Here is a 57,671-nt window from a genome sequence, read left to right on the forward strand (position 1 = left end):
CGAGCCGCTCGACATGGTCGTGGACGGCCGCAAACGGCGGGTGTGGATGGCGTTCGTCGGCAACGGGATGTACGGGTCACGCGGCGCGGCGCCCACCTGGCGGGAGCATCTGGACGACGGGCGGCTGGACATCCGCATGATCACGACCGGCGGCCGGGTGCCGCGGATCAGGGCCCTCGCGGCCGTGCTGGTCGGGCACCTGCACATCACTCCCGGTTACCGGTCGTGGGACTCCGGCGAGATGGACCTGATCCCGTTGAACGGGCGGCTTCAGGTGGCCCGCGACGGCGAGCTGTCGAAGGTGGCCGGCGCGGTCCGGTTCACCAAACGGGCCGGCGCGCTGGCGGTCTTCTGCCCGCGGCCGGCCCGCTGAGAATTCCCCTCCTATTCATCTCCCCGGCCGAAGGCGAGCTCGCACCGGCGCAGCCCGGCGACGACGGAGGATCCGTTGTACGCGGGCTCGCCGGCGACCTCGATCCGCCCGTACCGGGCGCGCAGGGCCTCCAGCGCCAGCCTGATCTCCATCCGGGCCAGTGCGGCGCCCAGGCAGAAGTGCGGTCCGAAGCCGAAGGCGAGATTGACGGCGCCGTGCCCGCGCCCCGCGTCGAAGCGCCCCGCGTCCGGCCCGAACGCGGCCGGGTCGCGGTTGGCCGCCCCGTAGAGCAGCATCACCTTCTCGCCCGCGGCGATCCCGGCGCCGCCCAGCGTGACGTCCCGGGTGGCCGTCCGGAGGAAGTAGACGACGGGGGAGGTCCAGCGGAGGATCTCCTCGACCGCGGCGGGAAGGTCCGCCGGTTCCGCCCACTGCCCGGGGTCGCGGGCGAACGCCAGCAGCCCGCCCGACAGCGAGTGCCGGGTCGTCTCGTTCCCGGCGACCAGCAGCTGGATCAGGAACATGACCAGTTCCATGTCGGTGAGCTTGTCGCCGTCCAGCTCCAGGGTGGCCAGTTGCGAGATGACGTCGCCGCGCGGGTCGGCCCGCCGGGCGTGCGCCTCCTGGATCAGGTACGTACCGCACTCGATCCGCAGGGTGTCGCGCTCGGCGTCGGTCAGATCCGGGTCGGCGCCCGGCACGATCGCCTCGGACCAGGCGTGGAAACGTTCCCAGTCCGCCTCGGGGATGCCGAGCAGCAGGCAGATGACCTGCAGCGGCAGCGGCACGGCGAACCGCGAGACCACGTCGAACGGCTCGCCGTCCGGCACCGTCGCCAGGAGCGCGTCGATCCGCTCCCGCACCGCGCCCTCCAGCCCGCGCAGCACCGAGGGCCGGAACGCCGGGGCGACCAGGCCGCGGTAGCGCGTGTGGTCCGGCGGATCGGTGTGCATGATCGTCGGCGGCGCGTCGTACGAGTGGCCCATCTCGGGGATGAGGATGCCGTCGCGCGACCGGTAGGTCGCGGGGTCGCTGACGGCCGCCTGCACCTCGGCGTGCGTGCCCACCACCCACAGCGGCAGCTCCGGATGCCGCACCGGCGTCCGCTCCGCGTGCAGGAGCGCGTACAGCTCCGCCGGGTGACCGTCCCCGAACGAGCCGTCCGGGAAGTCCTTGGGGATCACGGCAGGATGCCGTCGGGGCGCGGGATGCCGGCGGCGTCGCACAGGGCGTGGTAGGCGTTGAGCGTCGACTCGCCGTCCACGATCCCGCTGATGCCGCCCTCGTCGTCGTACTCGATGAACGCGCCCTCGATGATGAAGAGGATGTCGGCGTCCTCCTCGATCGTCAGCGTGTGGATCGAGCCCGGCGGCTCGTGGATGAACGTGCCCGCCACGTAGTCGATGCCGTACTCGGCGTACTTCCAGCGCCCCGAGAACGTGTAGGCGTGCACGCTCCCGGTGTGCTTGTGCGTGGGCAGCCGGAAGGGCGCCTTGAAACGGTTGCGGACCACCCAGGTGTCCGGCGACACCCGGAGCACCTGCAGGCCCACCGGCCCGGCGTTCACCCACGGAAGGTCATCGGCGTGCACGAACCCGACCAGCGGGCCGATCGTCTCAGTCATGACCAAACGCTAGGTAGGTGGACCGGGCGGGCGCAAGACTTGTGCATGTTCGCCCAGGTTCGCCGGACTGTGGACCGGGTAGAGAGGTGAGCGGCACTACGGGGGGCAGTCTCATGGAGAGGGCGACAATGTCCACGGGAGTCGATCCGAACGCGCTCAGCGACGAGGATCTGCTGCGGGAGCTGGGGCACCTGTACGACACCAGGCTCGATGCCCTCAGGCACGCGGCCCTCCAGGCGTTCGGCGAGCACACCAAGCGCATGAACCTGCTGGAGGCGGAGTACGTGCGCCGCCGCCCCGCCCGGGAGATCGACCCCGGCCGGCTGCGCGCCGGCGCCCGCGCGCGCTAGGACGCGCTAGGACGCGCTAGGACGCGCCCAGCAGACCGTCGACCAGAGCACGCAGGGACAGCTCGAACAGCCGGTCCTCGTCGACCGGCCGGGCGAGCTCGTGGGCGAGGCCGGGCTCGATCCCGGTCTCGTCCGCGTCCTTCCACAACTCGCTCGTGGTGGGGTGCTGCTCGGGACCGCGGCGCACCGCGCGTTCCAGCAGCACGTACCCGACCACGTGATGCAGCACGGCGCGCACGACCAGCGCGCCGTTGCGGCCGCCCAGGCCCGCCGCGCCGACCTCGCGCGCCAGCGCACGCTCGGCGGGCAGCATCATCAGCGCCGCGCGCCCGTGCTCGTGGACGAGGGCGATCACGTGCGGATGGTCGTGGATCGTCCGCCGGAGCGCCTTGCCCACCGCGATGATCCGCTGCCGCGGGCTGTGCCCGGCCGGCGCCACGTCGCCGAGTTCGGCCAGCACCCGGTCCACGAGCTGGGCGATCAGCGCCTCGCGGTTGCCCACGTGCCAGTAGATGGCGGTGACCGCCACCCCCAGCTCGGCGGCGAGCCGCCGCATCGACAGCGCCTCGAGACCGTGCTCCTCGACGAGCCCCATGGCCGCGTCGAGCACCGTCTCCCTCGTCACCCGTGGCCCGTTCATCAGGGGCAACATTCTCGCCGAGCGATCGCGGGCCGGGACGGGTGGCCGGATGCGGCCGGAGGGGGTCGACGCGGGATCACGCCTCTGTAACGGTGTTACAGAGACCTCATCGAGGGGGTGCCACCCCAATGCCCCGTGTTCGTTACGGTCCACGTACCGCCGAGGAGCTCGAGGCCGCGCGCGCCGCGCGGGCCCGGATCCCCGACATCTGGTCGACCGGCGTCATCGCCGTCTGGGAGACCGACCCCGACGCCCTGGCGCAGGTGCTGCCGCCGCCGCTCCGGCCGGCCGGACGGCCGCTGGTCCGCGCCACGATCAGCCGGGTCGACCTGCCCGGCGGGCACGAGCTGGGCGCCGGATCGGTCGCCGTGCGCGCCGTGCACGGCTCGGTCGAGGGCGACTATCCGCTGGTCATGCCGATGACGACCGAACGGGCGCTCGTCGGCGGCCGGGAGGTGTTCGGCGAGCCCAAGAAGCTCGGCGACGTCGTCGTGCGGCGGGACGGCGACCACGTGAGCGCGGGCCTGAGCCGGCACGGCGTCTCGTTCGTGCTGGCGGGCGGCGTCGTCGCCGGCGAGCTGCCGCCGCCGGGACCGCACGAGAACGTCGACTTCTACTTCAAGTTCCTGCCCGCGCCGGACGGCGACGGCCTGGACGGCGACGCGGCCCTCGTGCACTGCACGCGCCGCGGGCGCACCCGGGCGTCGTGGCGGGTCGACGGCGAGGTCGTCCTCAACGAGTCGCCGTGGGACCCGGTGGCCGACCTGCCGGTCCGGCGGCTGGTCGAGATCACGCTGGGGGAGCGCACCTCCGTCCAGGAGGGCCGGATCGTGGAGCGGGTCCCCGCCGGCGCCGTCATGCCGTACGTCCACCAGCGCTACGACGACCCCATGCAGGTGCTCGACTCATGAGGCCGGCGGGGACGCCGCGCGAGCTGCGCGGGAAGGTCGCGGTCGTCACCGGCGGCGCCGGCGGCATCGGGCTGGCGATGGGGCGGGCGTTCGCCGCCGAGGGCATGCGGGTGGTGCTCGCCGACGTGGAGGAGACCGCGCTGGCCAAGGCGGCCGCAGAGCTCGGCGCTCTCGGCGTGCCGGCCGACGTCACGTCCGCGGAGTCGATGGAGGCGCTGGCCGCGCGGGTGTACGAGGCGTACGGCGCGGTGCACCTGCTCTGCAACAACGCCGGGGTGGGGCCCGCCGCGGCGCCGCCCCTCTGGGAGCAGGAGATCGGCGACTGGAGCTGGGGGCTCGACGTCAACGTGGTCGGCGTCCTGCACGGGCTGCGGGCGTTCGTGCCGCGGATGCTCGCCGGGGGCGAGGACGGCCACATCGTCAACACCGCCTCGGGCAACGGAGGCGTCGCGCCGATCCCGTCGGCCGCCGTCTACGCGGTGACCAAGGCGGCCGTCGTCACGTTGTCCGAATGCCTCTACGGCCAGCTGGACGGGACCCCGCTGGACGTCTCCGTGCTCTTCCCCGGCCCGCACATGGTGCGGACCGGGATCTTCACCGCCGAGCGCAACCGGCCGGAGCGGTTCGCGCGGACCGTGCCGGGCCCGCCGGCGCGGACGGCCGACGAGGTCGCCGAGGCGATGCGGGCGCACGGGCTGGAGCCCGCGTTCACGCCCGCCGAGGAGGTCGCCGCGCAGGTGGTCGCCGGGGTGCGCGAGGGGCGGTTCTGGATCCTGCCGCCCAGCGAGCGCACCGACTCGATGATCGACGCTCGTGCCGCGTCCATGCGCGGCCGATCCGCTCCCGGCTATCTCCGCCGATAGGGGAGACGCCGAGGGGACACCGAGGAGACACGCATGACCGAGCCCTATCTGATCATTTCGGCGGACACCCACGCCGGCCTGCCGACCGAGCTCTACCGCGACTACCTGGATCCCGAACGGCACGAGGCGTTCGACGGGTTCCTCGCCCAGCAGTCCGCGATCGCCGACGCGCGCAGGCGGCTGGGCCTGCAGAACGAGGAGTTCGCCGGCGCCTGGTTCGAGGAGCACGAGGAGGAGCTGCGGGCGGGCTGGGACGCGGCGCGGCGGGACCTGGAGCTGGACAAGGACGGCGTGGCCGGGGAGGTCGTCTTCCCGGACGCCGACGCGGTGGCGGGCGGCACCGCGGCGCCGTTCGGGGCCGGGCTCGGGATGGTCGGCGCCGACTACGAGCCCGCGCTGGCCCTGGCGGGCGCGCGGGCGCACAACCGCTGGCTGGCGGGCCTGTGCCAGGACTCTCCCGACCGGCGGCGCGGCGTCATCGTCGCGCCGGTCGTGGGCGACGTGGACGGCGCCGTGGCGGAGATCCGGCGGGCCCACGCGGACGGCCTGCGCGGCGGCATCATGATCCCGTCGATGTGGGGCGAGGGCGAGAAGCCGTACCACGACCAGGCGTACGACCCGGTGTGGGCGGTCTGCGAGGAACTCGGCCTGCCCGTCCACACGCACTCGGGCGCGGCGCCGCGGCACGAGCTGGGCACCCACCTGGGCCTGTACGTCACCGAGGTCGTGTGGTGGTCGGCGCGGCCGATGTGGTTCCTCATCTGGACGGGCGTGTTCGAACGCTTCCCCGGGCTGCGGTTCGGGGTGACGGAGTCGGGCGCCTGGTGGACGGGCACGCTGCTGTGGCAGATGGACGTGGCCTACGAACGCGAGCACGGCACGCGGAAGCTGGCCTCGTTCGGCGAGCACATGAAGCGTCGCCCGTCGGAGTACTTCGACGCGCACTGTTTCATCGGCATGTCGACACCGAAGCGCCGGGAGTTGTCGTCGCGGTACGAGATCGGCGTCGGCAACCTGCTGTGGGGCAACGACTTCCCGCACCCCGAGGGCACCTGGCCGCACACCCGGGACTGGCTGGCGCACGCGTTCGGCGACATCCCGGTGGACGAGACGCGCGCGATGCTCGGCGGGACGGCGGCGGAGACGTACGGCTTCGACGTGGACGCGCTGCGCCCGCTCGCCGACCGCATCGGCCCGACCCCGGCCGACCTCGGCCAGGACCAGGCCGACGGCTCCATCTGGGACCAGGCCAGGGAGACGGGCCGCCACTGGTTGACGGGGCCGGACATCCCGGCTGTCGTGGGTGCTCAACGGCGAAGCCGCCCAGCGCCTCCGGGGGGTGTGGGGGGCCGTCCCCCCACGGACGGCGGGGTGGGTGCGGCAAGGAGGACACGATGAGCAACCAGATCGTCATTTCGGCCGACTCGCACGCGGGTGCCGACCTGCTCGACTACCGGCCCCATCTGGAGTCACGGCTCCACGACGAGTTCGACGCGTGGGCGAAGGCCTACGTGAACCCGTTCGCCGACCTCCAGGCGCCGGAGGCCTCCCGCAACTGGGACTCCGGCCGGCGGCTGCGGGAGCTCGAGGAGGACGGCATCGTCGCCGAGGTGCTCTTCCCCAACACGGTCCCGCCGTTCTTCCCGTCGGCGAACCTCACCGCGCCGCATCCGACCGCCGAGGAGTACACGCTGCGCGCGGCCGGCCTGCGGGCGCACAACCGGTGGATGGCCGACTTCTGCGCGCAGGCGCCCGGCCGCCGGGCCGGCGTCGCGCAGATCATGCTGAACGACGTGGACGACGCGGTCGAGGAGATCCGCTGGGCGCACGCGGCCGGGCTGACCGGCGGCGTGCTCGTCCCCGGAGTGGCGCCCGGCGCGTCGGTGCCGCCGCTGCACTCCGAGGTGTACGACCCGATCTGGCGGACGTGCGCCGAGCTGGGCATGCCCGTCAACCACCACGGCGGCACCGGGGCGCCCGGCCTGGAGCCCAACCCGGTGTCGCTGGCCGTCTTCATCGTCGAGGTGAGCTGGTACGCGCACCGCGCGCTCTGGCACCTCATCTTCGGCGGCGTCTTCGAACGCCATCCGGACCTGCGGTTCGTGCTGACCGAGCAGGGGTCCGACTGGATCCCCGGCGTGCTGAAGACGCTCGACTACTACCACTCGCGGTTCCGTTCGGGCGACGCGACGGCGGAGGCGAAGTTCGGCGGCCCCGCGGCCTCCAAGCTCTCCCTCAGGCCGAGCGAGTACTTCGCGCGCAACTGCCACGTGGGCGCCACGTTCATGAAGCCGTCGGAGATCCCGCTGCGGCACGACATCGGCGTCGAACGGATCATGTGGGGCAGCGACTTCCCGCACGACGAGGGCACCTATCCCTACAGCCGGGAGGCGCTGCGCCGCACGTTCCACGACGTCCCGGCCGACGAGAGGCTCGCCATCCTCGCCGGGAACGCGGCCCGGGTGTACGGCTTCGACCTCGCCGCGCTGCGCCCGCACGCCGACCGGGCCGGACCGTCCGAACGCGAGCTCGCCGAGCCGCTCACCGAACTGCCCGCGGGCGCCACCAGCCCGGTCTTCAACCCGGAAACGATCATCAGGGCCTGGTGAGGCGAACCTCCCCGGAACGGCAAAGCTTCGCAAGATAGCTCGCCTGGTGGTGCCGCCGGTCCGGGGCACCGTGCCACGCTGTGTCCTCCCCCCGGCCGACAGGTCAAGTGACGACTCGGGTGCGTCATCGGGGGAGGTGTGGCCGCGCCGTGAGCGGTGCGAGACGAGCCAAGCCCGCCGTACGGGGAAGACACGGCAGGCATCGGGGCAACGAGGAGACCGCGCGGATCCATCGAGGCCAGCCGGGTCTCGGCGAGTGCGCGCTGCGCTGGTGGCCGTACGTCGCGGGCATGCTCGCGGCGACGATGCTCCTGCTCGGCGCCTATCTGGTGGCGGGCACCGGGCCGGACTCCCGGGGGGCGGCGGCGGCCGAACGCGCGGTCGTGCCCGGCGGGGCGGCGCCCGTGGCCGACCCGGCCGGGCAGTCCGGCCGGCGGACGGCCCGGCAGCCGGTCCCGGCGCCGGACGGGCCGACGCCGCAGATGCGGGCGCTCGGCATCCATCAGCGGATCAGCTCGTACACCACGAGCTTCCGGGCGGGCGAACCGCGCGTCCGCAACATCCAGGTCGGCGCCGCCAGGCTGGACGGCACGGTGGTGCGGCCCGGCGCGACGTTCTCGTTCAACCGCGTCGTCGGCCCGCGCACCCGGGGCCGCGGCTACGTCCCGGCGCCGGCGATCCTCGGCGAGCGGATGGTGGACGACGTCGGCGGCGGCATCTGCCAGGTCTCGGCGACCCTGTTCAACGCGGTCTTCGACGGCGGCATGAAGATCCGCGAGTCGAGGGCGCACTCGATGTGGCTGCCCGAGTACCCGAAGGGCAGGGAGGCGGCCGTCGCCTACCCGCAGCTCGACTTCACCTGGCACAACGACTCCGGGCACCCGGTGATGGTCCGCGCCACCCACACGCGGACGACGCTGACGGTCAGCCTGTGGGGCACCCGCCGGTTCGACGTGCGCGCCGAACGTTCCAAGCCCTACAGGTTCGTCCCGTTCAGCAGGTCGGTCGACCGCGGCAGGCGATGCGTCGCCATGCCGGGCGGGCGCGGGTTCCAGGTCGACGTGTGGCGCGTCCTGTCGGACGGGGGCCGCCACCTGCGCCGCGAGCGCTTCCACACCGCCTACCGCCCCCAGCCCCAGGTCCGCTGCACCTAGGGCTCCTGTGCCTAGGGTGGGCGCATGACGCTGAACGAGGGCACGCACGAGCTGGGGCCGGGCGACGGGCGGCTGCTGCTCACGACCAGTCGCAGCGGGCTGGGCCGCCGTGCCGGCCACGACCTCACCATCGAGGCGACCCGCTGGTCGGCGACCGCCGTCGTCGGCGCCGAGCCCGGCTCCTCCTCGGTCGAGGTCGAGGTGGAGGTCGACGGCCTGGAGGTGCGGGAGGGCACGGGCGGCGTGCTGCCGCTCTCGGACGGCGACCGCGAGGAGATCGGGAAGAACCTGCGGAAGGTGCTCCAGTCCGGCCGGCATCCGACGATCGTCTTCCGGTCGACCGCCGTCGAGGGGACGGCCGCGGCGTTCACGGTCACCGGCGAGCTGACCGTCGCGGGCCGGTCCGGGCCGCTGACCGTCGAGGCGGCGGAGTCGGACGGGAGGCTGCGCGGCGGCGCGACGGTCCGGCAGTCGCGCTGGGGCGTCAAGCCCTACTCGGCGTTCTTCGGCGCCCTCAAGCTGGCCGACGACGTCGGCGTCACCTTCGACCTGCCGGCCTGACCGGCCGCATCGGCTCCGGCGTCGTGCCGGTACGCGGCGGCGCGGGCGTACTGGTCGTCCAGCGACCGCGGGAACGGCACCACGCGGTGCTTGGCCCGCCACGGGGCGAACTGCCGGACGGTGTTGAACCCCGCCGCCGTGATGATCCGTTCGGCGCGGGACGCCAGCGGCCAGACCGGGTAGACGTCGAGGTGGGCGACGCCGTCGGGCAGGGCGGACGGCCGGTGCGGCGCGGCCAGGGTGAGGCGCGGGAGCAGTCCCTCCATCGCGGCCGTCTCCCGCGCGTACGCGAGGAGTTCGAGGATCTCGGCGTCCGGGCCGGAGTGCACGATGAGCCAGCCGTCCAGATCCGCGCCCGGTTCCGCGCCGGCGGCGGGCTCGGGCGGCTCGGGGTCGGTGAGCCGGAGCGGCGTGGTCTCGGCCGACACCGCCTCCAGATGGGCGAGGTGGCGCGGGTGCAGCGGCTCCAGGACGAACGTGCGGTCGAACCGCGGCGGGGCGTCGGGGAGCAGCGGGCGGTAGGCGTCCCAGCGCAGCAGCCGGGCGAGGTGGGTGACCCGTGTCCCGTCCGGGACGGCGTCCGCGGTGAGCTCACCGCGCAGGCCCGCCGGGAACGCGTCGATGATCACCTCGGCGGGCGCCAGCCCGGCGAGCGTCGCCGCCGTCCAGCCGTTCAGCCCGGCCCGGTCGAGGCCGGGCGGCGGACGGCGGACCGGCACGTCGCCGACCACCCGCGGGTCGGCGGCGAACGGCGAGCCGGACAGGATCGTCACCGGCCGCCCGCCGTACCCCAGGGTGTGCAGCGCGGCCCGCACCCGGGTCAGGTGCCCGAGCCCGTCGCCCTCCGCACAACACACGATCAAGGGCCGGACACCTCGGCGAGGACGGCCCGGTAACCCGCGGTCTCCGCCTCCGGGGTGAAGTCGCGGCGGACCCGCTGCTCACCGGCGGCGCCGAGCCCGGCCAGCTCCGCTTCGCTCGCGCGGGCCGCCCGGTCGATCGCGGCCCGGCAGGCGTGCGCGTCGCCCGCCGGGAAGGTGAAGCCGATCTCGTCGTCGGCCACGTCGGCCAGGCCGCCCGCGTCGGAGGCCAGCAGCGGCACGGCGAGCGCCGCCGCCTCCAGCGCCACGTTCGGCATGCCGTCATAGAACGACGGCAGCGCCGCCAGGTCGCAGGAGGCGTAGACGGACGGCAGCTCGTAGCGGTCCATGAACGGGAGCACCGAGTGGGGTACCGCGTCGCCGCGCGCGGCCAGCCAGGCGGCGACGCTCTCCTCCACCTCGCCGACCAGCAGCAGGTGGAACGCCTCCGCGTGGCCGGAGGCCCACAGCGCGTCGAGCAGGAAGCCCACGCCCTTCTTGGTCTTGAGCTGCCCGATGAGCCCGATCGTGCGGCGTCCGGGGACGACGTGCGCGGCGCGCCAGGCGGCGGCGCGCTCGCGTTCGGACGGCAGGACGCCCCAGTCGGTGGTGTCGACGCTGTTGGGCACGAAGGTGACCGCCGCGCCCGGCGCGAGCGCCGCCACGAGCGGCCGGTGCGAGCGGGCGACGACGCAGACCCGCGCGGAGGCGGCGAGGGCGTCGCGCAGCACGTCCCGTCGGCGCGCCGAGAACGCGCCGATGTCGATGTCGTTGCCGCGCAGCAGCGTGACCAGCGGCGCCCCGAGCAGCGCCGCGTACATCGGCGCGCCCAGCATCGCGTAGGCGCCGCCGAACGCAACGACGTGGCCGTACGGGGTGCCGTCGGCGGCGAGCACCGTCCACAACCGCCGCAGCGCGTGCTCGGGATCGTTGTCCAGCGGGGCGGTCAGCAGCCGCCCGCCGTGCTCGCGCTCGATCCGCCAGGGACGGTCGCGCCGGGTCAGATGGGCGACGTCGATCTCCAGCCCGGCGCCGCGCAGGCCGCGCACGATGCGGTCGCACGACTGCGCCATGCCGCCCTGGCTGGGCGGGTAGTGCTCGGTGACCCAGAGGACGCGCGGCATCAGCTGTCCACGAAGCCGGTGTCGTCGTCCGAGCCGAAGTCGCCCGAGCCCGACGACCAGTCGTCGCCGGGGTTGAACGTGCCGCGGTCGTAGGAGTCCATGCCGGCGTACCAGGCCGTGTCGCTGTAGGTCTGCGAGGTGCGGTGGTAGTGGTACCGCCGGTACGTGCCGACCCAGCGCGGATCGTGCGGGTCGTTGGCGCCGTATCCGGCCGCGGCGGCGCACGACGGGCAGAGCCCGTTCACGTCCACGTGCCGGCCGCAGATCGGCTGGTGACACTGCGGGCACGACGCGACGGCGGCCTGGCCGCAGCGGCCCAGCACGAAGAAGCCCGTGGTCACGGAGCAGGGAGTCACCGGGTCCTCCTCGTGGCGCCCGGCGGCGTCCACCGGAACAGCTCGGTCATCACGTGCAGGATCTGGTCGGGCAGCGCCCGCTCGTCCCCGGTCGCGACGATCTTGGCGCTCGTCCGGATCAGCGTCCTGGGCCCGCCGCGCACCTTGACCGCGATCCAGCCCGGCGGCCGGGTCGGCGGCCGCCGGGGGACGGCGTCCTTGGGCAGCTTCCGCGAGACCGTGACCCGGTGGACCGTCTTGGTCTTGGTCTTCCACTTGTGCTTGCCCCGGGGGTTCACCTTGTGGATCTTCCGGTAGCGCACCCGGTCGGTCACGGACAGCTCGACGACGCCGCCGTCGCGGAGCTCGGCCCGCATCCGCAACCAGGGGTCGTGCGACCACCACTCGGTGACGCTGCGGACCCGCCGGTCCCGGCCGGGGTACTTCTGCTGCTGCGACAGCTTGCCCTGGACGTCCGGCCCGCGCAGGTCGGCGGTGACGCCGAGCATGCCGTCGGGGCTCATGTCGGCGCCGAACACGCGCAGCAGCGGCACCAGCACGCCCTTGGCGCGGGCGGGCGGAGCCCACCTGCGCCGCCGGACCTGCGCGTCATGCCCGGCCAGGCTCTGGATGAGCTGCTCCCAGTCGGCCGGGCGCATCGTGACCGACAGGCCCTTGTGCCAGATCAGCTGCTGGTGCAGGGGGTGGAACGTCTCGATCGCTGCCTTCTGCTTCCGCCAGAACACCGGAACCTCCACCCTGATTCGGGGCGATCGTACGGTAGACACCGGCGAGGCGCCCGCGAGAATGCGGCCAGGTCAGGCCGTCCTCGATCCGTTTCCGGGCACGGTCGCCCATCGCCCGGGCCTCGTCCGGATACTCCAGCAGGACCCGCACGGCGCGGGCGAGCGCCGCCGGCCGGTCGGCCGGCACCAGCCGGCCGTGCTCGCCGTCGGTCATCAGCTCGCGCACCGCGGGCAGGTCGGAGGCGACCACGGGGGTCGCCGCGGCCATCGACTCCAGCACCTTCAGCGGCGCGCAGCCCTGGTCGAGGTTGCGGGCGCAGCCGGTCAGCGGCGCGACCGACACCTCCGCGTTCGCCAGCCAGGCGGCCACCTCGTGGTGCGGCAGCGTGAACAACCAGTCGATCCGCCCGTCCACGCCGAGCCGTTCGGCCAGGCGCCGCAGCGGCCTGGCGCGCCGTTCCGGCACCGAGGAGCAGATCACCAGCCGCAGGTCCGGCAGGTCGGCGAGCCGGGCGAACGCCCGCAGCAGCACGTCGAGCCCCTGCCACGGCTGGAGGGCGCCGACGTAGATCAGGTAGCGGCCGGGGGCGCCGCCGGGACGCGGCGGGCGCGGCGCCGGGGCGGCGCCGTTCGGGAACGGGGCCGGGGCGGCGCCGTTCGGGACGAGGGTGATCTTGCGGTCCGGCACCCCGAGCCCGGCCACCGCCGCGGCGATCACGTTCGACGGCACGATCACGGCGTCGCTGCGGTCCAGGCAGAACCGTTCCAGCTCGCGGATCTTGGCCAGCGTGCTCGGCGCGGTGTGCGGCCAGGTGTGCCGCATCTCGATCGACGGCAGCCCGTTCACCTCGAACACCACCCGGTGCCGCCGGCCCGGCGCGGTCACCGCGGGCAGCGCGCCCCAGGGGTCGCGGACATGGCAGATCTCCAGCGTCGCCAGATGCGGCGCGAGGTGGCCGGCGACCCAGGCGGAGAACGCCTCGGCGCGGTCGATCAGGTTGGGGATCGCGGCCTCGAACCGGGCGATCTCACGGTCGCCCTCCCGCTGGTAGCGAGGCAGGCCACCGCCGCCGATCACGGCCAGCAGGCCGCCGCCGAAACGGGTGAACAGCTCGTCCGCCATCTGCGCGATGTGGACTCCGGACCCCTTGCTGGAGGGGAACCGGTCGAAGGCGATGTAGGCCGCGCGGTGCCGGATCACCGGGCGCCCTCCGCCCGCAGCGACCGGTGCCAGGCGATCTGGTCGCGCAGGCCGTCGGCCAGGCCGATCTCGGCCCGCCATCCCAGCAGCCGCGCCGCCCGGCCGGTGTCGGCCCAGGTACGTTCGGCGTCCCCGGCCACCGGATCCTCGCTGTGCGTCCGGGCCTCGACGCCCAGCGCGCCGGTGATCAGGCCGATCGCCGCGCGGACGGGCACCGGGTCGGTGCCGCCGATGTTGATCGCGACGCCCGGCGGCAGGTCGGTCTCGGCCGCCGCGACCGTCGCCCGCACCACGTCCCGGACGTGGGTGAACGAGCGGGACCCGCGGCCGTCGCCGAAGACCGGCAGCGGGCGCCCGTCCAGCGCCGCCTCGACGAACCGGTGGAACGCCATGTCGGGACGCTGCCGCGGCCCGTAGACCGAGAAGTAGCGCAGCACGACCGCGGGGAGGCCGTCGCGGACGGCGCATCGGGTGAGCCGCTCGACCTCGGCCTTGCTCTCGGCGTACGGGCTGGCCGGAGCGAGCGGGTCGTCCTCGCGGTGGGGCCGGTGCCCGGCCGACCCGTACACCGACGAGCTGGACGCCACCACCACGCGTGGCCGGCGTTCGGCGCAGGCCGCCAGCAGCCGCCGGGTCGCGAGGACGTTGTCGCGCCGGACGACCGCCCGGCCCGCGCCCCACGAACTGCGGATGCCGGGCCGTCCGGCCAGGTGCACGACGGTGTCGGCCTCGCCGAGCTTGGCGAGGTCGTCCTCGGCCAGGTCGGTCTCGATCGGCGTCACGCCGGGGACCTCGGCGAGCCCGGCCCAGCGGCGCCGTGCCGCCTCGGGCGCGAGCGAACGGGCGGGCGCGTCGACGGCCAGCACCTCATGCCCGGCCCCCGCCAGCGCCTCGGCCACATGGCTCCCGATGAACCCGGCCGCTCCCGTCACCACCACCCGCACCCGTGCACACTAGGACAGAAGCGTCTCCACGTGCGCCACGACCTCGGCGGGAGCGACCTTGACGGTCTCGCCGGTGGCCCGGGTGGTCACCTCGACCACGCCTTCGGCCAGGCCCCGCCGGCCGACCGTGATCCGGTAGGGGATGCCGGTCAGCTCCACGTCGCGGAACTTCACCCCGGCCCGCTCCGGCCGGTCATCGATGATCACCTCGACCCCGGCGGCGCCGAGCGCGGCGTAGACCTCCTCGGCCGCGGCGGCCGTCGCCTCGTCGTCCGACTGCGCGATCACCACGGCCACCTGGAACGGCGCCACGGCGACCGGCCACACGATGCCCCTGTCGTCGTGGTGGGCCTCCACGATCGCCGCCATCGCCCGTTCGACCCCGATGCCGTAGCTGCCCATGATCGGCGTCACCCGCCTGCCGTCCGGGTCGAGCACCTCGACGCCGAGCGCGCGGGCGTAGCGGTCGCCCAGCTTGAAGATGTGGCCGACCTCGATCGCCCGTTCCACCCGCAGCGGCTCGCCGCAGCGGGGGCAGGGCTCGCCGGCGGCCACCTCGCGCAGGTCGGCCCAGGTGCCGACGGGGATGTCGCGGTCGACGTCCACGCCGCGCAGGTGCACGTCGTCGGAGTTGGCGCCGGTGAACATGCCGCGGCGGCCGCGCAGCGCCTCGTCCGCGATGATCGGGTGGCCGGTGACGCCCACCGCGCCCAGGCTGCCCGGCAGCGCGCCGAGCGCGTCCTGGATCTCCTCGGGCGCGGCGGCCCGGATCGTGACCGCCCCGGTCGCGTCGACCAGCTTCTGCTCGTTCAGCGGATGGTCACCGCGGAGCAGGACCAGCGTGAGCCGGTCGTCCAGCAGGTAGACCAGCGTCTTGATCTGCCGGTCGCCGGGCGCGTCGTAGCCGGTGGCCAGATCGTCGATCGTGCGGACGCCCGGGGTGTCGAACGGCTCGGGCGCCGGGTCGCCGGCCCCGGCGGCGGCCCCGGCGGCGGTTCCGTCGTCCGGCTCGGGCAGCCGTGACGTGGCCTTCTCCACGTTGGCCGCGTAGCCGCAGGCGGGGGAGTGCACGATCAGGTCCTCGCCGATCTCGGCCGGGGACATGAACTCGGTCGACCCCGAGCCGCCCATGGTGCCGCTGGAGGCGTCCACCGGGATCGCCGGGATGCCCAGCCGCTCGAAGATCCGGACGTAGGCGCCGTGGTAGGCCTGGAACGAGGCGTCCAGGCCCTCCTGGTCGAGATCGAAGCTGTAGGCGTCCTTCATGGTGAACTCGCGGACCCGCAGCAGGCCGCTCTTGGGGCGCGGCTCGTCCCGGAACTTGGTCTGGAACTGGTACCACTGCTGGGGCAGCTGCTTGTAGGAGCTCAGCTCCAGCGCGACCGTCGCGAAGATCTCCTCGTGCGTCATCCCGAGGGCCAGGTCGGCGCCGCGCCGGTCCTTCAGCCGGAACATCTCCTGGCCCATGAGCTCCCAGCGGCCCGACCGCTGCCAGACGTCGGCCGGGTGCATCGCCGGCAGCAACATCTCCTGCGCGCCGATCCGGGTCATCTCCTCGCGCACGATCTGGACGACCTTGGCGCGGACGCGGACCGCCAGCGGCAGCAGGGAGTAATGGCCCGCCGTGAGCTGGCGCACGTACCCGGCGCGCAGCAGGAGTCGGTGGCTGGGGGCGTCGGCCTCGGCCGGATCGTCCCTCAGTGTCGGTGTGAACGTCTGGGACCAGCGCATCTGCGGACCATAACAGCGCGGCACCGAAGCGTCGTCGAGTCCAGGCGATGCCCGGGTCCTTAGTACCCTCGTGCCGTGAGTCGAGAAGGTGTGACACCGCAGAGCGAGGATTTCTCCGCCTGGTACAACGAGCTGGTCGTGCAGGCCCAGCTCGTCGACCGTGGTCCGGTGCGGGGCACGATGGTCATCCGGCCGTACGGCTACCGGGTGTGGGAGCTGCTCCAGGCGGACCTGGACCGGCGGATCAAGGACGCGGGGCACGACAACGCGTGCTTCCCGATGTTCATCCCCGAGTCCTACCTCAAGCGGGAGGCCGAGCACGTCGAGGGATTCTCGCCGGAGCTGGCCGTCGTGACGATCGCCGGCGGCAAGGAGCTGGAGGAGCCGCTGGTCGTGCGGCCGACCTCCGAGACCGTCATCGGCGAGTACATGGCCAAGTGGATCGAGTCGCACCGCGACCTGCCGCTGCTGCTCAACCAGTGGGCCAACGTGGTGCGCTGGGAGATGCGGCCGCGCATGTTCCTGCGGACGACCGAGTTCCTCTGGCAGGAGGGCCACACCGCGCACCTCGACGAAGAGGACGCGATGCGCGAGACCATGTGGGCGCTGGACGCCTACGCGGGCGTGGCGCGCGAGCTGGCCGCCATGCCGGTCGTGCAGGGCGAGAAGACCCCGGGCGAACGTTTCGCGGGCGCGGTGCGCACGTACACGATCGAGGGCATGATGCGCGACGGCCGGGCCCTGCAGGCCGGCACCTCGCACTACCTCGGCACCAACTTCGCCAAGGCGTTCGAGATCGACTATCAGGACGAGGACGGCAGGCTCCAGCTGGCCCACACCACGTCCTGGGGCATGAGCACCCGCATGATCGGCGGCGTGATCATGACGCACGGCGACGACAAGGGCCTGGTGCTGCCGCCGCGGATGGCGCCCCACCAGGTCGTCATCGTGCCGATCGGGCGCAAGGAGCAGGGCGAGCAGGCCGCCGCCGAGGCGCGCAAGCTGGGTGCCGCCATCAAGACGATGGGCATCCGGGTCCACGTGGACGACAACCGGCCGCAGCTCTCTCCCGGGTTCAAGTTCAACGAGTGGGAGATGCGCGGCGTCCCGGTCCGCATCGAGCTCGGCATGCGCGACATCGACGCCGGCGTCGCCACGCTGGTCCGGCGCCTGCCGACCGTCGAGGGCCAGGGCAAGGAGCAGATCCCGCTGGAGAAGGTGCCCGAGCTGCTGCCGGGCATCCTGTCGGACTTCCAGGCGTTCCTCCTCGCCCGGGCCGAGACCTTCCGCGAGGAGCACACCGCCACGGTCGACTCCTGGGACGCGTTCGCCGCCCAGGTCGCCGGCGGCTGGGCCCGCGCGTTCCACTGCGGGCGCGGCGAGTGCGAGGACGAGATCAAGGCCGACACCGCCGCGACGCCGCGGGTCATCCCGGCCGACGCGCCGGAGGAGACGGGCGTGTGCGTGAAGTGCGGCCGGCCGTCCGACTACGGCAAGCGCGTGATCTTCGGCAAGGCCTACTGACCCTGGACACCTGACCCTGGACACCTGATCCCGGACACCTGATCCCGGACACCTGATCCCGGACGGCTGGTCCTGGACGCCGCGCGGCCCCTCCTCACCCGGTGAGGAGGGGCCGTTCGCGTTGCGGAGAGACGCGCGGGACGGCTGATCGGTTTACCGCTCACTGTGTCCGGATGTGGCCAAAGTGGCGGATGTTCACCCCAGGAGTCTTGCCGGGTTTTGGGGCGCTATGCACAACATGTGGTGCTTCGTGATCGGCTCCCCGCGCACCGTCGCGTGCGGAGCAGACTTCGCTCCCCCCAGGAGGCACCCGCGAATGAGCAAGGCGTCGAAGTCCAGGCGATCCCTGGCAACGCCCGTCATCGCCCTCACGGCACTGGCCGCCAGTGTCGCGCTCCCCGCCCAGGCCCTCGCCCAGGAACAGCTGGGCACGGTCCGTAACGCCGGCGCCCCGGGCGCCGTCCCCGGCGACTACATCGTGGTGCTGAAGGACACCACCAAGGACGTCCCGTCCACCGCCCGCTCCCTGGCGGGCGAGCACGACGGCAAGGTCCGCCGCGTGTTCGACAACTCCCTGCGCGGCTTCTCGGTGAACCTCGGCGAACGCCAGGCCCGCCGCCTGGCCGCCCGTTCCGACGTCGCGTTCGTCGAGCAGAACCGCACGTTCCGCATCAGCGAGGCCACCGCCTCCTGGGGCCTGGACCGCATCGACCAGCGCGCCCTCCCGCTCGACGACGCCTACGGCCCGGCCGCCACGGGCCAGGGCGTCACCGCGTACGTGATCGACACCGGCGTGCGGCTCACGCACTCCACGTTCGGGGGCCGCGCCACCAGCGGCTACGACTTCGTCGACAACGACGACGACGCCACCGACTGCCAGGGCCACGGCACCCACGTGGCCGGGACGGTCGCGGGCGGCGAGTACGGCGTGGCCAAGGAGGCGAACGTGGTCGCCGTCCGGGTGCTCGGCTGCGACGGCAGCGGCTCCACCGAGGGCGTCATCGCCGGCGTCGACTGGGTCACCGAGAACGCCCAGAAACCCGCCGTGGCCAACATGAGCCTCGGCGGCGGCGTCTCGTCCGCCCTGGACGACGCGGTCAAGAAGTCGGTGGCGTCCGGCGTGACCTACGCCCTCGCCGCCGGCAACGACGGCCAGGACGCGTGCGGGTCGTCGCCCGCGCGGGTGCCCGAGGCGATCACGGTGGGGGCCAGCGACGCGCAGGACGCGCGGTCGTCGTTCTCCAACCTCGGGACCTGCGTCGACCTGTTCGCGCCGGGCTCGGACATCACCTCGGCCTGGGTGACCGACGACGGCGCCTCGCGGAGCCTCAACGGCACCTCGATGGCCAGCCCGCACGTCGCGGGCGCGGCGGCGCTCTACCTGTCGGCCAACACCGCGGCCACGCCCGAGCAGGTCGGCGAGGCGCTGGGCACCGCGGCCACGCCCGACGTGGTGACCGACGCCGGTACCGGCTCGCCGAACAAGCTGCTGTACGTCGGCGGCTGACATCGTCCACGTGACGCCGGCCGGCACCGGATGACGGAGCAGGCGCCCCGCCGTGCGCGGCGGCGGGGCGCCGCGCTCACTCGCCGGCCGGGCCGCGGACCGTCTCGCGCTCCACGGCGGGGGCGCCGTTCCCGGACGGGGTGCCTGCTCGGGGGGTGCTGACCAGATGCCGGGAGGAGTCGCCGGGCGAACGTGCGGCGGTGCGCCGGGTGAGCAGCGGCTGGGCGAACCAGACCCAGGCGCAGAGCACGGCGACCACGGCGGCGGTGGCGATGGCGGCGCCGGTCCCGCCCAGCACCTTGATGATCAGGGTGGTGGCGGAGGTGATCGACAACGCGAGCGCCACCGCGCCGAGGATGCCGTACCGGTTGGCCCGCCTGATCAGCAGGGGCTTCTGGTTGAGCCGGAACAGCAGCCGGTGCTGGATCACCGGCGCGATGAAGCAGATCGAGGCGAACGCGGCCGAGTACAGCGCGACGTAGAACAGGTCCCGGCCCGTGTCGTCCACCCGGTCGAAGCCCGGGGCGAAGGGCACGGTGAGCAGGAACGCGAACAGCACCTGGACGCCGGTGACCGCGACGCGGAACCCCTGCAACAGCTCCATGAGCTGGCGGTCGAGCCGCTCGTGCTCGGTCTCGTTGCGGGAGTTCGCGATGGGCGGCGCAGGCGATTCGGTGCTCATGCGGGGCCAAATACCCCCAACTTTGACATTTTCACCTGGTGGAGCGGCCCGGCTCAGTTCAGGGGCACCGGCAGCCTGCGCAGCGCCAGCATCGAGACGTCGTCCCGGAGGTCACCGTCGCAGTAGTCGAGCAGGTTGCGCTCGAGCGCGCCGAGCATGTCCTGCAGCGGCGCGGTGGCGTGCCCGGCCAGCACCTCGAGCAGCCGCTCCTGCCCGTACTGGCGCCGGACCAGGTCGCACGCGTCCAGGACCCCGTCGGAGTGGAAGAACAGGGTGTCGCCGACATCGAGGTCGAGCGTCTGCGCCACGGCCTCGAAATCGTCGAACAGGCCGAGCGGCACCCCGCCGCTGGAGGCGTAGCGGATCATCCCGTCGGCACTGATCACGATCGCCGGCGGATGGCCCGCCGAGGCCACCGTCACCGACACCCGTTCCCCGTCGACGTTCAGCCGCGCCAGCACCGCGGTCACGAAGCGCTCCTCGTCCAGCAGGCCCTGGTTGACCATGGACAGCACCTCGACCGGGTCGCTCTTCCAGCCCGCGAGCGCCCGGACGCCGTGCCGTGCGGCGGCGGTCACCGCCGCGGCCTTCTGGCCCTTGCCGCACACGTCGCCGAGGACCATGCCCCAGCCGCCGTCCGCGGCCGGGAAGACGTCGTAGAAGTCGCCGCCCACCTCGACACCGTGCGTGGCGGCCCGGTAGAGCCCCGCGACCTCGACGCCGGCGATCCGGGGCAGCTGCTGCGGCAGGAGGCTGGACTGGAGCGACACCGCGACCTCGTCGCGGCGCTGGTAGAGGCGGGACGCCCGGATGACCAGCGCCAGGTAGCGGCCGAGCCGCTGCGCGACCCCCAGGTCGAGCAGGTCGAACGGGCCGTGCTCGCCGCTGCCCGCGAGCGTGATCGTGCCGATGCAGCGGTCGCCGTCCTCGACCGGCACGCACAGGACGGACGTCGCGCCCATCTTCACGCAGGCGGACTGCCCGTCGGCGCAGACTCCGAGCAGGTCGAGATCCTCGACATGCGGCCGCAGCGCGCTCTGCCGGGTGGTGTAGACGGTGTGCGAGAGGGTGCCGGTCTCGGCGTTGACCCGCTCGAGGCTGCGCACGATGTCCTCGCTGCGCTCGTCCGGCGGCCCCATGGCCACCACCCGGCGCAGCTCGCGGTCGGCGTCGCCGTTGGCCGGACCGCCCTGGGCGCCGGGGCCGGGCCGCGGCGGGGCCAGGTCGATGAAGACCCATTCGGCCATCTCGGACGTCAGCAGCCGGGCGCAGCGGCGGATCGCCACGTTCTCGTTGAACACCGGCTCGTCGAGGAGCAGCTCGGACGCGGTCGCGAGCACGTCCATGCGGTGCACCAGGGCGGCCATGCCCTCGTCGCGCGGCGGAGCCGCGGCCGGGGCGCCGCCCGCCCGTGGCGCGCCGGCGCTCGCGCCGCCCTTCTCGCCGGGGGCCTCGTCCCCGGCGACCTCGGGGCCGTCGGTCGCGGTCGTGCTCGCGCCCGCCGCGACGACGACCATCGGGTCGGGCTCGCCGCGGATCCACACCCGGGCCATGGTGACGACCGCGTCGATCGGGTGCTCGCGGCCCAGGAACCGGACCTTGGCCCGGCGCCGGCGGCCGGTCCTGACGACCGCGGCCAGCTGCGAGCGCAGCGGAGCCCGCGTGGGCAGGTCGCAGAACGCGACGAACTGCTTGCCCGAGACGTAGCCCGGCGAGGTGCCCAGGAGCGCCGCCGCCTGCTTGTTGACGCGCCGCACGCCGGCGTCGCGGTCGAGCAGGAAGAGCGGCACCGGGGCGTCCTGGAACACCGTGCGCAGCACCCTGCGCTCGGTCTCGGCGGTCGCCGAACGGCCGGACGCGCTCGACTGGTCGTTGCCGAACGTGCGCAGCGCGCTCAGCGCCAGCTCCAGCTCGACCAGCGCCGCGTCCAGGGTGGCCCGGAGATCGGGCTCCGGCATGTTGGCCGCCTGGCGCAGCTCCGCGATCCTGCCTTCGAGCTCGCCGATTTCGCGCAGGATCGTCTCTGGTTCGAGCTGTTCGGCCATATGGGGTGCTCCAGGTTTTCCAACGACGAGGCAGGCGGGGTCAGGGCCCGTACTCGGTTCAGGCGTCCCCCCGCCGACCGTGGTCGCCTGCGCAGCCTATTCCTCTGCCGTCCGCCGGGCCTAGGCGCCGCCACGAGAGGCTACGGGGTGGTTCACAACGATTTGGCGTCGGACGTTACGCAGCTTATGCGGTGCCATGAGGAGCGGCGCCGCCCTCAGATGAGGCCCTGGTCACCGACGATCCGCTGGGCCAGGGCGGTCAGCTTGACCCGCCGCGACTGCGAGATGCGGCGCAGCTCGGCGAACGCCTCGTCGGCGTCGCAGCCGAGGGCGTGCATGAGGATGCCCTTCGCCTGGTCGACGACCGCCCGGGCCTCCACCGCCTCCTGGAGCTGGACCGCGGTCCGGTGCACGTTGTCGAATTGCAGCGTGTTGGAGACGGCCGCGCTGCTCTGGGCCGCCAGCAGGGCCGCCAGGGCGTGCTGGTCAGCGGTGAGTGAGCGAGGTGTCACTCCGTAGAGCGTCAATGTCACCAGCACGGGATCGTTGTAGTGCGGGGTGGTGATGAAACACCGCACCCCGCGGCGCAACATGTCCCAGGTCGTCTGGGGCCAGCGCGTCTCGGCCAGGACGTCGTCGGCGCTCACCGCCCGCCGGTTGCGCACGACGTCGAACACCGGGCCGACGCCGCGTTCGAGCTGCATGTCGGTCAGCTCGGCCACGTCGGGGTGGCTGGCGGCCGTCGCGAGCGGCTCGGGCCGCTCCGACTCGTCGGCGGGCAGCGCCCAGCGCACGCTCGCCGCGCCCGCGCAGCCGGGAACGGCGCGCGAGGCGAGGTCGGTGACGCGGTGCAGGGTGCCCAGGTCCGACGACTCGCCCACGATGCCCAGGCGGGCGATCTCGATGGCGAGCTGGTCGGTCAGGACGGTGTCGGGAGACGGCACAACTGCGACGGTATCCGGCCAGGGGACCGGATCGCACTCCTGGCCCGGTTTCGGTGTGGTTCGCCTGCCGTGATGATCTGGCGGTCGCCTCGGCATCGCCGTCTCACCGGCCTCACTGGTTGGGCTACATGTCGGGCGGGGCCTTGCTGATGTCGCTCAGGACCGCGGAGGCCTCGCCGTCGGCGATGACGAGATCACCGAGCGAGAGGATGCCGACCGGCCGCTTCTCCGCGTCGACCACCGGCAGCCGCCGGACGCACTGCTCGCGCATGAGCCGTTCGGCGGTCGCGGCGTCGTCGTCCGGGCCGACCGTGGTCAGATCGGCCGTGCAGACGTCGCCCAGCGGGGTCCGGGAGGCGTCGCGGCTCTCGGCCACGGCGCGTATCACGATGTCACGGTCGGTGACGACGCCGCAGAGGCGGCCGGAGAAGGTGACCAGGACACCGCCGATCCCCTCGTCCCGCATCACCAGGGCGGCCTCGTAGAGCGTCGCCTCCAGCGGGAGCGTGCACGGCCTGGTGGTCATCAGGTCACCGACTCTCCGAGACATGACGTCTCGTGCTCCTTCGCTCGTCCCGTTCCGCTCGTTCGCCGTTCGCCCGTCGTTCGTTCACCGAAGCCGCCTCGCCCGGTCTGAGCGGGGGGTGTAGCGGCGCACTACCCGTAAAGGGGAGGGCTATGCAGGCAGAGCGGCGGACCTGGGAGAGATCGGGGACGCCCGGTGCGCGCTCAGAAGCGGAAGACCGTGCCGGTGCGGGCGTGCAGCTCGCAGTCGTTGCCGTATTTCCGGGAGAACCTCACCGGCGTGCCCTGCCAGTGGCCGGTGACCTCGGCGACGACCGGCGCGTAGATCAGGACGCAGGCGGTGTCGGCGGGCTCGCCCTCGATGGCGCCGCCGCGTGCGCCGAGCTCGGCGCAGGCGCGCCGGGCCGCGGGGTGGCCGCCGCCGTCCGGGGCGCAGGTGAGCGTGACCGTGCGGGTGCCGGACGCGTCGTCGCCGGGATAGGTCAGGGTGAGGCGCAGCTCGCTGGCCGCGGCCGCCGGCGCCGGCAGGGTGCTCGCCCCGGCGGGAGCCGCGGCGATGATGGGCAGGACGGCGAGGGCGGCGCCCGCGAGGGCGGTGGCGACGAGGTGCGGCAAGGGGGCCTCCCGGGTTCGATACCGATCGTCGCTCAATGTATCTGAACGGATACCGAGAGTGGTCAGATCTTCGCCGGAAGATTCACAGGAGGACCTTCCCGGGAAATGAAGTGATCCCGCGGTCACGGGGTAACCGCGGGATCACGCCGGGGGAGGGGGTTCAGGGGATCGGGCCGTGATGCGCCGTGGGCTCAGGCGGCGAGGGTGTGGCCCTGGTGGCCGGCGAGCGCCTCGCGCAGTTGCTTGCGGCCTCGGTGGAGACGGGACATCACCGTGCCGATGGGGGTCCCCATCATCTCGGCGATCTCCTTGTAGGCGTATCCCTCGACGTCGGCGAGGTAGACCGCGTCCCGGAAGTCCTTGGGCAGGTCGCGCAGGGCGGTGACGACGTGCGAGTCGGGGATGCGGTCGAGGGCCTCGGACTCGGCGGACCGGAATCCGGCCGAGTTCGACTCGGCCTGGGCGATCTGCCACTCCTCCAGCTCCTCCGAGCCGGCGCGCATGGGCTCGCGCTGCCGCTTGCGGTAGGTGTTGATGAAGTTGTTGGTGAGGATGCGGTGCAGCCAGGCCTTGAGGTTCGTGCCCTCCTGGAACTGGTGGAAGTTCACGTAGGCCTTGGCGAGGGTCTCCTGGACCAGGTCCTCGGCGTCCGCGCTGTTGCGCGTCATCCGGACGGCGCTGGCGTACAGCGGGTCGACATAGGGGAGGACGTCGCGCTCGTACCGCTCCGGGTCGGCGCAGACGGGGGAGTTCGCAAGGGTCGTGGGGCGCGCGGTCGTTTCAGGGCGAACGGGCATGGTGACGGCGGTCATCTTCGCTCCCGTGGGTCAGGACCCGGGCGGGCCGGGCCGGTTGACTCCGCGCGGGGTGGGCGCGGAACGGGCGGATTCAGGCCGCCCCCCGTGTGTGAGGTACGTTCCACCGTTCCCGACGAGTTCGAAGGCGGCTCGTGACGCGGTCGAGGTGCCGGTCACCGCGGCGCATCGCCGCGGCCGGGGGCCGGGAGGCTCCCTGGAGTCGCCGGTTACCGGCGGGGTCTCGGCCGCGCATGGAGGGTGGGCCGAGGGAGAGCGCGCGGACCGCCGGAACCTGGCGACCCCGTTGCCGGGACGTCGCGGGCGTGACGCGGTGGGCGCTTCCACTCGATCGGTGGGTGTTCTCGCTAAGTAAGACGCTCGGAACGGTCCAGAAGGTTGCGTGGCGTCGGTCACATTTCACCCCCGAACGGCCACGTGGGGGGTTACCGACTGGTATAGCGCCTGGTAGGAGGCTTTTACGGGTTTTTTGTGGACCCATGACACGGCCGAAGGCCCCGACCGGTGGAGGCGGTCGGGGCCTTCGGGGTCTTCGCGGCCCTTCCGGGCGCGGCGTCCGGCGGGTGCCGGGACGTTACGCCCCCATGATCATCCGAGCAGGTGTCTCAGTGCCCGGCTCATCAGGAGCCGCTGCTCGTCGGGGGTCCTGGCCTGTTCGAGGCCGAACCCGAAGACGATCGAGTCCCTGGTCGCCACCGCCGAGACGGAGTCGATCAGGGCCTGGGACCGGGTGAACTCCGAGACGTTGGCCGGGCTGCCGGCGGGCGCGCCCTGGATCGCCCAGGGGCCGAGGCCCGACTCGAAGCCCTCGGCGTCCACCTGGCCACCGGTGGTGGTGACCCTGGTGTCGTCGATGAACAGCCCGGTGCCGCCGGTGAACGGGTCGCTCACGTACGCGATCGACACCTCGACCTGCTTGCCCGCGTACGCGGACAGGTCGAACGCGGTCGGCACCCAGCCGTTGGAGCTGCCGGTGAAGGAGTTCCACGCGCCGCTCGTGCCGGTGTTCTGGCAGGGGTTGCCGCCGGTCAGGTAGTGCGTGAGGAACGGGTGCATCTCCAGGAAGTAGCCCGCCTCGCACTCGGTCGGGACCGTGGTGCGCGTCCGGCCGTTCCGGTCCGGCAGGGTCGTCCAGTCGTCCCCTCCGGCCGAGCGCGCCTCGACGATCACGTGGTCGAAGCCGGTCTCGGTGCTGTAGGAGAGCTGCGCCTGCAGCGCCGGGGCCTGGGCCGCGGTCACGTTCGACAGGTCGATCGTCCGGGTGAGGCGCCGGTACAGGGCGTCCTGATGGGTGCCGCTGACGTACCACTGGCCCTCGACCGGCTCGAACGGGGCTGCCGCACCGAGGTAGTCGCCCGCCTTCCAGCTCCTGAACTGCGGGAACTGGGCCGCGGGCAGCACCGTCGAGGTGACCTGGAAACCGCCCGCCTCGTTCAGCGGGTTGGACGCCGTGCCGCCGAGATCGGCCGTCACGCCGTCCAGTGGCCGGTCGGTCCCGACGACCTGTGTGGGCGTGCCCACCCTGGCCCGGTCGTACCCGCCCAGGTAGTACTGGAGGAAGTCGTCCGACAGCAGCTCGCAGTCGTCCCGGAAGTTGGCCTGCACGACGCACGGGCGTTCGGGATGACCCTTGAGCCCGTAGTAGATGCCGCCGCCGTTCACCCGGTTGAGCGGCCCGTTGTAGCCGGTCGTCTCACCCGTGTAGAGCAGCTTGCCGCCTTCGTTCAGGTACGAGCGGACCGACAGGACGAGATCCTTGGCCCGGTCGGCGACCTGCGAATCGGGGAAGTCGCCCAGGAACGTCGGGACGATCGCGTCGGCCGCGTCCTGCGTCAGCCGGTTGTCGCCGAGGTACCAGACGACCGCCTCGAAGTGCTTCAGCACGCCGAGGTCGTGCGGGACGCCGTCCTTGTCGATGTCCCAGACCAGGGGCTTGTGCTTGCTCGCCTTGACCAGGTCGGCGTACTGCTGCGCGTACTTGGGCGCGCTGGTGCCGGCCGGGTAGGTCGGGTTGACGCCGGTGTAGTCCTCGTCCGCGATCACGAGCACGTCGGCCCGCTGCCGGTCGCGCACGGTGTAGGTGAAGTGCGGGCTCTCGACGCGCTTGCCCTTCTTCTTCCCGGTGAACCACACCTCGACCTTGTCACCGGGGCCCTGCCCGCCGACCTTGCCGCGGTACTCGGCGTAGTAGGTGTCGTTCTCGTCGCCGAAGCGCTCGCCGCCGTTCCACTCGCGGACGCCGGCGTCGCGGACGCGTCCGCCGTTGATCCGGTAGTTGAGCCTCTTGTCGCTCAGCGACCGCCGGATCACCGAGGCGGCCTCCTGCGACGAGCCGTAGGAGGTGCCGAACCTGTCGACCTCGAAGTCGGCCGCGGTCCGGCCGACCACCGACACCGGCTCGTCCGGCGTGTGGGTCGACTTCGCCGCCGCCAGCGCGAACGGGATGTTGTTGCGGAACTCGATGCCGACCAGGTTCTCGTCGTCGGGGAACTCGAAGATGCTGCCGCAGTTCTCCGGCGTGTACGGGTCGTCCGGGACGTAGCCGGCCGCGGTGACGCAGGTCGCCATCTCCGGCGTGATCGCCAGCGTGTGGGTGGTGTTGTCGGCGTACCCGTCGGTCTCGCCGTTGGTGGTGTAGAGCTGGGCGCCGAGCTGCGGGTTGTAGTGCGGCACGGCCGGGTTGTCGATGTCGCCCAGGAGCGCGTCGTGGATGACGTCGTCCGGGCTGCGGGTGAGGGTCTGCCAGCCGACGCCGTGCAGCAGCAGCTCGGCGGCGGAGTGCCAGTTGACCAGGTACTTGGGCTTGAGCCGCTTGTACAGGCCGATCTGCGCCTTGGTCTCCGGCTCCGACGCGGGGCCGGGGCCTCGGTAGGTCTCGCTGGCCGGGTTGGGGCTCGAGCCCTCGTTGTCGTAACCCCACTTGTAGGGGAAGTTGCGGTTGGGGTCGACGCCGTCGCCGCCGGTGATCTGCCCGTCGCCGTTGTTGTCCCGGGTGTTCTTGCGCCACAGCCGGAACCCGTCCTGGAACGTCAGGTCGTACCCGTCGGGGTTGACCACCGGCGCGAACCACAGGTCGGTGGTGTCGACGATCTTGGTGATCTCCGCGTCCTTGCCGTAGTTCTCCACGTAGTGGTGCAGGAGCCGGCGCACCATCTCGGGAGTGATCCACTCGCGGGCGTGCTGGGTGGCCTGGTAGACGATCGCCGGACGCTGCCCGTCCTTGAGGCCGGCCACGTTCTTGCTGACCCGGACGGCGGTGATCGGCTTGCCCTGGCCCGAGGTGCCGAAGTCCACGGTGGCGGCGATGCTCGGGTGGGCCGCCGCGAGGTTCACCATCTCCTCGCGGATGTTGCCGGCGCCGCTGTACGGGCGGAAGACCGCGGGCGCGGCGGCCGTCCTCGCCCGGATGTCCTTGCCGCCGACCTTCTTGAGCGTGAGCGGTACCCCGCCGCCGGCCAGCTGGGCGGCCTGGACGCCGCTCATCACCACGTCGACCTTGGTCCGGTCGCCGGAGGCCTTCCCGAACGTGATGTCCTCGTGGTCGAGCCCGGCGGCGTTGAGCCGCTTGATCTGGTCGGCGGTGAGGTCGCCGGTGTAGACGTCGACCACGCCGGTCGACCTCTCGGGTTTGGGGCCGGCCTGCGCGGCCGGGGTCGCGGCGAGCACTCCGGTCAGGAGTACCGCGGCGGCGAGCAGGGACGTGGCCGTCCGGGGTCTGACGGCCCGCCGGAAGAACGTGCGCGACATCGCGCCTCCTCGTGGCGGGGATCACGGTTCCGTACGGGGCAGCGCGATGGCGCGGAACGGCACCGCGTCTGCCTGCCGTGCCCGGTGGGTGTGGAGGGTGGCCCCCACGCCGGGACTGCGTGATCGTCTGCCCGGGAGATTCGGGTGTCAATGTCGCAGTGGTGCTCTTTGCCGCTTCCGGTCAAATCCCGATCCGTATGCGGCGGATGAGCTAGGGGAGGCGGCCAGGGGACGCTAGAGGAGGCGGCCAGGGGCCGCTAGGGGAGGTGGCCCGCGAGCACGGTCTGGACGAGGGTGGCGGCGAACTCGTCGGCGTCGGCGGGCAGGCCCGCATCGTCCGCGACCGCCTCCGGGCCCGCGAGGCGGGTGAGGAACGCGTGCTGCTGGCAACCGCCGAGGAGGGCGGCGGCGAGGAACGGCGGGCGGGCGTCCTGCGCGAGCCGTCCGGCCTTCCGCTCCGCCTCCAGGTAGGCGATCAGCGCGGCGTGCCCGTGCACCGGCCCCGCCGCGGGGCCGTCGGCGCGGAGCCAGGCGATCAGCTCGGGGTCGGCCAGGACCGGCCCGGTCATCGGCAGCAGCTCGCCGTAGAAGCGCACCATCGCGGCGGCGAGGCGGGTGAGGTTGTGCTCGACGGTGTCGCGGCCCACCGCGCCCAGCGTCTCCGTCATGGCGGTACGGGCCGTTCCGGTGACCTCGGCGAGCGCGGCCGCGAAGAGGGCGGTCTTGCCGGCGAAGTGGTTGTAGAGGCTGCCCTCGGAGACACCGGCCGCGCGGGCGATCTCCTTGGTGGTGGCGGCGACGATCCCGCGGCCGCGGATCACCGTGATGGCGGCGGTCAGGATGCGGTCGCGCATGGGTTCCGTGGCGGGGCTCAACGGCGGTACCTCGCTACCTCGCGGCTTCCGAGTGAGTGCTCACCCATTATGCCGTGACGGTACGTTCCGGCGCACCTCACGTTCCGGAGGGCCACATCGAGCGCCTGGGCGAACGGGCCGCGAAGGTCCTGATCGGGGAGGCCTGGTCGCCGGTGGGGCGGGAGTGGCGTTCCGGACGTGTCCGGGTGTCGTCACTTCGTCAGAGTGCCAGCGCTGGAGGCTCACGCGAGGTAACGTCCTCTTTACCGCGGGTTGTCGGGGGCATGAAATCAAGGCCGCCCAGGGAGGGGTCCGCGTGGTCATCGCTCGAGGCCGGCCGACGGTGCCGGAAAACGATCAGGCGGCCGGGACGCGGGAGGTCCGGGAAGCCGAGACGGCAGTGCCGCGGCTGCTCGGAAACCATCTGCTCGGAGTGGCGCGCCTCGCCGTCATCGCGCTGGACGCGCACGCCCGCGTCGCGCACTGGAGCGGCACCGCCGAAGACCTCTTCGGGGTCGTCGGCTGCCAGGCGGTCGGACGCTCGCTCCGCACCCTGCTGCGGCTTCCGCAGGAGCACCGCGCCGTGTTCGAGCCGGACGAGTTCGCCCAGGTGTGGTCCGGCGCGTTCGCCGTGCCCCGGGCCGACAACGGCGAGCTGGCCGAGATCGCCTGGTGGGTCTACCCGTTCGGCCCCCTGTCCGGAGCCGAGATCAGAGTGCTGGCGGTCGCGGCCGACCTGCGCCGGCTGAGCGCCGAAGGCCCCGGGCTCTGCCTGGGCGACACGCTGGTCGTGCCGCCCGCGGCCGGGGCGACGGCCGCCGGATCCGGGATCCGGATGTTGCGGATCGAGCCCGCGCTGGTCCCGCCGGCCGGCCGCGACGCCGCCCGTCTCGGCCGCGGGCTGGCCGGCCTGCTCACGTCCGCCGGTCACACCGGGGCCGAGGCCCTCACCGCCGGGGTGTTGTCGATGGGCTACCCGGCGGTCAACCTCAGCGTCACCATCAGGCTTCCCATCGTTCCGTACTGGGGCGGCATGCCCCGCGCTCTGCGGATCCGTCCGCGCGCCGCCGAACCGGCGCGGCGCGTTCGAGCCAACGCAGCGGCATCCCCTCGCCCGCGCCCAACACACGAACTGGAGACGATGGCCGTGCGGGAGCGGTTCACCTTCCTCGGCGAGGCCGGTCAGCAGATCGGCAGCTCGCTCGATCATCTGCAGGCGTCCAGGACACTCGCGGAGGTCCTGGTCCCGCAGCTGGCCGACTTCGCGTCGGTGGTCCTGCTGGAGCGGGTCGCCACCGCCGACTGGGAGCCGGCCTCGCGCGAGGTCGACGGGTCGGCCCTGATGCGCCGGGTCGCGGTCGTGCACGACGACGAGCCGGGCCGCTGGGACGACACCCTGCCCGAGGGCGAGGCGCTGTTCATGCCTGACGAGACGCCGTTCGTCGAGGCCATGCGCACCGGCCGCGCGGTCCACCTGCCACGGATCAGCCGGGAGAACGCGGAGGCGATCTCCGCCCCGTTCACCGACCGCGACCTGCGGCCGCTCATCACCGGGCGGGCGCTGCTCGTGGTGCCGCTGGTGGCGCGCGGCCAGGTGCTCGGCACGTTCAAGCTGATGCGCAAGGCGGGCCGTCCCGGGTTCGACGACCTCGACCTCGCCGTCGTCGACGAGCTGGCCAGGCGGGCCGCGCTCTGCATCGACAACGGGCGGCTCTACCGCCGCGAGGTCCAGATGGTGCAGGAGCTGCAACGCTCGATGTTGCCCGCCGAGGCGCCCACCGTCGCGGGCGCCCGGGTCCGCTACCGCTACCGGCCCGCCGGGCAGGCCGCGCAGGTCGGCGGCGACTGGTTCGACACGATCCCGCTGCCGGGCTGCCGGGTGGCGATCGTCATCGGCGACGTGATGGGGCACGGCGTGACGTCCGCGGCGATCATGGGCCAGCTGCGGACCGCCGTCCGTACCCTCGCCGCCCAGGACCTCCGCCCCGACCAGCTGCTCCGGCATCTCGACGACCTCGCCCAGCGGCTCGGCGAAGACTACGTCGCCACCTGTCTCTACGCGGTCTACGACCCGGTCGACCGGCGCTGCCAGGTGGCCAACGCCGGGCACCTGCCGCCCGTGCTGGTCTCGCCGTACGGCGAGGCGGCCGTCGCGCGGGTGCCGACGGGGGTGCCGATCGGCGTGGGCGGCGAGCCGTTCGAGACGGTCGAGTTCCCGGTCGAGGACGGCTCCCGGCTGATCCTGTGCACCGACGGCCTGATCGAACGGCGCGACCGTGACGTCGCCGAGGGGCTGGAGGTGCTGCGCGAGCACCTCGACGGGATGTCGCACTCCCTCGACGGCACCTGCGACGCCCTGCTCGGCGCGCTCGCCCCGGCCAGCCCGGCCGACGACGTCGCCCTGGTGGCGGTCGGCTGCGACGGCATCCCCAAGGACGACGTGGTGAGCTGGGACCTGGAGGCCGAGGCCAGCATGGTGCCGCGCGCCCGCGCCGAGGTCACCGCCAGGCTCGCCCACTGGGGTCTCGGCGAGCTCGCCGACGTGGTCGAGCTGCTGGTCAGCGAGCTGGTCACCAACGCGCTCGTGCACGGCGCCGGCGCCATCGGCATGCGGCTGGTCAAGGGCGGCACGCTGCTCTGCGAGGTCAGCGACGACGGCCACGAGCTGCCCTACGTGTGCGACGCCGACGCCACCGACGAGTCCGGACGCGGGTTGCAGCTCGTCAGCCATCTCGCCGACCGCTGGGGCACCCGCCGTACCGACTTCGGCAAGGTGGTCTGGTTCGAGCACGCGCTTGCCTGAAGCGCGTGCGCCGTCCATGAGTCACTTGCGCCGTTGGTAGGTAATTGTCGCTTCGGCGACAGACACTTTCCAACGTCGGCGGACCGGCCCACTCGATAGTGTCGATCCTGACGGAGGGTCCCTGTAGGGCTCTGCTATCGGGGGACGAGTTGGGTGAGATTCTGACGCTGCCGGTCCCGGAAACTCTGCACGGCACCTATGCCGTCGCCGCCCCGGCCGCCCCGGCCGATCCGTGGGAGACGGCACGAGCGCAGGTCTCCCTGCGCGTCGAGCCACCACTGCGCGACCTGGTGCTCGGCATGCTCGACAGCCCGCTGCTGACGCTCGACCTGCGGGCCGCCGCCGAGTTCCCGCCACTGCCCGCCGACCTGCTCGCGCTGTACGGCGCGTCCGCCGACGAGCTCGCCGGGATCCGCGCGGCCACGCACATCCTGGCGGTGCGTGCCGCCTACCGGCCGGGCGGCCCGCCGGTGCACGAGTGGGCGGCCCGCGCCGTCGCGGGCGCGGTCGCCACGCCGGGGTCGCACGTCGTCGACGTCTTCACCCCGCGCGTCCTGACGACCGAGCAACTGTGGCGGTCGCTGCCCGACGCCGACGGCGTCACCCGCCTGACCGACTGGATGTTGCTGCCGCACACCGAAGGCCCGCACGGCCTCTGGTTCACCACCAAGGGCCTGGCCAGGTTCGGCCTCCCCGAGCTGCAGACCGAGCACGTGCCGCCGAGGCTGCTCGAGCCGTGGGGCCGGCTGCTGAACGGCCTGGCCCGCCGACTCCTCGATCTGTGGACCGAGGAGCTGCACGCCGCGCGTCAGTCGGCGTTCGTCGAGCTCCCCGGCCTGGTCTCCGTCGGGCTCCAGGACGTCGCCGCCGCCCACGGCGTCGAAGAGCAGATGCGCCGCGAGGTGACCGTCCGCCTCCGCCTGGACGACGACGACACGCCCCTGATCACCGTCCTCGCCGCCGACGACGGCCCCGACCGGCTCGAAGCCCTGTGCGCCGCCCTCTTCGGGACCGGCGTTCCCTGATCACCTTGCGGGCACCGCCCGCGCGGCAGAGGATCGTTCTCGTGAGATTCGGCCCGAGCGACAACCCCGACAATCCCGAGGAGCCTGTCGACCCGGCGCCCTCGGAGCCTCCCCATCCCGGCGACGTCCACGTGGCCGGCCGAAAGACCGAGCCCGGCGACTGGAAACCCGTCCAGCCCCCGCGCCCCCTGGAGCCCGCGGACTACGAGCCCCAGCACGCCGCCGACCCGCCCGACGACTGGACCCCCGCCGCCCAGCCCCCGTACACGGCGATCCCACCCCCCGCCCCAGGCCCGCCGCCCGGCGTAGAGGGACAGCCGTACGGGACAGCGCCGCCGCCCGCCTCAGGGCCGCAGCCCTACCCAGGCGGAGAAGGGCCGACCACGCCGCAGCCGCACAGCCCGGTCTCACCGCCTGGTGCGGAGAGGCCGCCCGCGTCGCCCTACGCGTCTGACAGAGAGCCGCAGCCTGGCGCGGAGGGTCCCGTCTCCGACCCGTACGGGTCGGCGCCGCGGCCCGCTCCTGAGCCGCCGTCCGCCGGTGGGGTGCCGCCTGCCGCGGAGCCGCCGTACGCCCCGGAGTCGCCGCCCGGCCAGCAGCCGCACGCAGCCGGGGAGGGCCCGACCACGCCGCAGCCGTACAGCTCGGTATCTCCACCCGCCCCTGAGCCACCACCCGGCAGGGAGACACCGCCCACGTCGCCCTACGCATCGCAGCCGTTGCCTGGCCGGGAGCCACAGTCTGGCGCGGAGGGCCCGCCCGCCTCGGACCCGTACGGGACGATGTCGCGGTCCGCTCCTGAGTCGCCACCCGGTGGAGAGACACCTCCCACCCCGCCCTATGCGTCGGGGGCTGCGCCTGGCCGGGAGCCGCAGTCTGGTGGGGAGGGGGCGGCCGGGCCGGAGTCGTACGGGTCTGCGTCGCGGCCTGGTCCTGAGTCGCCGTCCGGTGGTGGGGTGTCGCCTGTTGTGGAGCCGCCGTATGTGTCGGGGGCGGTGCCTGGCCAGGAGCCGCACGCAGGCGGGGAAGGGCCGAGCACGTCGCAGCCGTACAGCTCGGTGCCCCCGCCCGCTTCGGACGTGTCACCCACGGCGCGGCCGCCGTACGCGCCGGAGACGCAATCTGGTGGGGAGGAGGGTGGCTCGGGAGGTTACCGGGCTGTGGGGCCGGTGGGTTCGGCTTCAGAGACTCGGCCTGATATCGAGGCGCCGGCGCGGTATGAGCCGGTGCATGCCGCTGACGAGCTCTACCGGGACGCGCGGCCCGGGGGCGAGACGCGGGTGGATCCGCCTTCCGCGGGGGAGGGGCCGCCGCCTGGGGCGCTGGCGCGGGGGCCGGTGGCCAAGGAGCGGCCGCAGTGGGCTCCGTCGTCGGGGTCCGAGGTGTCGATGGCGGATCCGGCCGAGCGTAAGGCGCTCGTCGACCGGTTCGTGTCGGGGTTCGTGGACAGTGCGATCTGGCAGGCCACGCTGGCGGTGCTGGAGGGCGCGTTCCCCGGGCTGGGGCTGGCAGCGATGCTCACGCGGCGCGCGGACGACCTGTGGCGGACGATGGACACCCTCGCCGAGGGCGGGGCGGCCAAGCTCGGCCTGCCGGTCTGGCTGGACGAGGCCGGCATGGTGCTCGACCTCAGCGCGCACCGGAACGGGCGCCCCGAACCGCCCGGCAAGCCGCGGGCGTCGTGGCCGTACGCCGGGGCGTTCGTCATCGACACGCTCGACCCGCTGCGCTACCACCGCGCCGTCGGCGGGCCGCTCGCGCCGCGTGAGCAGCCGCAGACGCGGCCGGTGGAGGGCGACGACACCGGTGTCGTGATCGTCGCGGACCTCGCCGGCGCACGGGTGCGGGTGCTCGACTCGGCGGCCCTGTGGCGGTACGCGGGCCAGATCGTGGTGTCGACGCTGTACGACCCGTCACGGACCGAGACGCGGGCGCGGACCCGCCGGGCGCTGCGCGCGTTGCAGCGCGTGGTGTTCATCGACCCGCACCTGGGCCTGGGGTTGTGCCTGCAGATCGACGTCGTGCGCACGCCGCGCTGCCTGCTGGCCTTCCGCGTCGACCGTGGTGACACGCCCCGGTTCGTCCGGCCTTAGGGGCGTGTCTCGAAGTCGATCGCCCTAGGGCTGGTCGTCGGTGCGGAGCCAGGTGAGGTCGCACTGCTGTTCGTCGGGGAGCTCGCGCAGCTGGGCGGCGAGCTCCCACGGCTCGGCACGCTCGCCGTCGGGGACGAGCCCGCAGAGCAGCGCGTGCGGTGTCCGTACGGCGGTGAACGTGCCGATGCGGGCGACGCCGCCGCCGCGCAGGTGTGCGAGCTCGGTCAGCAGCCCGCACAACGCCGACGGGTCCTGCGGGTCGTAGAGGCCGCGCGCGAAGGCGAACAGCTCCTCCGAGAGCGCGTCGCCCTGGCGGCCGGAGAGGTGGTAGGCCGTGCCCCAGTAGCCGCCGCCGGCCGCCGGCCGCTGGTCGCGCACGCGGATCTGCAGGCCGTACTCGGCCGCGCAGCGCTCGTAGGTGGCCGACAGCAGCGGCTCGGCCTCGCCCTCCTCGCTCAGCACGAGGCCCGGCACGACGCCCTCCTCGCGGGCGAGCCGGCCGAGCATCTCGTCGTGCAGCTCGCCGACGACGTGCTCGACCGAGTCGAGGGAACGCGCCAGCGCGTGCTGGGCCTCGCGGTCGAGGTCAAGGCCCTCCAGCTGCTTGCCGATGTGGCCGAGCTCGCGTTCGGCCTGCTCGACCCGGTCGGCGAGCGCCGCCACCCGGTCGAGGGTCTCGGCGGGCGTGCCCTCGGCGGGCGGCTGGGGGATCGGGATGCCGGCGGGTTCGCTGACCTTGGTCTGGAGGGCGCCGAGCTGCTTGCTGAGCTCGGCCACCTGGACCCGCAGGTCGCGCAGCTCGGCCTGGGCACGTGGCAGCCTCTTGTCGGAGGCGAGGTAGAGTTCCCGGCCGGCGATCGCCAGGCACAGCAGGACCAGGATCACGGTGGTCATGTGGCTCCTCGGGGGGCGAACACTCTCTTCGACCCTAACCAGCCGCGGCCGTCCTTTCGGGTATGTCAGCCGAAGAGACCGCCGAGGAGACCGCCGAGCACCTCACCGACGATCCCCGCAGCCTCGCCCGCGACCTCTCCGGCCACGTCGCCGGCGAGCTGCGCGCCCTGGTCCACCGCGAACTGCGCGCCCTGGTCGACGGCCCAGCCGCCGACGTTGCCGGCGACGTTGGCCGCCGCCTGGTCGACCCACTGGCCGGGGTACTGGGACGCGGCGTAGCCGACGCCCGCGGCCGCGACACCGGCCGCGGCCACGCCGCCGACGGCCGCGGCGGCGCCCCAGCCCGGGTGGTGGCCGTGGTGGCCATGGCGGTAGCCGGGCGGGTAGTGCGCGGGCTGCCCGTGGTGGACGTGCGCGGGCGGAGGGGGCCCTGCGGGGGCCGCGTAAGGCGGTGCGACGGGGCCGGGGACGGGCGCGGGGCCGGGCATCTGCCCGGGAACGGGGGCCGGGCCGTGGCCGCCGGGCGGCGGCGCGTGGTGGCCTGGCATGTGGCCCGGAGGCTGGCCGGGCATCTGACCCGGCATCTGGCCGGGGGCGGGCGCGGGCGGCGGGAACTGGCCCGGCTGGCCGTGCTGGCCCGGCTGGCCCGGCTGGCCCGGGTGACCGGGACGGCCGCCCGGCTGCGCGGGCGGGACACCGTAGTTGGCGGCGGCCGGGGCCGGGACGCCGGGAGCGCCCGGGGCCGCGCCCGGGGCGGGCGGCGGGAACGCGCCGGGCGCCGGGCCCGGCGGGGGCGGCAGCGGGGCGCCGTGCGGCGGCGTCCCGTGGTGCTGGGGCGCCCCGCCGTAGCCGGGGCTCCGCACGGGCCCGCGCGACTGCGCGGCGGCCTTGTCGAGCCACTTGCCGATCTGGGCGGGCCAGTCGGTCTCGGCCGCCTCCTTGTGCGAGCACTTGAAGCGGCCGAACGTCTCGTCGGCGGAGCCGCCGCCGTGGCGGCGGTCGGCCTCCAGGACGAAGGCCATGCTGCCGGGCGCGGCCACGAAGCTCAGCCCGACCTCGCCGACACGGTCGCGGTACTGCTGCGGCGGCGCGAGCTGGATCTCCTGGTAGAAGGGCAGCTGCTGGGACACCCCGCGCAGCTTGCTCTGCTCGAACGAGACGTTCCGGATCTTGAAGCCGAGCTGGGCGATGGCGGCCAGCACCCACTGCTGCGACTCCAGCGGCTCGACCGAGATCGGGTCGACGTCGCCCGGGTCGGGCACGCCGACGGTGTCGACCTCGGTGCACAGCCCGATGGTGAAGCCGGGCAGCTCGCGGCCGAGCACGGTGGTGAACGGGAGCTCGTAGGGGAGCGGGATCGAGAACGCCAGGTCGCGCTGCGCGCCCGCCTCCAGCCGGAACGACCGGGTGAGCGCGCCGCGGTAGATCTCGGGGCCGGCGTTCTGGCCGCCGTACCCGTTGTCCATCCGCGGCATCAGGGCGATCGTCACGTGCCGGATGTCCACCGCGGACGAGCCGCCTCGCAGGTGGACCTTCCCGGCGACCGCGCCGCCCGGCCGGGCGTGCGGCGCCGAGAGGATCGCGTCGACCGTGGGCGCGCCACCGCCTGGCATCTGCTGCCCGTAGGACACTGGACGTTCCCCTCTCACGAGCGCGCGGGGACAGTCCCCGCAACAGTCAGACGGAACTCACGATGCCATCGTTCACACCGACTAGCGGAACATTACGCCCAAAGCATCAGTCTTTGGCGGTGACGGATACGGAGGCGTAACCGAGGGCCTCCAGCGGCTCCCGGATCTGCTCCGCGTCACCGACCACGATGACCGTCAGCCGCTCCGGATCGATGTGCGTCGAGTAGGCCCGCGCGACGCTCTCGGGCGTCGCGGCGCGCACCGCCGCGAGGTAGCGGCCCGGGTAGCCGGGGCCCAGCCCGCCCGCGGCGGCGTCGGCGAGCTCGGCGGCGACCGCGCGGGCCGTCTCGTACTCGGCCGGCGCCCGGTCGGCCAGGGCGCGCACGGACGAACCGCACTCCTCGTCGCTGATCCCGCGCGAGACGACGCCGCGCAGCTCGGTGAGCGCGTCGGCCACCGCGTCGGCCGTCACCTCGGTGTGCACCGCGCCCTGCGTGATGAACAGGCCGCAGTGGCGCATGCGCAGCAGCCCGGCGCGCACGCCGTAGGTGTAGCCCTTCTCCTCGCGCAGCACGGCGTTGAGCCGCGAGGTCAGGCCGCCGCCCAGCACGTGCGAGGCGACCATCAGGTCGGCCCAGTCGGGGTGCGAGCGGTTGGGCACGCCGTGCGCGATGCTGAGGTACGACTGCACCGAGCCGGGACGGTCGACGACGACGATGCGCGGCCCGGTGGTGGGCTCGATCGTGTCGGGGTCCTGGAGCGAGTCGCCGGCGGCGGTCCAGCCGTCCAGCGCGCCGCCGAGGGCCACGTCGGCGTCGGTGCCGGACAGGTCGCCGGCGACGACGGCGGTCGCCTCGGCGGGCACCGCGGACGAGAAGAACGCGCGCACGTCGGCGCCGGTGACCGCGGCGATCGACTCCTTGGTGCCGCCGGTCGGCCGCGAGCTGCGCGCCTCCGCCGGGAACATCACGGCCCGCAGCTCGCGCGCGGCCCGGCTGCCCGGGTCGGCGTCCTCCTGCGCGATCTCCTCCAGCCGCTCGTTGACCAGCCGCGCCACGTCGGAGTCGGCCAGCGCCGGGCGCCGGATGACCTCCGCGAAGAGCTCCAGCGCCGCGCCGAGCCGGGTGACCGGCACGTCCAGCGCGATGCGCAGCGCGGTCAGGTCGGCCGAGGCGTACAGGCTGGCCCCGAGCCGTTCGAACGCGGCGGTCAGCGCGGTGCCGCCGCCCGGCTCGGTGCCCTCCAGCAGCGCGCGGGCGGCCAGCGTGGCGACGCCGTCCTTGCCGCCGGGCTCGCGGCTGGCGCCGGCGTCCAGCACGAGGCGGACGGCGGCGAGGCGGCGGCCGGGCAGGTCGACGCGGAGCGTGCCGGGCCCACCGGGCACCCGCCCCTCGGCCCCGACCGGGAACGACCACGCCGGGACCGGCCCGGGCACCGGGCGGGGTTGCAGGGTGAGGCCGCTCGGCTGGCTCACTTGGCACCTCCGTAGGTGAGGACGGTCCGGGCGCCGGGCGCCATCCAGCGGCCCGCCATCTCGGTGATGTCGTCGGCGGTGACGGCCGCGGCGCGCTTGGGCGCGGTGAAGACGCGGGCCGGGTCGCCGAACTGCGTGGCGTTGGCCGACAGCGCGTTGGCCAGGCCGGTGACGGTCTCGGTCTGCTCGAAGAAGCCGCGTTCGGCCTGCGCGGTGGCCCGCGCGGTCTCGTCGGCGTCGGGGCCGTCGGCCGCGAACCGGGCGAGCTCCTCGTCCAGGACCTCGGCGATCTTGGCGGTGTCCGGGCCGACCGCGTCCACGATCGCCAGCGAGGGACCGCCGGCCAGCCGGGTCACGCCGGCCCAGACCTCGGTGGCGATCTGCTCGCGGCGCACCATCCGGTCGTAGAGCCGCGACCCCGAGCCGCCGCCGAGGATCTCCACGGCCAGCTCGGCGGCCTCGATGTCGCCGCCGCCGTCGGAGGGCAGCGGGAACATCGCGAAGTAGGCGGGGGAGGGGACCTCCTCGTCGACCTCCTCGACCGTGATCGCGTCCAGCGGGCCGAGGTCGCCGGGACGCGCGGACGGCACCTCGGGGCCGCTCGGCAGGCCGCCGAAGTAGCGCTCGACCGCGGCGAGGGTCTCCTCGGCGTCGACGTCGCCCACGATCGACAACACCGCGTTGCCGGGGGCGTACCAGGTGGCGAAGAAGTCGGTGCAGTCCTCGAGCGTGGTCGCGTCGAGGTCCTCCATGGACCCGATCGGGGTGTGCGCGTACGGGTGGCCCGCGGGGAACGTCAGCCGGCACAGGCGCTCGAACGCCGTGCCGTAGGGCTGGTTGTCGTAACGCTGGCGGCGCTCGTTCTTGACCACGTCGCGCTGGTTGTCGAGGTTGGCCTGGGTGAGCGCGGCGGGCAGCGTGCCCATCCGGTCGGCCTCCAGCCACAACGCCAGCTCCAGGTGGCTGACGGGCACGGTCTCGTAGTAGTTGGTGCGCTCGAACGACGTACTGGCGTTGAACGTGGCGCCCGCGCTCTCCAGCAGGGCGGCGTGCTCGCCTTCGGCGACGTTGCCCGAACCCTGGAACATCAGGTGCTCGAAGAGGTGCGCGAGGCCGGTGCGGCCGGCTCGCTCGTGCCGCGACCCCACGCCGTACCAGATGTTCACGGCGGCCAGTGGTACGACGTGGTCTTCGCAGACCACCACGCGCAGGCCATTGCCGAGCGTGTGCTCATGCAGCGGCTGTTCTGCCACGGAGCGCTCCCGTCCGGTCGGTGTTCAGCTCCGCACGCGACCTCGTGACGGGGCCCTGGCGGCGGGCTTGATCTCTGCTCTCACCGTACCGGGTGTCCGGCCCCGCCGAGCGCGCTCCGTGCCGTTCGGCGGCCGTGAGGTCGTCCGCCGGCGGCTCTCCGGCCGGCGCGCCGGTCAGGCCACCGGTCAGGAGGTGGCGGGTCGGGCGCCCCGGTCGCTGGAGTCGCCGCCGGCGGACCGTGAGGCCTCGTGCGCGGCGATGGCGTCGTCCAGCGTGCGGTGCAGCACGAAGATCTTCGTCAGCTGGGTGACGTGGAAGACGCGGCGCACCCTGTCGTTGACGCCCATGAAGGTCATCGAGCCGTCGCGGGCGCGCAGCCGATGGAAGATCCCGACCAGCACACCGAGGCCGGTGGAGTCGAGGAAGGTGACGTCACCGAGGTCGACCACCAGATGGAGACCGCCGTTCTCGATGATGTCGAGCAACATCTCGCGCAGTCGTGGGCTGGTGAAGACATCGATCTCGCCGCTGATCTTGACGACGGTGAGGCCTCGTTCGACCCGATGCTCGACGGCGAATTCCACCCGGTTCTCCTGGCTCCTGTCGCAGCTCAATGGGGCGAGGGCCCTATACCCAACGGAACGCCGGTTATCCACGTTCCGTCACGAAGGGGCCCTGAACAGGGCCCATACGACTTTGCCCCCGGGCAGGCCCCGCCATCCCCAGCGGGTGCAGAACGACTCCACCAGGTGCAGGCCGCGGCCGGTCTCGGCGATGTAGTCGGGCTCTTTGCGCCGCGGGGCGGACGTGCTGGCGTCCATGATCCCGCAGAGCAGCCACGGGCCCTTGTGCATCAGGCGCAGCCGTATGGCCGAGGGGGCGGAGCGCAGCGGGTCGGAGAGGCGGCCGTAGCGCTCGCCGGTGTGGCCGCTGTGCCGCAGCGCGTTGGTGACGAGTTCGGAGACCACCAGGCCGACGTCGTCGCTGAGCGTCGGCAAGTCCCAGGCGGTGAGCCGGGAGAGGGCGAAGTGGCGGGCCTCGGTGACCGATTCCGGCTCGGGGAGCACGGTGAAGGAGACGACGCAGCCGGCGGCCTCGACCAGGGCGCGGACGGCCACTTCGAGACGTTCGGGCAGGTCGGCGGATTCGGGTATGGGTGTCGAGTGCACGACATGGTCCTGTGATCCGGCCGGCCCCACGACGGGGCTCAGCCCCCAGCGCGTGTCGTCGTGCGCCTGGCGTGACGTCATTTTCCCGGGACCCCGCAGAGTGATCTCGTTGTGCAGCCGTGGCTCGGAAGTCTCGTGCGTTATCCTGCGCATCGTAGCGTGCGAATGCAAGGCCCAATGCACGTGCATCCGCTCGGGAATCTGCTCGATCCCCCGACGGCATGGGCTTTCACCGGCGGATGACGCCACATGATCGGAGGTAGCGGCAGAGCGAGGATGCCAGTGGCACACTGTGTTAGATTTCCCGGCTTCGCCGGGAAAGGTCGCTGACCGCCATTTTCAGGCCGGGAGGTTGGGCGTGACTCCAGAGACGCCGGGAACCGGGTCGACGGTACGTCGGATCCTGCTCGGCTCACAGCTTCGCCGTCTGCGTGAGGCGAGGAACGTGAGCCGTCAGGAGGCCGGCTACGTCATCCGGGCGTCGGAGTCCAAGATCAGCCGCCTTGAGCTGGGCCGGGTCAGCTTCAAAGAACGCGACGTGGACGACCTGCTCACGTTGTACGGAGTCACCGACAAGGCCGAACGCGAGGCGCTTCTCCAGCTCGCGCGCGAGGCGAATACCCCGGGTTGGTGGCACCGCTACAACGATGTGCTCCCTCACTGGTTCCAGACCTACGTCGGTCTGGAAGAGGCGGCCACGCTGATCCGGACCTATGAGCTGCAGTTCGTCCCCGGACTGCTGCAGTCGGAGGGGTATGCCCGCGCGGTCATCCGCCTGGGCAACGCCGGCGCCACCGAACACGAGATCGACCAGCGCGTGGAGCTGCGCCTGCAACGGCAGGAACGGCTCACCGGCCCCCATGCTCCCCGGCTGTGGGCGGTGCTGGACGAGGGGGCGCTCAAGCGTCCGATCGGAGGTCCCGAGGTGATGCGGGGCCAGTTCGAGCACCTCATCACCATGAGCAAGCTGCCCAACGTCACCATCCAGGTCATGCCCTTCCGGTTCGGCGGCCACGCCGCCGAGGGCGGGGCATTCACGATCCTGCGCTTTCCCGAGCAGGATCTGCCGGACGTGGTCTACGTCGAGAACCTCACCGGTGCGATGTACCTGGACAAGCGCGACGACGTCGACACCTATCTTCAGGCCATGGAGCGCCTGTGCGTCGACAGCGCCACTCCGGAGCGCACCGTCGAACTTCTCGGTGATCTTCTCAGAGAGACATGATGCTCAAGACCGACAACGGCCATGACAGGGCCGGACCGGACAACTACGACAACGGGATGCCCGCGACCAGACTCCGCGGAGCCCGCTGGCTGAAGTCCCGGCGAAGCAACTCCCAGGGGAACTGCGTCGAGATCGCCGAACTGCCCGACGGGCAGGTCGCGATGCGCAATTCCCGGCATCCGGAGGGCCCCGCCCTCATCTACACCCGTCCCGAGATCGAGGCCCTCATCCTCGGTGCCAAGGACGGCGACTTCGACGATCTGATCGCTCCCAGCAGCAACTGACCGCGCAACAGCGACTCACCCGTCCCTCCACAACTGACGCCTTGTCACTGACGCTCCGGCCCGGCCGTCCCCGTTCTGTCCGGGCCCCGAACCTGAGCGGCGGCGCGCCGGTCTCCCTCTCCCGACCGGCCCGCCTCGCTCGTTCAGCCGCAGTTGGCGTAGGTGGAGCTGACCCCGTTGCCGCCGAAGCGGACGCAGATCTTCGGTGCCGAGATGAAGACCGGCCCCGCGTACCAGGAGTACGACCCGCTCTCCACGCTCTTCTTGCCGTCGCTCTGGCGCTGGAGCCAGACCGACACCGGCGACGCCTTGCCGACGTTCTTGGTCTTCATCGTCACGGCGCAGTTGAGGCCGTTGCCGTAGAGCAGGTAGGCCGTGCCGCCGGACACCGCCAGGGAACGCTGGACGGTGAAGCCACCGCCGTGCCCGCCGCCGTTGCAGGCCTGCTGGGGCGTGTACTTGTTGGCCGGCTCGGGCGTCGATCCGCCGCCTCCGGTGCCGCCGCCCCCGCCGCCGCCTCCGGACGGCTTGGTCGGCGTGCCTCCGCCGGACTGGGCAGGATCGTTCTGGCCGTTGTCGTTGCCCCGCCCGTCGGCGGGCCGGCCCGGCTTGCCCGGGGTCTTCTTGGGGTTCTTGGACGGCGTGCCGCCCTGCCCCGCGGGGTTGCCGGCCTGGCCCTCCTGGCCGGCGGGCCGCGTCGGATCGTTCGCGGCCACGCCGCGGCCGTTGCCGCCGCCGTCGTCGCCCGAACGGGTCGCGGCCCAGACCGAGCCGCCCGCCAGTACGGCGAACACGGCCGCGGCGGCGGCCAGCGGCACCAGCCTGCGGCCGGCGCGGCGTCGCCTGGGCGGCTGCCCGCCCGGGGGGAACGGAGACGGGGGCCCGCCGGGCGGCGGCCCGCCGGGCGGCGGTGTGGGGCCGTCAGGCGGCGGAACGGCCCCGCCCGGGGGTGGGCTCGCCCCCGGCGCCTGGCCGAGCGGCACCGGCATGATCAGGTCTTGGTACGGGGGCGGCTGCGGGGCGGTGTGGCCGCGTTCGGTGCGCCCCGGCTCCGCGGAGCCGGGCTCGGCGGGCAGGCCGGCCCGCGGGTCGGTGAGCATCAGCGGCACCGGGTAGCCGCCGCCGCTCGCCGCGCCGACCAGGCCCTCCTGGGCCTGGCGCGCGCTCGGGCGCCGCTCCGGCTCCTTGGCCAGGCAGGCCAGCACGATGTCGCGCAGCGGGCTCTGCAGGGCGCCCAGGTCGGGCTCGCCGGTCAGGATGCGGTGCATCACCGCGGCCATCTCGTCGTTGCCGAACGCGGGCCGCCCGGTGGCGGCGAACGCCATCGTCGTGCCCCAGGCGAACATGTCCGCCGCGGGCCCGACCTGGCCGCCGGTGAAGTGCTCGGGCGCCATGTAGGCGGGGGTGCCGACGTTCTGGGTCTCGCCCGCGGCGCCGAGCGCCCGGGCCACCCCGAAGTCGATCACGCGCGGGCCGTCGGTGCCGATCATGACGTTGTGCGGCTTGAAGTCGCGGTGCACGATGCCGGCCTGGTGGATGGCGATCATCGCGGTGAGCGTGCTGATCGCCAGCCGCTCCAGCGCGCCGCCGGAGCGCGGTCCCTCGGCCTCCACGAGCCGGTGCAGGGACAGGCCCGCGACGTACTCGCTCACGATGTAGGGCTGGTCGCCGGCCACGTCCGCGTCGAGCACCTGGGCCGTGCAGAACCGGGCCACCCGCTTGGCGACCTCCAGCTCGCGCACGAAGCGCGCCCGTGCCGCCTCGTCGCCCGTCAGCCCCGCGTGCAGCAGCTTGATCGCTACGTATTCGCCGCTCCCGCGCCCGAGGAAGACCGCCCCCTGGCCGCCCTCACCGAGCCGGCCGAGGATGTCGTACGTCCCCAGCCGTTCCGGATCGCCCGACCGCAGAGGGTGGGCGTCGGGCATCGTCCGGTCCGTCACACCGCTCTCTTCCCGTCGCTCTCTTCGCCTACGTTGCCACAGTATTTGCCTCCCGATGGTATTTGCTCCGCAAGACGAAGATCGCCAGGGCCCCCGGGAGAGTCGCTGTGGAACGGGCGAGAGCCCCCGCGGAAACCCGCGGGGGCTCTCGAAAACCGTTGTCTCAGGCCGGGTCCGGCGTGCGACGTCGCGGCGCGGCCCGGCCCTGGTCATCGCCCGGTGGTCCCTCCGGGGCGTGATGACGTTCCAGGCGTGCGGCGACGGCGAGGGCGCGGAGTGAGGTGGACCGCACGTGGGTCCTGTCGTCGACCCTGCGTGGCCGGGGAATGCTGCTTCTCATGGCGTCCTCCCGGAGTGATCTTCTTCTGAATCGTTGCAACCGCAAGATCCTCTGGACTATTCCCAGTTCCCGGGCTTGATCGGGCCAATCCTGCGGAAAGCGGCGCGATCTAGGTTGCATTGCTACCATCAGTCCATGGCTACCGACCGCCGCGCCAGCTGGCTCAAGGGCGTGCTGGACCTCCTCGTTCTCGCCACCCTCACCGAGGGCGAGAACTACGGGTACGAGATCGCCAAGACGCTGGCCGCCTCCGGGCTCGGCCAGATCAAGGGCGGCACGCTCTACCCCGTGCTCAACCGGCTGGAGGAGGCCGGGCTGGTCGCCGCCGAGTTCCGGGTCGCCGAGCGCGGCCCGGGGCGGCGCTACTACCGCCTGACCGCCGAGGGGCACGCGACGCTGGCCGAGCAGAGCAGGTTGTGGCGTTCGTTCGACGAGTCCGTCCGTTCCGTTCTCGACCGTGGTGAGCCCGCATGAGCTACTTCGACGACCTGGCCCGGCACCTGCGGGAACGCGGCGTCTCCGCGGCCGAGATCGAGGGGACCGTCGCCGACCTCACGGCCTACGCCGAGGAGTCGGGGACCGATCCGGACGAGGAGTTCGGGCCGGCCGCCGACTTCGCGGCGCGGCTCACCGCAGGCCGGGGCGGCGCGACCGGCGCGACCGGCGTGCCGGGTGAGCCGGGCGAGCCCGGTCCCGATGCCGAGACCTGGCGGTTCCATACCGACGCGTTCCACGAGGTCGTACTGCTCAACCGTTTCGGCGACCAGGGATGGGAGCTGGAGGGCTTCGACATGAAGTCGGGGTTCACCCTCAGCCGCGACCTCGCACGCCCGCAGCGCTGGGAGTACCACCGCGAGATGGCGCCCGGGTTCCGCCGCAAGGCCGTGGCCGAACGGCTCGCGCCCGAGGGATGGGAGCTCGCCCTCGCCTGGACGGTGTGGATGTACTTCAAGCGCCCCAGGTCGGCCAGCCTCGGCCCGGCGGGCGAGCTCGACGCCGCTCCGGAGGCGCCCGGCCGCAGGTTCTTCTACAGCAGGCGCTTCTACGCGTTCATCGTGGTCTACGTGCTCGCCATCGCAGCGCTCATCGCCGGCTGGATCGTCATCGCGGACGACGACGGGACGGCGATCGGGTTCCTGGTCGGGGCGGTGCTCGGCGGCCTGGCCCTGGTCCTCCCCGGCCTGCGCCGGCGCCGCTAGCGAGGCGGCGCGGGTGCGGGCGGCGCGAGCCGGGGACGGGCGCCCGTTCGTCAGAGGTGCGCGTCAGAGGTAGAGGCCGAAACGTTCCGCCTCGGGTCCGGTGGTGGACGGCAGGTCCGCGGGCAGGAGCACCAGGATGTCGGCCTCGGCGGGGTCCTCGGCGGTGGTGATCCGGGTCGCCTGGTTGGCCATCGCGGCGTCGAGGAGGTTGCGCATCAGGCGCCCGTTGCCGAACGAGGGGCCGCGCTCGGCGCGGGCCAGCAGGGCGCGCAGCGCCTCGGTGGTGCCGGGCGCGGGCGTGATCCCTTCGGCGGCGCAGAGATGCGCGAAGATCGCGACCAGCTCGGCGTCGGTGTAGTCGGGGAACGCCAGCTTCCTGGCGAAGCGCGACTCCAGCCCGGAGTTGGCGGCGAGGAAGGCGGACATCTCGCGTTCGTAGCCGGCCGCGATGACCAGCAGGTCGCCGCGGTGGTCCTCCATCATCTTCACCAGCGTGGCGACCGCCTCGCGGCCGTACGGGTCGTCGTCGCCGGTGAGCGCGTAGGCCTCGTCGATGAACAGCACGCCGCCCACCGCCTGCTCGACGGCGGCCTGCACCTTGGGTGCGGTCTGCCCCACGTACGCGCCGACGAGGTCGTTGCGGCCGACCTCGACCAGGTGACCCGACGACAGCAGCCCGAGCCGCGCGTAGACGCGGGCGATCAGGCGGGCCACCGTGGTCTTGGCCGTGCCGGGGTTGCCGGTGAAGACCATGTGCCGGGTGGGCAGGGTGACCGGAGCCCCGGCGGCGCGGCGCAGTTCGGCGCTGCGCACCTCCGCGACCAGCTTGCGGACCTCCTCCTTGACCTCGGTGAGGCCGATGAGCGTGTCGAGCTCGGCGATCGGGTCGGCGGACGGGACGGCCCGGCTGGCACCGGTGAGCGACGCGGGGAAGTCCTCGGCGAGCAGCTCGGCCAGCTGCTCCGGCGTCGCCTTCTTCAGCGCGACGACGCGGCGGGACTGGAGGGCGGTGGCGCGCTCGCACAGGTTGCGCATCAGGCGGGCGTTGCCGAACGCGCGGCCGCGCGCGGTGCGGCGCAGCAGGTCGGTGATGCGCTGGTGCGCCCCCTCGCCCAGCGCCAGGCCCGCCTCGCCGGCGAACCCGGCGAAGATCTCGACGAGCTCGTCGTCGGTGAAGTCGGGGAACCGGACCGTGGACGGGAACCGCGAGGCCAGCCCCGGGTCGGACGCGATGAAGCGCTGCATCTCGCGTTCGTAGCCCGCGACGATGACGACCAGGTCGTCGCGGTGGTCCTCCATCATCTTCACCAGCGCGGCGATCGCCTCGGGCCCGTAGTCGCCGTCGTAGTCGGACTGGGTGAGCGAGTAGGCCTCGTCGATGAAGAGCACGCCGCCGACCGCGCGCTGCACCACGGCCCGGGTCTTGACCGCCGTCTCGCCGAGGTACTCGCCGATCAGCTCGGCCCGGGACGCCTCCACCAGGTGGCCGGACGAGAGCACGCCCAGGTCCTTGTAGATGCGGGCGAGGATCCGGGCCACGACCGTCTTGCCGGTGCCCGGGTTGCCGGTGAACACCATGTGCCGGGCCGGCGCCGTCACCGGCAGGCCCGAGTCGCGCCGCATCTGGGCGGCTCGCGCGGTGGCGACGAGCAGCTCGATCTCGTGCTTGACCGGGCCGAGCCCGGTCAGCGCCGCCAGCTCGGCGTGCGCGTCGCCCGGCGACCCGGCGGCGTCGAAGGAGGCCGGCACGTCGGCGCGCTTGACGACCAGCTCGGCGCCCGGCTCGGTCCGCGCCCGCACCGCGTCCACCACGACGTCGGCCAGCAGGTGCGCGAGCCGCGCGTTCCGCAGGTTGCGGACGGGCGGGGTCTCGCTGAGCAGCTGCCCGGCGGCGGTGAGGGCGCGCTTGTGGGCGCGGGCGCCGCGCTGGTGCAGGGCGCGGCTGAACAACTCCGCGTAGCCCTCGGCGGTGAACGCGTGCGTGCGCGCCTTCCTGAACCGCAGCGACAGGGCCGGGTTGACCTCGCGGATCCGCTGGTCGCCGCCGGTCTCGCAGAGCGCCACCACGTGCAGCCCGTCGAACACGTCCAGGACGCGGTGCAGCTCCTCCAGGATCGCCTCGCCGCTGCGGGGGTCGCGGGACAGGTCGTCCAGCCCGTCGATCACCAGCAGGTTCGAGCCGTCGCAGTCGCGGGCGTCGATGTAGAGGCCGTTGGTGGCGCTCGCGACGGTCTTGCCCGCGAAGAAGTCGTCGGCCAGCCACACCGGCGGGCCGGTGATGCCGCGCTCGTGCAGCAGCCGCGCGATCTCCTGCGCGGCGTCGCGCTTGCCGGTGCCGTCGGGGCCCGCCAGCAGCAGCCGCACCGGCTCGTCCTCGTTCTCGACGATCTGCCGGAGGGCGGCGACGACCTCGGGCTGGCCGACCAGGCCGGTGCCGACCTCCGCCTCGCGCCTGGCCTTGGCGGTCCGCGGCGGCGCGGCGGCGAGCGAGGCCGCGAGCGGGTTGGCCACGGTCCGGCGCGGGGTGTAGAGGCGGCGCACGTCCAGCTGGAACTGGTTGACCGGCACCCACACCGGGCTCGGCAGCTCGGCCACGTCGGGCAGTCCCTGCACGACGGCGGTGAACCGCACCGACATGTCGAGCCAGGCCCGGCAGGCGTCCGCCTCCCCGGCGCCGAGGCAGCGGCCGAGCCACGCCCTGGCCCGCTGGAACCACTCGGACGCCTGGAAGCCGCCGCGGACCGCCTCGAAACGTTCCAGCAGCGCGCCGTACCGGTCCTCGCCCAGCACCACCGCGAGCTCGGCCGGGACCTGCGCCACGTCCGCCTGGAGGATCAGGTGCACGAGCAGGTCGAGGTCGGGTTCGTCGTGCGGCGCGACCTCGCGGAGCCGTTCGTGGACGGGCAGCAGCCCCGCGCACACCCACTCCAGGTAGCCGATGGGGCCGGTCAGCTCGGGCAGCACGGCGAGGATCTCCTCGCTCGCGTGGTCCTGCCAGATCGTGTGCTGCTCGACCGTCGGGGCCCGGAGGTCGAGCAGGGCCGGCGGGTCGTCGAAGAGCTTGATCAGCGCCTGCCGGCGCCGTTCGAGCGGTTCGAGGCCCTCCAGCAGGTCGAGCGACTCGCGGGTGAGGTCGAGCGCGACGTCCCGCCGGGGCGCCTCGCGCAGCCAGTCGACCGGCCGGAACGAGCCGGCCGACGCGCCCCACTGGGACGGCTGGCGCGGCGGCGAGGTGGGCGGGTCGTGGTAGGGCCCGAACAGCTCGCGGTCGAGCGCCGAGTGCGAGCCGCCGACGATCGCGCCCGCCCCGCACAGGAAGTCGATGGTGAGCAGCAGGTCGGCGGTGACCAGCGGCGTGGGGGCGGCCAGCATGCCGTGCCGGTCGGTGGTGAGGCCCGCACAGCGCGGGTCCTTGACGAACGCGTCGACCCGGCCGCGGATCTCGTCGAAGAGCCCGTCGGGCACCCGCCACGGCCCGTGCGTGTAGACGTCGAGCACCGGTTCGTTGCTCACCAGCAGTTCGAGATGTTCCGGCAGCCCCACTCGATCCTCCGCGCTGACCCCGTCGTACGAACCGACCCCGTCGTACGAACCGGTGCAAAAGCCTAGGGCTTGCCGAGAGTCAGGGGGACGGTTCACGAAAGCGCACCGGTCGGCACCGGGAACGAAATGCGGATTTTCCGGTCAGCGAGATCTTGTGGTTTGTTCACAGATCCGTGGAGTGCGAATGCGGGGTGGCACCGATCAACTGGGTAGGTCGTAGTCGGATGCCCATGGCCCCGCCGTCCGTCTGGGAGAAGATGCCGTGATCAGCAAGCTGCTCGTCGCCAACCGTGGCGAGATCGCCGTCCGTGCCTTCCGGGCCGCCTACGAGCTCGGCATCGCCAGCGTGGCGGTGTACGCGTACGAGGACAGGTTCTCGCTGCACCGGCAGAAGGCCGACGAGGCGTACGAGATCGGCGAGCACGGCCATCCGGTGCGCGCCTACCTCGACGTGGACGGCATCGTCGAGACCGCGCTGCGGGTCGGCGCCGACGCGATCTACCCCGGCTACGGCTTCCTGTCGGAGAGCCCCGAGCTGGCCGAGGCGTGCGAGCGCAACGGCCTGACGTTCGTCGGCCCGCCCTCGGCGGCGCTCGCGCTGGCGGGCAACAAGATCGAGGCGGTCGCGGCGGCGCGGCGGGCCGGGCTGCCCGTGCTGCGCTCGGCGACGCCCGAGGAGGGCGCCGAGCTCGTGGCGGCCGACGAGGTCGGCTTCCCGCTCTTCGTCAAGGCCGCGGCGGGCGGCGGCGGGCGCGGGCTGCGCCGCGTCGACCGGCGCGAGGACCTCGAGGCGGCCGTCGACACCGCGCGGCGCGAGGCCGAGAGCGCGTTCGGCGACCCGACCGTGTTCCTGGAGCAGGCGGTCGACCGGCCCCGGCACATCGAGGTCCAGGTGCTCGCCGACGCCGACGGTCACACCGTTCACCTGCGCGAACGCGACTGCTCGGTGCAGCGCCGCCACCAGAAGGTGGTCGAGATCGCGCCGGCGCCGCGGCTCGCCCCCGAGATCGCCGAACGGCTGTGCGCGGACGCGGTGGCGTTCGCCCGCGAGATCGGCTACGTCAACGCGGGCACCGTGGAGTTCCTCCTCGACGACGCCGGCCGGCACGTCTTCATCGAGATGAACCCGCGCATCCAGGTCGAGCACACGGTGACCGAGGAGGTCACCGGCATCGACCTCGTGCAGAGCCAGCTGCGCATCGGGGGCGGCGAGAGCCTCGCCGACCTCGGCATCGCGCAGGAGGACGTGACGGTCTCCGGGTTCGCCGTGCAGTGCCGCATCACCACCGAGGACCCCGCCAACGGCTTCCGGCCCGACACCGGCAAGATCTCCGCCTACCGTTCGCCCGGCGGCGCCGGGGTGCGGCTCGACACCGGCACCACGCACGCGGGCGCGGTGGTCACGCCGCACTTCGACTCGCTGCTGGTGAAGCTGACCTGCCGCGGCCGGACGTTCGAGGACGCCGTGCGCAGGGCCCGCCGGGCCGTCGCCGAGTTCCGCATCCGCGGCGTCTCCTCCAACATCCCCTTCCTCCAGGCGCTGCTGGACGAGCCGGACTTCATCGCCGGCGGCGTCACCACGTCCTACATCGCCGACCACCCCGAGCTGCTGACCGCGCGGTCGAGCGGCGACCGCGCGACCCGGCTCGTCCGCTACCTCGCCGACGTCACGGTCAACAAGCCGCACGGCGAGGCGCCGACCGACCTCGACCCGGCGACCAAGCTGCCCGCGACCGACCTCGGCGCGCCGCTCGCCGAGGGTTCGCGCGACCGCCTGCTCGCCCTCGGGCCGCAGGCGTTCGCCCAGGCCCTGCGCGCGCAGAAGGCGCTGGCCGTCACCGACACCACGTTCCGCGACGCGCACCAGTCGCTGCTGGCCACCCGCGTCCGGACGTTCGACCTGCTCAACGCGGCGCCGCACCTCGCGCGCATGACGCCGCAGCTGCTCTCGCTCGAAGCGTGGGGCGGCGCCACCTACGACGTCGCGCTGCGCTTCCTGGGCGAGTCGCCGTGGGAGCGGCTGGCCCAGATCCGCGAGGCGGCGCCCAACCTGTGCATCCAGATGTTGCTGCGCGGCGCCAACACCGTCGGCTACACGCCCTACCCCGACTCGGTCGCGCGCGCGTTCGTCACCGAGGCCGCCAAGACGGGCGTCGACATCTTCCGGGTGTTCGACGCGCTCAACGACATCGAGCGCATGCGCCCGGCCATCGACGCCGTCCTCCAGACGCACGCCGTGGTCGAGGGCACGCTCTGCTACACCGGCGACCTGTCGGACCCGGCGGAGCCGCTCTACACGCTCGACTACTACCTGCGCCTGGCCGAGCAGCTCGTCGAGGCGGGCGTGCACGTGCTCTGCATCAAGGACATGGCGGGCCTGCTGCGCGCCCCCGCCGCCCGCACCCTGGTGACCGCCCTGCGCGAACGCTTCGACCTGCCCGTCCACCTGCACACCCACGACACCGCCGGCGGGCAGCTCGCCACCTACCTCGCCGCGGTCGAGGCCGGGGTGGACGCGGTCGACGGCGCCGCCGCGCCGCTGTCGGGCACCACCAGCCAGCCGCCGCTCCAGGCGATCGTGGCGCACACCGACTTCACCGAGCGCGCCACCGGCATCGACCTCGGCGCGCTGACCGCGATGGAGCCGTACTGGGAGGCCGTCCGCAAGGTCTACGCGCCGTTCGAGATGGGCCTGCCGTCGCCGACCGGCCGCGTCTACGAGCACGAGATCCCCGGCGGGCAGCTGTCCAACCTGCGCCAGCAGGCGGTGGCGCTCGGGCTCGGCGACCGGTTCGAGGAGATCGAACGGCTGTACGCGGCGGCCGACCGCATCCTCGGGCGGCTGGTCAAGGTCACCCCGTCCAGCAAGGTCGTCGGCGACCTCGCCCTGCACCTGGTCGCGGCGGGGGCCGACCCCGGCGACTTCGCCGCCAACCCCGAGCGCTACGACATCCCCGACAGCGTGATCGGGTTCCTGAACGGCGAGCTCGGCGACCCGCCCGGCGGCTGGCCGGAGCCGTTCCGCGGCGCGGCGCTCGCCGGCCGCCAGTTCACGCCGGCCCGCGGCGAGCTGACCGCCGCCGAGCAGAAGGCGCTGGCGGGCCCGGAGGTCCGCGAAACCCTCGACCAGCTGCTCTTCCCCGGCCCGGCGAAGGAGTACCGCGAGGCCCGCGCCGCGTACGGCGACCTGTCGTTGCTGCCGACCGGCGCGTTCCTCTACGGGCTGCGCACCGGCCAGGAGATCTCGTTCGACCTCGAACCCGGCGTGCGCGTGCTGGCCGTGCTGGAGGCGGTCGGCGAGATCGACGAGGCGGGCGTTCGGCAGGTCATCTGCACGGTGAACGGCCAGCTCCGCACGCTCTCGGTGCGCGACAAGTCGGTCGCCTCCGACGCCCCGCCGGTCGAGCGCGCCGACCCGAACGAGCCCGGCCACGTCGCGGCGCCGTTCGACGGCTCGGTGACGTTGCGGGTCGCCAGGGGCGACGAGGTGGCGGCCGGCGCCGTGGTCGCCACCATCGAGGCGATGAAGATGGAGGCCGCGATCACCGCGCCCGTCGCGGGGACGGTCGGGCGGCTGGCCGTCCCGGAGGTCACCCCGGTCCAGGCCGGTGACCTCCTGATCGTGATCACCTGAGGGCCTGGTCTTCCTTACCTGGAGGTGAGGCCGCCTAGGCTGCGGCACCAACCGGCGGAAGTTGGGCGCCTGGTGCGGGAATGCCCGTCCCGCACCGGGCGTTCGAAAGAACCGTTCGCCCAGTGGAAGGAAACGCCCTTGAGCGCAACCGCTCCGGCCATTCGCACTGCCCGCAACGCGACCATGCCTTCCTCGGGAGACCCGGTGAAGGACTACCTGAAGCAGATCGGGCGGACCCCGCTGCTGACCGCCGAGCAGGAAGTCGAACTGGGCGGGCGCATCGAGGCGGGCCGGCTCGCCGGCGAACGCCTCGGCGCCGAGGGCGGCGTCCTGGACCCGGCGGAGCGGGTCGCCCTGGAGCGCGCGGTCGCCGACGGCCACCTGGCCAAGGACCACATGGTCGAGGCCAACCTGCGGCTCGTCGTGTCGATCGCCAAGCGCTACTCGGGCGGCGGGCTGCCCCTGCTGGACCTGATCCAGGAGGGCACCATCGGCATGATGCGCGCCGTGGACAAGTTCGACCACCACCGCGGGCTCAAGTTCTCCACGTACGCCACGTGGTGGATCAAGCAGGCGGTCGGCCGCGCGCTCGCCGACCAGAGCCGCACCATCCGCATCCCGGCGCACGTCGTCGAGGTGCTCAACCGGGTGACCCGCGCGCAGCGCCAGATGCTCCAGGACCTGGGCCGCGAGCCCAGCTTCGAGGAGATCGCCGTCGCGGTCGAGCTGACCCCCGACAAGGTCGAGCAGGTGCTGAAGTACGGCCGCGAGCCGATCTCGCTGCACACGCCGTTCGGCGGCGACGGCGACGGCGAGCTCGGCGACCTCATCGAGGACGACGCGCCCGGCCCGGCCGACGCCATCGCCACCTCGATCCTGCGCACGCAACTGGACGCGGTGCTGGAGACCCTGACCGAACGGGAGGCGGGCGTCATCTCGATGCGGTTCGGGTTGAACGGCGGCGAGCCCAAGACCCTCGACGAGGTCGGCAAGGTCTACGGCGTGACGCGCGAGCGCATCCGCCAGATCGAGTCCAAGGGCATGCACAAGCTCCGCCACCCCTCGCGGACGAAAGTGCTGGTCGACCTGCTCTCCTGACGGCGCCCGGCGCCCGCCGCGACGGCGCCGCCGGGCGCCCTTTCGAATTGAAATTCAGGTGCGGTCGATGACTCGATCTTCGGGCTACGCTGTCGGCGGGCGCGGGATGGAGATCTTGGATGAGCTCATCGAAACCCCTGGACGGCGTCGCCCGCACGGCGCTCGGCGTCGCGCGCATGAGGGCGGCCGAGCACGTACGGCCCGACCGGCTCTTCGCCGACCCGTACGCGCAGGCGTTCGTCGAGGCGGTTCCCGAGTCGCCGCCCCAGCCTCCGCCGTCGCCCGGATCCCTGCCGGCGCTGATGGCGTTCCAGGCCGTGATCCGCACCCGCTTCTACGACGACTACCTGCTGGGCTCGTGCGCCGGCGGTGAACGCAGGCAGGTCGTCCTGCTGGCGGCCGGGCTGGACACGCGCGCCTACCGGCTGCGCTGGCCGGACGGCGTCCGGGTGTTCGAGGTCGACCTGCCCGAGGTGCTGGCGTTCAAGGACAGGGTGCTGGCCAGCGTGGCCGCCACGCCGGCCTGCGCGCGCTCAGCGTGCCCCGCCGACCTGCGGGAGGACTGGCCGCGCGGCCTCTTCGAGTCGGGGTTCACGACGTCCAGGCCCACGGTCTGGCTGCTGGAGGGCCTGCTCATCTACCTCACCGCGAACGAGGCCGCGGCGCTGCTCACCACGATCGGCGCGCTGTCGGCACCCGGCAGCCGCGTCTCGTCCGAGCGCGGCGACGGCGTCGACCGGCTGCGCGAGAGGGCCCGCGAGCTGCCGGCGCTCGCGCGGGCCGCCGAGCTGTGGAAGGGCGGCCTCGGCGACGACACGACCGGCTGGCTGGAACGCCACGACTGGCACACCGAGCAGCACGACCTCGGCGCGCTCGCCGAGTCGTACGGCAGGCCCGTCCCCGCCGGGACGCGCAGCGGCTTCGTCACCGCCACCTACCGGGCCTGACCGCGGTCGCTGCGGGCTCAGCGCGTTTCGGCGGGTCTCGGCGGGGCTCGGGCGGGGGCTCAGCGGGTGGTCGGGACGAGGTCGCCCGGGTCGGTGTTGGCGCCGCACAGGACCACCGCGGCACGTTCGCCCGCGGCCGGCTCGTAGGCGCCGGTGAGCAGCGCGGCGTAGGCGGCGGCGGTGCCGTGCTCGACGACCAGCCGGTGCTCGTCCCACAACCGCTGCCGCGCCGCGACGATCGCCGCGTCGGGCACCAGCACGGACGGCACGCCGGTGCGCGTCGCCACCGCGAAGGCGATCTCACCGATCCGGGGGGCGCCGAGCGAGTCCATGGCGACGCCGGACACCTCGACGTCCACCGGACGTCCGGCGGCCAGCGCCCGGTGCAGCGTGGGCGCGGTCTCGGGCTCGACGCCGACGACCCGCGCGCGGCCCTCGACGGCCGCCGCCACCCCCGCCATCAAGCCGCCGCCGCCGACGGCGATGAGGATCGTGTCGACGTCCCCGCCCGTCTGCTCCAGGAGCTCGAGGCCCAGCGTGCCCTGGCCCGCGCACACCTCGGGCTGGTCGTAGGGGTGGCAGAACAGCGCGCCGGTGTCGGCCGCGCGCTTGGTGGCCGCGTCGTAGGCCTCGGCGTAACGGTCGCCGATCTGCACGACGTCCGCGCCGAGGTCGCGCAGCCGGTCGACCTTGACCATGGGCGAGGTCATCGGCACGTACACCTCGGCGGGCACGCCCAGCTCGCGGGCCGCGAAGGCGAAGGCCAGCCCCGCGTTGCCGCCCGAGGCCGCGATCACTCCGCTCTCGGGCAGCCGCCCGTCCGCGGCGGCGGACAGGATGCGGTTGAACGCGCCGCGCGCCTTGAACGAGCCGGTGTGCTGGGTCTGCTCCAGCTTCAGCCACACCTCCGGTCCGTTCGCCGAGCCGTGCCGCATGACGGGGGTACGCCGGACGCGGTCGCCGATCCGCGCCGCCGCCCCCTCGACCTCGGAACGTGTGATCATGCAGGTCGCGCCTCTCAGCCGTCGGGGTGATCGCGACACCACCGTATGCGGTCGTGCCGCCGGGTTGGTCAGATCGGCTCGTCCGCCAGGTAGGGCGGGGCCGGCTCGTACTGGACGTACTTGCGCACGGCGCGTGCGTGCTCGCGGCCGTGCAGCCGCCCGACCAGCCACAACGCCATGTCGATCCCGGCCGAGACGCCCTGGCTGGTGACCAGCGGGCCGTCCACCACGTAACGGGCGTCGCGCACCACGGTGACATCGCCCTGGCCTTCGAGCTCGTCCTCGTAGGCCCAGTGCGTGGCCACCCGCCTGCCGCGCGCCGGGCCTGCCGCGCGCAGCAGGAACGCCCCGGTGCACACGCCCGTCACCCACCGCGCCCGCTCGGCGGTCTCGGCGATCCATCCGGTCACCGCCGGGTTGGACACCTGGTCCTCGCGCGCTCCCCGCCCGCCCGGAACGAGCAGCACGTCCAGCGGCGGGTGGTCGTCCAGCGTGTGGTCGGGCAGCACGCGCAGGCCCTTCGCGCAGCGGACGGGCTCCAGGCCCTCCGCGACGAGGAACGCGGTGTCGCCCTCGCCGCGGATCATCGCGGAGGCCGTGAAGATCTCCCACGGCCCGACGAAGTCCAGTTCCTCGGCGGCCTCGAAGACCAGCAGCCCGTAGGTCGTCATCGGTACTCCTCCAGGGATCCCATCGAACGGAAGCGGGCGCGGTAGTCGGACGGCGCCACACCGAGCCTGCGCTGGAACACCCGCCGCAGGGTCTCGCCGGTGCCGAAGCCGAGCCGCCGGGCCATCGCCTCGACCGGCTCGTCGCCCTCGGCGAGGGCC

General features: G+C 73.2%; 48 protein-coding genes and 1 pseudogene (2 of these 49 cut by a window edge). 20 read left to right on the forward strand and 29 right to left on the reverse strand.

Translation table 11 applies throughout. The features are described 5' to 3' along the window. Nucleotides 1-373: the 3' end of a phosphatase PAP2 family protein gene (locus tag ABZ810_RS34890; RefSeq protein WP_358410550.1), read on the forward strand. The gene continues 1,118 nt to the left of window position 1, outside the view; only the last 373 of its 1,491 coding nucleotides appear in the window; the start codon falls outside the window, past its left edge; it ends in the stop codon at nt 371-373. Between the two features lie 11 nt (nt 374-384). Here the strand turns inward: ABZ810_RS34890 and ABZ810_RS34895 are convergent, their stop codons facing one another. Further along, complete coding sequence (locus ABZ810_RS34895; RefSeq protein WP_358410552.1) at nt 385-1,557, reverse strand: cytochrome P450; 1,173 nt, start codon at nt 1,555-1,557, stop codon at nt 385-387. Beyond that, nucleotides 1,554-1,997, reverse strand: coding sequence for a 2,4'-dihydroxyacetophenone dioxygenase family protein (locus ABZ810_RS34900; protein ID WP_358410554.1), 444 nt, complete (start codon nt 1,995-1,997; stop codon nt 1,554-1,556). Before ABZ810_RS34900 ends, ABZ810_RS34895 begins: the two co-directional genes overlap by 4 nt. Nucleotides 1,998-2,125: 128 nt before the next feature. Between ABZ810_RS34900 and ABZ810_RS34905 the strand changes: the two genes are divergently transcribed. Then, a complete protein-coding gene (locus ABZ810_RS34905; RefSeq protein ID WP_358410556.1) occupies nt 2,126-2,347 on the forward strand; it encodes a DUF6158 family protein in 222 nt (73 codons plus the stop codon). A 16-nt stretch (nt 2,348-2,363) separates the two neighbouring features. On the opposite strand, the gene ABZ810_RS34910 is transcribed toward ABZ810_RS34905, so the two are convergent. Further along, nucleotides 2,364-2,987, reverse strand: coding sequence for a TetR family transcriptional regulator (locus tag ABZ810_RS34910; RefSeq protein WP_358410558.1), 624 nt, complete (start codon nt 2,985-2,987; stop codon nt 2,364-2,366). Nucleotides 2,988-3,115: 128 nt separating this feature from the next. Here ABZ810_RS34910 and ABZ810_RS34915 point away from each other — a divergent pair, with 128 nt between their 5' ends. From ABZ810_RS34915 to ABZ810_RS34940, 6 genes are all read left to right on the forward strand, one after another. Then, a complete protein-coding gene (locus ABZ810_RS34915) occupies nt 3,116-3,898 on the forward strand; it encodes an acetoacetate decarboxylase family protein (protein WP_358410560.1) in 783 nt (260 codons plus the stop codon). Then, complete coding sequence (locus ABZ810_RS34920) at nt 3,895-4,761, forward strand: SDR family NAD(P)-dependent oxidoreductase (protein WP_358410562.1); 867 nt, start codon at nt 3,895-3,897, stop codon at nt 4,759-4,761. Before ABZ810_RS34915 ends, ABZ810_RS34920 begins: the two co-directional genes overlap by 4 nt. 33 nt (nt 4,762-4,794) lie before the next feature. Further along, nucleotides 4,795-6,159, forward strand: a complete 1,365-nt coding sequence (locus ABZ810_RS34925; protein WP_358410564.1) for an amidohydrolase family protein — start codon at nt 4,795-4,797, stop codon at nt 6,157-6,159. Next, nucleotides 6,156-7,370, forward strand: coding sequence for an amidohydrolase family protein (locus ABZ810_RS34930; protein ID WP_358410566.1), 1,215 nt, complete (start codon nt 6,156-6,158; stop codon nt 7,368-7,370). The genes ABZ810_RS34925 and ABZ810_RS34930 overlap by 4 nt, the downstream gene beginning before the upstream one ends. A 149-nt stretch (nt 7,371-7,519) precedes the next feature. Then, nucleotides 7,520-8,524 (forward strand): VanW family protein, encoded by a 1,005-nt coding sequence (locus tag ABZ810_RS34935; protein ID WP_358410568.1) that lies wholly within the window; start codon nt 7,520-7,522, stop codon nt 8,522-8,524. 24 nt (nt 8,525-8,548) lie between these two features. Beyond that, nucleotides 8,549-9,085, forward strand: coding sequence for a YceI family protein (locus ABZ810_RS34940; RefSeq protein WP_358410570.1), 537 nt, complete (start codon nt 8,549-8,551; stop codon nt 9,083-9,085). Here the strand turns inward: ABZ810_RS34940 and ABZ810_RS34945 are convergent. The 7 genes from ABZ810_RS34945 to ABZ810_RS34975 are packed head-to-tail and all read right to left on the reverse strand — an operon-like array spanning nt 9,016 to nt 16,026. Then, nucleotides 9,016-9,942: a hypothetical protein gene (locus ABZ810_RS34945; protein ID WP_358410804.1), complete on the reverse strand. Its 927-nt coding sequence runs from the start codon at nt 9,940-9,942 to the stop codon at nt 9,016-9,018. The two genes, ABZ810_RS34940 and ABZ810_RS34945, sit on opposite strands and share 70 nt — an antisense overlap. A 2-nt stretch (nt 9,943-9,944) precedes the next feature. After that, on the reverse strand, nt 9,945-11,069 hold the full coding sequence (locus ABZ810_RS34950) for a glycosyltransferase family 4 protein (protein ID WP_358410572.1): 1,125 nt from the start codon (nt 11,067-11,069) through the stop codon (nt 9,945-9,947). Continuing rightward, nucleotides 11,069-11,425: a hypothetical protein gene (locus ABZ810_RS34955; protein ID WP_358410574.1), complete on the reverse strand. Its 357-nt coding sequence runs from the start codon at nt 11,423-11,425 to the stop codon at nt 11,069-11,071. The genes ABZ810_RS34950 and ABZ810_RS34955 overlap by 1 nt, the downstream gene beginning before the upstream one ends. Then, entirely contained in the window at nt 11,422-12,123 is a 702-nt protein-coding gene (locus ABZ810_RS34960) for a hypothetical protein (protein WP_358410806.1), read from the reverse strand. Before ABZ810_RS34960 ends, ABZ810_RS34955 begins: the two co-directional genes overlap by 4 nt. Further along, nucleotides 12,014-13,351 (reverse strand): glycosyltransferase, encoded by a 1,338-nt coding sequence (locus ABZ810_RS34965; RefSeq protein WP_358410576.1) that lies wholly within the window; start codon nt 13,349-13,351, stop codon nt 12,014-12,016. Before ABZ810_RS34965 ends, ABZ810_RS34960 begins: the two co-directional genes overlap by 110 nt. Next, nucleotides 13,348-14,295 carry an NAD-dependent epimerase/dehydratase family protein gene (locus tag ABZ810_RS34970; RefSeq protein WP_358410578.1) on the reverse strand — a complete coding sequence of 316 codons (948 nt, stop codon included), beginning with the start codon at nt 14,293-14,295 and terminating at the stop codon, nt 13,348-13,350. Before ABZ810_RS34970 ends, ABZ810_RS34965 begins: the two co-directional genes overlap by 4 nt. A 9-nt stretch (nt 14,296-14,304) precedes the next feature. Then, a complete protein-coding gene (locus ABZ810_RS34975; RefSeq protein WP_358410580.1) occupies nt 14,305-16,026 on the reverse strand; it encodes a proline--tRNA ligase in 1,722 nt (573 codons plus the stop codon). A gap of 75 nt (nt 16,027-16,101) precedes the next feature. On the opposite strand from ABZ810_RS34975, the gene proS reads away from it, so the two are divergent. Next, the gene (gene proS, locus ABZ810_RS34980) at nt 16,102-17,550 is read left to right on the forward strand and encodes a proline--tRNA ligase (protein ID WP_358410582.1); all 1,449 of its coding nucleotides are present in this window, start codon (nt 16,102-16,104) and stop codon (nt 17,548-17,550) included. A 316-nt stretch (nt 17,551-17,866) separates the two neighbouring features. Continuing rightward, nucleotides 17,867-19,057, forward strand: coding sequence for a S8 family serine peptidase (locus tag ABZ810_RS34985; RefSeq protein WP_358410584.1), 1,191 nt, complete (start codon nt 17,867-17,869; stop codon nt 19,055-19,057). Between the two features lie 76 nt (nt 19,058-19,133). On the opposite strand, the gene ABZ810_RS34990 is transcribed toward ABZ810_RS34985, so the two are convergent. The 8 genes from ABZ810_RS34990 to ABZ810_RS35025 all read right to left on the reverse strand — a co-directional run bounded on the left by ABZ810_RS34990 (nt 19,134) and on the right by ABZ810_RS35025 (nt 29,284). Further along, nucleotides 19,134-19,739 (reverse strand): DUF6328 family protein, encoded by a 606-nt coding sequence (locus tag ABZ810_RS34990; protein WP_358410586.1) that lies wholly within the window; start codon nt 19,737-19,739, stop codon nt 19,134-19,136. Between the two features lie 53 nt (nt 19,740-19,792). Continuing rightward, entirely contained in the window at nt 19,793-21,784 is a 1,992-nt protein-coding gene (locus ABZ810_RS34995; protein ID WP_358410588.1) for a SpoIIE family protein phosphatase, read from the reverse strand. Nucleotides 21,785-21,999: 215 nt separating this feature from the next. After that, the gene (locus tag ABZ810_RS35000) at nt 22,000-22,728 is read right to left on the reverse strand and encodes an ANTAR domain-containing protein (protein ID WP_358410590.1); all 729 of its coding nucleotides are present in this window, start codon (nt 22,726-22,728) and stop codon (nt 22,000-22,002) included. Nucleotides 22,729-22,852: 124 nt separating this feature from the next. Beyond that, the gene (locus ABZ810_RS35005) at nt 22,853-23,278 is read right to left on the reverse strand and encodes a CBS domain-containing protein (protein WP_358410592.1); all 426 of its coding nucleotides are present in this window, start codon (nt 23,276-23,278) and stop codon (nt 22,853-22,855) included. 179 nt (nt 23,279-23,457) lie between these two features. Then, nucleotides 23,458-23,868 (reverse strand): SSI family serine proteinase inhibitor, encoded by a 411-nt coding sequence (locus ABZ810_RS35010; RefSeq protein WP_358410594.1) that lies wholly within the window; start codon nt 23,866-23,868, stop codon nt 23,458-23,460. Between the two features lie 191 nt (nt 23,869-24,059). Further along, a complete protein-coding gene (locus tag ABZ810_RS35015) occupies nt 24,060-24,680 on the reverse strand; it encodes a sigma-70 family RNA polymerase sigma factor (RefSeq protein ID WP_358410596.1) in 621 nt (206 codons plus the stop codon). 591 nt (nt 24,681-25,271) lie between these two features. Then, the gene (locus ABZ810_RS35020; protein WP_358410598.1) at nt 25,272-28,430 is read right to left on the reverse strand and encodes a M14 family zinc carboxypeptidase; all 3,159 of its coding nucleotides are present in this window, start codon (nt 28,428-28,430) and stop codon (nt 25,272-25,274) included. Nucleotides 28,431-28,687: 257 nt separating this feature from the next. Then, entirely contained in the window at nt 28,688-29,284 is a 597-nt protein-coding gene (locus tag ABZ810_RS35025; RefSeq protein ID WP_358410600.1) for a helix-turn-helix domain-containing protein, read from the reverse strand. Nucleotides 29,285-29,600: 316 nt separating this feature from the next. On the opposite strand from ABZ810_RS35025, the gene ABZ810_RS35030 reads away from it, so the two are divergent. From ABZ810_RS35030 to ABZ810_RS35040, 3 genes are all read left to right on the forward strand, one after another. Next, complete coding sequence (locus ABZ810_RS35030; RefSeq protein WP_358410602.1) at nt 29,601-32,087, forward strand: SpoIIE family protein phosphatase; 2,487 nt, start codon at nt 29,601-29,603, stop codon at nt 32,085-32,087. Nucleotides 32,088-32,236: 149 nt separating this feature from the next. Continuing rightward, a complete protein-coding gene (locus ABZ810_RS35035) occupies nt 32,237-33,112 on the forward strand; it encodes a hypothetical protein (RefSeq protein ID WP_358410604.1) in 876 nt (291 codons plus the stop codon). 1,226 nt (nt 33,113-34,338) lie between these two features. After that, nucleotides 34,339-35,205, forward strand: a complete 867-nt coding sequence (locus ABZ810_RS35040) for a hypothetical protein (RefSeq protein WP_358410606.1) — start codon at nt 34,339-34,341, stop codon at nt 35,203-35,205. Between the two features lie 24 nt (nt 35,206-35,229). On the opposite strand, the gene ABZ810_RS35045 is transcribed toward ABZ810_RS35040, so the two are convergent. The 6 genes from ABZ810_RS35045 to ABZ810_RS35070 all read right to left on the reverse strand — a co-directional run bounded on the left by ABZ810_RS35045 (nt 35,230) and on the right by ABZ810_RS35070 (nt 41,627). Further along, nucleotides 35,230-36,099: a hypothetical protein gene (locus ABZ810_RS35045; RefSeq protein WP_358410608.1), complete on the reverse strand. Its 870-nt coding sequence runs from the start codon at nt 36,097-36,099 to the stop codon at nt 35,230-35,232. A 65-nt stretch (nt 36,100-36,164) separates the two neighbouring features. Next, on the reverse strand, nt 36,165-37,730 hold the full coding sequence (locus tag ABZ810_RS35050; RefSeq protein WP_358410610.1) for a sporulation protein: 1,566 nt from the start codon (nt 37,728-37,730) through the stop codon (nt 36,165-36,167). A 106-nt stretch (nt 37,731-37,836) separates the two neighbouring features. After that, nucleotides 37,837-39,204 (reverse strand): pitrilysin family protein, encoded by a 1,368-nt coding sequence (locus ABZ810_RS35055; protein WP_358410612.1) that lies wholly within the window; start codon nt 39,202-39,204, stop codon nt 37,837-37,839. Then, nucleotides 39,201-40,457, reverse strand: a complete 1,257-nt coding sequence (locus ABZ810_RS35060; RefSeq protein ID WP_358410614.1) for a pitrilysin family protein — start codon at nt 40,455-40,457, stop codon at nt 39,201-39,203. Before ABZ810_RS35060 ends, ABZ810_RS35055 begins: the two co-directional genes overlap by 4 nt. A 186-nt stretch (nt 40,458-40,643) precedes the next feature. Continuing rightward, on the reverse strand, nt 40,644-41,042 hold the full coding sequence (locus ABZ810_RS35065; protein WP_358410616.1) for an STAS domain-containing protein: 399 nt from the start codon (nt 41,040-41,042) through the stop codon (nt 40,644-40,646). Between the two features lie 78 nt (nt 41,043-41,120). Then, nucleotides 41,121-41,627: an ATP-binding protein gene (locus tag ABZ810_RS35070; RefSeq protein ID WP_358410618.1), complete on the reverse strand. Its 507-nt coding sequence runs from the start codon at nt 41,625-41,627 to the stop codon at nt 41,121-41,123. 403 nt (nt 41,628-42,030) lie between these two features. Between ABZ810_RS35070 and ABZ810_RS35075 the strand changes: the two genes are divergently transcribed. Both ABZ810_RS35075 and ABZ810_RS35080 read left to right on the forward strand, forming a co-directional pair. Beyond that, a complete protein-coding gene (locus ABZ810_RS35075) occupies nt 42,031-42,852 on the forward strand; it encodes a helix-turn-helix transcriptional regulator (RefSeq protein ID WP_358410808.1) in 822 nt (273 codons plus the stop codon). Continuing rightward, the gene (locus tag ABZ810_RS35080) at nt 42,849-43,136 is read left to right on the forward strand and encodes a DUF397 domain-containing protein (RefSeq protein WP_358410620.1); all 288 of its coding nucleotides are present in this window, start codon (nt 42,849-42,851) and stop codon (nt 43,134-43,136) included. The genes ABZ810_RS35075 and ABZ810_RS35080 overlap by 4 nt, the downstream gene beginning before the upstream one ends. Before the next feature lie 143 nt (nt 43,137-43,279). Here the strand turns inward: ABZ810_RS35080 and ABZ810_RS35085 are convergent, their stop codons facing one another. Beyond that, nucleotides 43,280-45,076 (reverse strand): serine/threonine-protein kinase, encoded by a 1,797-nt coding sequence (locus ABZ810_RS35085; RefSeq protein ID WP_358410622.1) that lies wholly within the window; start codon nt 45,074-45,076, stop codon nt 43,280-43,282. A gap of 475 nt (nt 45,077-45,551) precedes the next feature. On the opposite strand from ABZ810_RS35085, the gene ABZ810_RS35090 reads away from it, so the two are divergent. Beyond that, nucleotides 45,552-45,890, forward strand: coding sequence for a PadR family transcriptional regulator (locus ABZ810_RS35090; protein ID WP_358410624.1), 339 nt, complete (start codon nt 45,552-45,554; stop codon nt 45,888-45,890). Further along, on the forward strand, nt 45,887-46,615 hold the full coding sequence (locus ABZ810_RS35095; RefSeq protein WP_358410626.1) for a hypothetical protein: 729 nt from the start codon (nt 45,887-45,889) through the stop codon (nt 46,613-46,615). Before ABZ810_RS35090 ends, ABZ810_RS35095 begins: the two co-directional genes overlap by 4 nt. A 63-nt stretch (nt 46,616-46,678) precedes the next feature. Here the strand turns inward: ABZ810_RS35095 and ABZ810_RS35100 are convergent, their stop codons facing one another. Then, nucleotides 46,679-50,158, reverse strand: a complete 3,480-nt coding sequence (locus ABZ810_RS35100) for an AAA family ATPase (protein ID WP_358410628.1) — start codon at nt 50,156-50,158, stop codon at nt 46,679-46,681. 262 nt (nt 50,159-50,420) lie between these two features. Here ABZ810_RS35100 and ABZ810_RS35105 point away from each other — a divergent pair, with 262 nt between their 5' ends. From ABZ810_RS35105 to ABZ810_RS35115, 3 genes and pseudogenes are all read left to right on the forward strand, one after another. Continuing rightward, nucleotides 50,421-53,792 (forward strand): pyruvate carboxylase, encoded by a 3,372-nt coding sequence (locus ABZ810_RS35105; protein ID WP_358410630.1) that lies wholly within the window; start codon nt 50,421-50,423, stop codon nt 53,790-53,792. Nucleotides 53,793-53,981: 189 nt separating this feature from the next. Next, a pseudogene (locus tag ABZ810_RS35110) lies at nt 53,982-54,890 on the forward strand (RNA polymerase sigma factor); the annotation flags it as partial. 119 nt (nt 54,891-55,009) lie between these two features. Then, a complete protein-coding gene (locus ABZ810_RS35115; RefSeq protein WP_358410632.1) occupies nt 55,010-55,837 on the forward strand; it encodes an SAM-dependent methyltransferase in 828 nt (275 codons plus the stop codon). A gap of 59 nt (nt 55,838-55,896) precedes the next feature. Here ABZ810_RS35115 and ABZ810_RS35120 read toward each other — a convergent pair whose 3' ends face one another. The 3 genes from ABZ810_RS35120 to ABZ810_RS35130 all read right to left on the reverse strand — a co-directional run. After that, nucleotides 55,897-56,841 carry a threonine/serine dehydratase gene (locus ABZ810_RS35120; protein ID WP_358410634.1) on the reverse strand — a complete coding sequence of 315 codons (945 nt, stop codon included), beginning with the start codon at nt 56,839-56,841 and terminating at the stop codon, nt 55,897-55,899. Between the two features lie 68 nt (nt 56,842-56,909). After that, nucleotides 56,910-57,512 (reverse strand): DJ-1/PfpI family protein, encoded by a 603-nt coding sequence (locus ABZ810_RS35125; RefSeq protein WP_358410636.1) that lies wholly within the window; start codon nt 57,510-57,512, stop codon nt 56,910-56,912. Continuing rightward, nucleotides 57,509-57,671, reverse strand: partial view of a DJ-1/PfpI family protein gene (locus ABZ810_RS35130; RefSeq protein ID WP_358410638.1) — the 3' end only. The gene runs 815 nt beyond the window's last position; 163 of the gene's 978 nt are visible here — the last part of the coding sequence; the start codon falls outside the window, past its right edge — the gene reads right to left on this strand; its stop codon occupies nt 57,509-57,511. The genes ABZ810_RS35125 and ABZ810_RS35130 overlap by 4 nt, the downstream gene beginning before the upstream one ends.

The organism is Spirillospora sp. NPDC047279 (genome assembly GCF_040643285.1).
Taxonomy (GTDB): Bacteria; Actinomycetota; Actinomycetes; order Streptosporangiales; family Streptosporangiaceae; genus Spirillospora.

Coding starts and splice junctions, on each gene's coding strand:
- ABZ810_RS34900 (WP_358410554.1), bottom strand. CDS start 1,997: ATGACTGAGACGATCGGCCCGCTGGTCGGGTTCGTGCACGCCGATGAC.
- ABZ810_RS34905 (WP_358410556.1), top strand. CDS start 2,126: ATGTCCACGGGAGTCGATCCGAACGCGCTCAGCGACGAGGATCTGCTG.
- ABZ810_RS34910 (WP_358410558.1), bottom strand. CDS start 2,987: ATGAACGGGCCACGGGTGACGAGGGAGACGGTGCTCGACGCGGCCATG.
- ABZ810_RS34915 (WP_358410560.1), top strand. CDS start 3,116: ATGCCCCGTGTTCGTTACGGTCCACGTACCGCCGAGGAGCTCGAGGCC.
- ABZ810_RS34920 (WP_358410562.1), top strand. CDS start 3,895: ATGAGGCCGGCGGGGACGCCGCGCGAGCTGCGCGGGAAGGTCGCGGTC.
- ABZ810_RS34925 (WP_358410564.1), top strand. CDS start 4,795: ATGACCGAGCCCTATCTGATCATTTCGGCGGACACCCACGCCGGCCTG.
- ABZ810_RS34930 (WP_358410566.1), top strand. CDS start 6,156: ATGAGCAACCAGATCGTCATTTCGGCCGACTCGCACGCGGGTGCCGAC.
- ABZ810_RS34940 (WP_358410570.1), top strand. CDS start 8,549: ATGACGCTGAACGAGGGCACGCACGAGCTGGGGCCGGGCGACGGGCGG.
- ABZ810_RS34950 (WP_358410572.1), bottom strand. CDS start 11,069: ATGCCGCGCGTCCTCTGGGTCACCGAGCACTACCCGCCCAGCCAGGGC.
- ABZ810_RS34975 (WP_358410580.1), bottom strand. CDS start 16,026: ATGCGCTGGTCCCAGACGTTCACACCGACACTGAGGGACGATCCGGCC.
- ABZ810_RS34985 (WP_358410584.1), top strand. CDS start 17,867: ATGAGCAAGGCGTCGAAGTCCAGGCGATCCCTGGCAACGCCCGTCATC.
- ABZ810_RS34990 (WP_358410586.1), bottom strand. CDS start 19,739: ATGAGCACCGAATCGCCTGCGCCGCCCATCGCGAACTCCCGCAACGAG.
- ABZ810_RS34995 (WP_358410588.1), bottom strand. CDS start 21,784: ATGGCCGAACAGCTCGAACCAGAGACGATCCTGCGCGAAATCGGCGAG.
- ABZ810_RS35005 (WP_358410592.1), bottom strand. CDS start 23,278: ATGTCTCGGAGAGTCGGTGACCTGATGACCACCAGGCCGTGCACGCTC.
- ABZ810_RS35015 (WP_358410596.1), bottom strand. CDS start 24,680: ATGACCGCCGTCACCATGCCCGTTCGCCCTGAAACGACCGCGCGCCCC.
- ABZ810_RS35020 (WP_358410598.1), bottom strand. CDS start 28,430: ATGTCGCGCACGTTCTTCCGGCGGGCCGTCAGACCCCGGACGGCCACG.
- ABZ810_RS35025 (WP_358410600.1), bottom strand. CDS start 29,284: ATGCGCGACCGCATCCTGACCGCCGCCATCACGGTGATCCGCGGCCGC.
- ABZ810_RS35045 (WP_358410608.1), bottom strand. CDS start 36,099: ATGACCACCGTGATCCTGGTCCTGCTGTGCCTGGCGATCGCCGGCCGG.
- ABZ810_RS35080 (WP_358410620.1), top strand. CDS start 42,849: ATGATGCTCAAGACCGACAACGGCCATGACAGGGCCGGACCGGACAAC.
- ABZ810_RS35090 (WP_358410624.1), top strand. CDS start 45,552: ATGGCTACCGACCGCCGCGCCAGCTGGCTCAAGGGCGTGCTGGACCTC.
- ABZ810_RS35095 (WP_358410626.1), top strand. CDS start 45,887: ATGAGCTACTTCGACGACCTGGCCCGGCACCTGCGGGAACGCGGCGTC.
- ABZ810_RS35115 (WP_358410632.1), top strand. CDS start 55,010: ATGAGCTCATCGAAACCCCTGGACGGCGTCGCCCGCACGGCGCTCGGC.
- ABZ810_RS35120 (WP_358410634.1), bottom strand. CDS start 56,841: ATGATCACACGTTCCGAGGTCGAGGGGGCGGCGGCGCGGATCGGCGAC.
- ABZ810_RS35125 (WP_358410636.1), bottom strand. CDS start 57,512: ATGACGACCTACGGGCTGCTGGTCTTCGAGGCCGCCGAGGAACTGGAC.